This window comes from Paenibacillus lactis (assembly GCF_017873605.1).
Lineage (GTDB): Bacteria > Bacillota > Bacilli > Paenibacillales > Paenibacillaceae > Paenibacillus_AQ > Paenibacillus_AQ lactis.
On record NZ_JAGGKI010000026.1, the window covers coordinates 1 to 57,671 of the forward strand.

A 57,671-nucleotide genomic window follows, 5' to 3' on the forward strand; every position below is an offset into this window, starting at 1 on the left:
CACGCGTTCCCATACCGAACACGACCGTTAAGCCTTCCAGCGCCGATGGTACTTGGACCGAAGGGTCCCGGGAGAGTAGGACGCCGCCAAGCGAAAAACCACTGTCGATGTAATCGATGGTGGTTTTTATTTTTGTTACCGAACCTATTCCTGTATCCTGGCCAGCGTGTTAGTGATAACAGTACATTAGACTGCGTGCGGTTGTTCAGCCCCTTCCAGCTGTCAACGCCCTTAAAGCTGTTATATAACATGACGATTACTTTGACATAAACAGATGAAGATTTTGTTACCGTTACACTACAGAAAATCAGTATAATAGAATTAGTCATTCGTGGGTAGTTCATTACCGATTTATGCAGGCCATAGGTAGTAAGGCCTGATTGGGGAGGTTCTCCATTAACCAAGCAACCTTGAATACTCAACTGGAGACGGTTATTGTGGAGGAAAGGAGGACAATCATGTTGCGTAGAAAAGGCCTGCATGTTGCAGAAATCATATGCGCGGGTACGATTTTATTAATCGGATCGGGTTGCGGGGCATCCGCAGAACCAAGCTGGAAGTCCTTTGACGGTGCGGCCAATGTAAAGTCGTTCCCCGTCCCGAAAGAAGCCAATAAAACGGAACAAACAACGGGCAATAGCGACTTGGACTATGTACGCTATGCTCTTCCTGGTTTGAAAGAAGACGAAAATATTCCGGAGCCCTATTTGAAAGAAATCGAGTCCTGGGGCTGGACGCAGAAGGAAGTGGAGGAAAACGGCTCTTCCTTGGTTTTTGAAAAAGGAAAGAACATCGTCCATCTTACGGTTCATGACGGTTATTTGATCATTACGGTTCCCACTCAAATGAAGAAACAAGTGATTCAAGGCTTGGAAGGTAATAAAACGAATAAATAAAGACCTCATTCGGCTTCGGAATGAGGTCTTTATTTATGTATGCGCGATTTCTTAAATGCTTAGGGCTGAGAGCAGCTCTTATTTTTCTCGTAGAAGGCCTATTCAGACAATCACAGAATGGACGAGCGGATCCGATCCCTTCATGATATACGGGCCCGTTCATTGCCTGTAGTAGGCGATGTCCTGATCGTTCAGCTTGATCATGCCATCCTTCGGCAGGGAAGCGAACCGCATTAGAATGGTGAATCGGGGCAGAAGAAGCCACACATGCCAAAAAACAAGCGAGGCCGTAAACGGAATCGGCAACCACAGGGCCATGATGACACATAAGGAAAGTCCGACGAATCCCGTGTATATATGCACTTTGCTAAATATACGGCGGCTGATGTGCTGTTCCGGCGTGTATCCCAGCCAAGGAAGCTTAACCCGGAAACGCCATCGTTTTCGGTAATCAGGGCCGAGCAGCAGGAGCGTGGTATGCCCGATGACATACTGAATCCATAGGATGACAGGGAAGGCGATCAAGAAATACAACAGGATGTACGGGGACAACGTCCATATCCCGGCTGCTGCAGCGATTAAGGGCAGAATCAAGTAAGGGATGAGCAGTGGTTTGGATACTTGGATTTTTTTAATAAGCCGGTATTGATAAAAGGTGGCTTGACCGTGTGGTTCTGCCATGGCGCGATGCCGTCCCCCTTTTCATAGATCAACATTCGATAGATCGGCCGAAAATCGGCGTTTATGATATTTATCGGACAAATTCATATTTTTATTAAGCGAAAAAAATGCGGTACAGACACCGGGCATTCGTGGGACACATATCATAAAGCGTATAAAGATATCCTATGAAAAGGTTTAAAATAATAGAAACTGTGTCATACTAATAGTAAAAGGATCAAGGTGGGATGGCAATGGAAGAGCTGACCGAACGCGTCTGTATTATATGCAACCAGTCGAAGACGGAAGGCATTACGATTTTATCGCAATTCGTTTGCGAGGAATGCGAATCGGAAATCGTGCATACCAGTGCGGAGGATGCCAAATATCATTTTTTTATCCGGCAGTTAAAGCAGATTGCGATGCCTAAGAATGCATAGAAGGAACGCGTATAGGGCCTTAGCGATAGGCCTTTTTTTGTTGGGCAAGGGAATAAGGGAATAAGGGAATGTGGGCATTAACCGTAGGCGAAGGTTTCAATATACGTTAAAATAGGTTAGAGAATGGAATCTGAAGGGATATGTCGATGACTACACATAAAGATCGTGCTCCGCTCATGGAGGCATTAACACAATATCGGCTTCGTGGAGCCTCATCGTTTCATGTGCCCGGTCATAAGAACGGCAGAGCCTATGGTTTGGACTCGAAATATGCTGAGAAGCTGCAGGCAGCGATGCAGATCGATGTGACGGAAATTACCGGGACAGACGATTTATTTCACCCGAATGGGGTGATTCGGGAAGCGCAGGAGCTGGCGGCAGACTGCTTTGGTGCGGAGGAGAGTTATTTTCTTGTCGGAGGCAGCACGAGCGGAAATGTTGCGCTTATTCTGACGGTATGCGAGGAGCCCGGCGATATCATTCTGGTGCAGCGGAACGTACATAAATCGGTGCTCCATGGTCTGATGCTGGCCGGAGCGCGGGCGGTTTTTCTTCAGCCGGGAATGGACGAGCCTAGCGGGCTTGCCGTCGCCCCTTCGCCAGAAACGCTGAGGAAGGCGCTGGCGGCCTATCCCGGGGCTAAGGCAGCCTTGATCACGATGCCGAATTACTACGGGATGGGAAGCGATATTACGCCGCTAGCGGACTTATGCCATGATCATGGGATTCCGCTGCTGGTGGACGAAGCGCATGGCGCTCACTATGGGCAGCATCCGCAGCTGCCAGCCAGTGCGCTCTCCTGTGGGGCGGACGGCGTAGTTCAATCCACGCACAAAATGCTGGCTGCCATGACGATGGGGGCGATGCTGCATGTGCAGGGTGAGCGGATTAACCGGCGTCTATTACGCCAGCGGCTGGCAATGGTACAGAGCTCCAGCCCTTCTTACCCCATCATGGCATCGCTTGACCTGGCGCGGCGCCTGCTGCATACGCAGGGCGCAGGCGTATTCACGGCGGGGCTCGCCGCCGTGAAGGCCTTCCGGCGGGGCCTCGCGAAGCTGCCGCGCTTCGGGCTGCTGCAGCCGCCGCAGCCCGGGAGCCCCGCCGCCGGCACGGCCGCGGCCGGCGGACAAGCGCCGCCGCAGGCTGAAGCGGCGGCCTATACCCGCCAGGACCCGTTCAAGGCGGTCATTTATGACCGCACCGGGGCCCTGAGCGGCTACGCACTGCAGCGCGCGCTGGAGGAGCGCGGCTGTGTGCCGGAGATGAGCGACGAGCAGCGCGTCGTCTTGCTGTTCACGCTCGGCTCGACGCTCGAAGATAGCAATCACGTCTTATGGGCACTTGTGCATATTGTAGAGCAAGAGGAGACGTCCTCGAAGAAACCGCACATAGCCGGGGAAGCCCCAAAAGGGAAGCCGGCGCAGTCCAAGGAAGAGCTGATTCGGATGCTGAAGGGGCGGGGAGATTTCATGAAGCATTATGAGCCGGGCGCCCGGACCGATGCCGCCCTCGGCACGAGTGACAACCTGTTGTTACAAGAAGTATGCTCCCAATCCAATGTTTCCACGTGGAACAATTGGGACATGGAAGCTCCGTATTCCCATCCGATCCGCTTCTCGTTGAAGCCTATGGATGAGGGGCGTATCGAGCCGATGCCAGTAGAGCTTTGCGCAGGGAGGACGGCGGCCGAGATGGTGATTCCGTATCCCCCAGGGATTCCGATCCTCTATCCCGGTGAGGTCATCACAGAGGGGATGGCGCGGAGATTGGCCGAACTAAGAGATGCGGGAGCGAAATGCCAGGGCATCGCAGATTCATCCCTGGCTACAATCGTCGTATTTAGACGGGAGGGGGCGGCTCTCCCAGTAGATTGAGCCTCCGCCTCGCGAAAAGCAACCCATGTACCACTTAACATATTTTTTTATGAAAGCAGGATCATTATGAATAATCGCAGACCACTATTTATCACACTTGAAGGAGGGGATGGGTCCGGCAAAACAACGATGATGGGCAGGCTGGCCGCTTATATGCAGGGTCGCTCGATTCCCTATCTGATTACCAGGGAGCCCGGGGGGATCGAGATCGCGGAAAAGATCCGCTCCATTATTCTCGACCCGCAGCATACTTCCATGGATGCCCGGACGGAGGCACTGCTGTATGCGGCTGCCCGCCGACAGCATCTGGTGGAGAAGGTAGAACCGGCACTGAGGGAAGGAGTGACCGTACTGTGCGACCGGTTTGTCGACAGCAGCCTGGTTTACCAAGGGTATGCCCGCGGCCTCGGCATGGAGGAGGTATGGAGCATTAACCGATTTGCGGTTGAAGGCCGAATGCCTGACCTCACGCTGCTGTTCGATATCGAACCGGAGATCGGGATGTCCAGAATCGAGGCCAATGCCGAGCGGGAAAAGAACCGTCTTGACATGGAAAGCATGGCATTTCACGGCAAGGTTAGGGAAGGCTATATGCTTGTGGCGGAAAACAACAAGGAAAGAATCCGAATTGTAGATGCTTCCAAAACGCCGGATCAGGTGGAGCGCGAGATGATCAAATACGTAGAAGACGCGATATTAAAGGATTTTTGAGGTTGTTTGTCAAATAATAGTGTTAGGGCGAAAATGCCCAAAATTAATAAGGAGGGTTTACCATGAAATTGATTGTTGCGATTGTGCAGGATAAGGATAGCAACCGTCTTTCCGCCGCATTGGTCAAAGCCAATTTCCGGGCCACGAAGCTTGCGAGCACGGGCGGTTTCTTGAAGGCGGGGAATACCACCTTTATGATCGGGGTAGACGATTCACAGGTCGAAAGCGTGCTTAGCGTCATCCGCACAAGCTGCAAGGTTCGCGAGCAGCTGGTCACACCGGTAACCCCTATGAGTGGCACGACCGACTCGTATCTGCCGCTTCCGGTCGAGGTTCAGGTGGGCGGCGCTACCGTGTTTGTGCTTCCAGTAGAAAGATTCGAGCATTTCTAAGAATAGATCCACGACATTTTGCGGATTGCAAGTAACGGATGTTTTTATTGGGATATGGGAACGTCTCCGACAAAATGGAGAAGCACAGCCATGCTGCCAGTCTGAATTCCTTCTGTATCATAATAAAAATAGTTACCGTAAATCGCAGAATAATGGAATAGGGACGCCTGTTAGAGGCGGGTTCATTGTGATAGAAGCGGTCAGCGCCCCGATACCTGTTAAATCAAGTAAATGGCTTGACAAGTTGACCGATTCAAGGTACGTTCACGTCAGGTGCTGGCGCTGATCCTGCTTGAAATGAAGCAAGGCATGACGCAAGCGGGGCTGCAGGGGGCAGGTTGGTTCTTATGGCGAAGCATGGGAATGGCCGACCCGAAGCGTCTCATTTGCGATTAAAATGCATGCCGGGGCAAGCATGCATGAATAGAGTTTCCTACGGCGCCTCCGTTTGCAACGGGGGCTTCAAATCTAAAGGCGGTGTATTCGGATGAAGATCAATCCGGGCTTTCGGCCCTTGAATAGTGGAATTCCTGCCCCCGATAACAGCAGCAGACCGGTCCAGCAGCGATCGTTCTCGGATATGATGCAGCAGCAAGGGGAACGGGCTACGCATGAGGAGCTGAGCCGCCAAATGCGTGAGATTGCGCTCCAGGGTGACCGATTAGCCAAATCGATGACCGTTCGGGAGCTTAAAGCGTATAAATTGATGGTTCGGCGTTTCCTGGAGGAGACGGTCCGGCGCGGGGTGAAAATGAAGGAAACCCGAGGCTGGGACCGGCGGGGACGCGGCAAGCGATATAATGTGATCGATGAGATCGATTCGGCGCTGCTTGAGATGGCCGATGAACTACTGGATACCGAGCAGGGAAGGATCGATCTGCTGAATAAGGTCGGGGAAATCCGCGGTATGCTGATTAATCTCGTATTTTAACGGCTTAAGGAGCATTTGTCCGCATGGGATTGGGATGCCCCTGGGCCAACTTTTTAAGTTCGTAGGCTTGATGATCTTTTTGGTTCATAGGTTTAATGGTTATTTAGCATTATGGCATTATGGCTTTGTTATTAGATTTTATTTATGCAGCAGGTTCATAAGATGATAGAGAACGAAGTGAATGAAGCAGGAAAGAGAGGACTTATGTCTTTTAATCATATTATAGGCCAGGAGGCGGCCAAGCAGCTGCTGCAAAACGCTCTGCGCAAGCACGCGGTCAGCCATGCCTATCTGTTCAGCGGGCCGGCTGGCGCCGGACAGCTGCAGACGGCGCTTGTGTTTGCCAAGGCATTGTTTTGTACGGAGCTTGAGGATGATGCCTGCGGACAATGTCTGGAATGCCGGAAGGTCGAGCACGGCAACCACCCGGATTTGACGATGATTGAGCCGGATGGCGCCAGCATCAAGATCGATCAGATCCGCGAATTGCAGCGCATCTTCTCATACCGCTCCGAGAACCGCAATCCGAAGGTGTACATTATCGACCATGCGGAGAAAATGACGACCCAGGCTGCCAACAGCCTTCTCAAATTTCTGGAGGAGCCGCAATCGCCTGCGGTAGCCATCCTTATTGCGGAGAATGGACAAGCGCTGCTGCCGACCATTCAATCGAGGGTCCAGACGGTGCCGTTCCGCTCGCTTTCTCCGCAGATGATGGAGCAGGCGCTGGTAGGGGAAGGATATCCGGCAGCCCTCGTGCGCTGTGCCGTTCACCTGGCTTCAGGACTTGACGGATGCAGGAAAATATTGAATGAGAATTGGTTTGCAGAAATTAGAAACGTAGTGTTACAATTAGGGAAGGAGTCTTTGAACCGAACCGGCCCCGCGATGATTACCGCGAGCCAGAAAGTGTTCAAAACCGAACTCTCCGATCATCTGGACGTTCTGTTCAGTTTGTTTCATTTATGGTTTAAGGACATGATTCATGTTCTGTACGGAAGGAAAGAGTCTCTCGTTTTCATAGATCAGGCGGAGTATATCTCTGGTCATGCGTCAGCCCGCAGCACAGCACAGTGGGTGTCCTATATGGATTTGGCCGCAGAGTGTCAGAAGAAGTTACGCTATAATGTCAATGGACAGCTCTGTGTAGAGCAGCTATTGATGGGTTTGGGCGGTAACACTCCGGCGTGAGCACACCCCCAGGCCCGAAGGATGGCCAATATGTACAGGCACAAGGGGGTTTATTTTTGTACAGTGTAGTGGGTGTCCGCTTTAAGAAAGCGGGCAAAATATATTACTTCGATCCGCTGGATCTACCCGTAGAGAAGGAGCAATCCGTCATTGTGGAGACGGCCCGGGGGATTGAGTATGGTCAAGTTGTGATAGGAAAGAAGGAGGTAGGTGAAGCTGACGTTGTTCTTCCACTGAAGAAGGTCATTCGCATCGCCGGCGACTCGGATGCCCGTGTGGTTGAGGAGAACAAGCAGGCTGCGAAGGATGCATTCACCACCTGTTTAAATAAAATTCGGGACCACGGACTGAAAATGAAGCTGGTCGATGTAGAATTTACTTTCGACCGGAACAAAATCATTTTCTACTTCACGGCCGAAGGCCGCGTGGATTTCCGAGAGCTGGTGAAGGACCTGGCCAGCATCTTCCGGACCCGAATCGAGCTTCGTCAGATCGGAGTCCGGGACGAAGCCAAAATGCTGGGCGGCCTTGGACCTTGCGGTCGCGTACTGTGCTGTTCCTCATGGCTTGGTGATTTTGAGCCGGTATCCATTAAGATGGCGAAGGATCAGAGCTTATCGCTCAATCCGACCAAGATTTCCGGGCTATGCGGAAGATTGATGTGCTGCCTGAAATTTGAGCATGATAATTATGAAAGCGTGAAAGAGGAGCTTCCATCCGTTGGGAAGCTGGTCGTGACCTCGCTTGGAGAAGGCAAGGTTGTCGGTATCAATGCGGATAAGCGGACGGTGCATGTTCAGCTGTTTGAAATCGGGAAGGTCAAGGAACTGCCGATGGACGACGTGGTCATTAAATAGTCCAATAGAATGTTTATTTTCGGGGTGTAGACTTGGAGAAGAAAAACATTTTTGTGCTCATTCAAGAGTTGGAAACACAGATGGGACATATACACAGTGAACTGGGTGGACTCAAGCTGGTCATCAAGGAACTGCTGGAAGAGAACCATCGCCTCAGTCTTGAAAATGAACAGCTCCGGAAAATATTAAAAAGGGAAGTCAATCCGGCGGAATTGGAACACCCGGTAGCCTCGATGCCTCAGCCTCGTGCCGAGCAGGAGGATCAGGAGGAAGATGTGGTCGGGGAAGGATACGACAACCTGGCCCGTCTCTATCACGAAGGCTTTCACATCTGCAATGTGTACTATGGACATTTGCGTACGGAAGGGGATTGCCTGTTCTGCTTGTCATTTTTGAATAAATAAGAAGCCGTAGGGATATTGCCTACGGTTTTTTTCTAGCATTTGAAGGTTATACTGTAAGGGATCCTCAGGCTCCTTGCATTTGGTGAACACAGCGAAATAAAATTATGAGCACGAAGGGATCGGAGTCTCAATCCCGACACGTGCCCCTAACTATCAAGCCAAAGGGTTGAAACTATGAAATTGAAGGACGTACATTTACATCCATCCGAGCGGATTGATGATCTGCTGACGCATGAGCTCGGAATCATCCAAAGCGAGGAGGTGTTCAGCTTCTCTATGGATGCGGTGCTGCTCGCACGGTTTGCCAGCATCCCGCGGAGAGGGAAGATTCTTGATATGTGCACCGGGAATGGAGTGATTCCTATTCTCTTGTCCACACGGACAGGCGCACCGATCGAAGGGATCGAAATACAGCCGAGACTGGCCGATATGGCAAGACGAAGCGTCTATATGAATGATCTTGAGCACCAAATCACGATCCGGGAAGGCGACTTGAGAGAGCTATACAAGGAGACGGGATATGGCGCATACGACGTGATCACGGTGAATCCTCCATATATGCCGATGAACGGCAGCGACATCAAGCTGAATCCGCATCAAGCCATTGCCAGACATGAGATTCATTGTACGCTGGAGGAAGTGATTGCTTCCTGCTCCAGGCTGCTTCGTCAAGGCGGGAAAATGAGCATGGTGCACAAGCCGCTGCGACTGGCCGAGATTATAACGCTTATGAGTAAATACCGGATTGAGCCGAAGGTGATCCGTTTTGTTCACCCCCGTGCCCATCTGGAAGCCAATATGGTGCTGATCGAGGGCATACGGGACGGGAAGCCCGAGGTTCGCCTACGGCCGCCGCTCATCGTTTATGACGAGCAGGGGAAATACTGCGCCGAATTTATGGACATATATTATGGAACGAATGAGGATGATCAAGCATGAGGATATCATTGCAGCGAAGCTTTGAATCGCCAGGTGCAGGGAGCACCGGATCGTTATTTTTGGTTGCAACCCCGATCGGCAATTTGGAGGATATGACCTACCGGGCGGTACGCGTTCTTAAGGAATGCGATATCATTGCGGCGGAGGATACAAGACAGAGCAGGAAACTGCTTACGCATTTTGAAATTCCATCCAAGCCATTGTTTAGTTATCATGAGCATAATAAGGCGGCAAGCGGCCCTGAAATTATACGATATATAATAGAAGGAAAAAATGTAGCGCTCGTGAGCGATGCCGGTCTGCCGGCGATTTCCGACCCTGGCGCCGACCTCGTGGCACTGGCGATTGAAGCCGGAATATCGGTCATTCCCGTTCCCGGAGCAAATGCCGCGTTATCGGCGTTAATCGCATCGGGCCTGCCAACCGAACGGTTTACGTTTATCGGATTTTTGCCCAGGGAACGCAAAGACATTGTGGCACAGTTAAACGCGCTGCAATCGGCCCAGGGAACGCTGATCTTCTATGAATCTCCGCATCGCATCAAGAAGACCTTAGAGCTAATGAAGGAGGTTCTGGGGGATCGAAAGATTACGCTGGCCCGGGAGCTCACCAAGCGCTATGAGGAATTTGCCCGTGGAACCGTGGAAGCATGCCTATCTTGGCTTGAGGAGCATCCGCCTCTTGGCGAGTACTGCGTTGTGGTGGAGGGCAGAAACCCCGAGGATGAGCGGATGGAGCTGAATGCCTGGTGGCAGGAGCTTTCCTTAGAGGAGCATGTCGGCAGATATGAGCAGGAGGGATTGAGCCGTAAGGAGGCCATGAAGAAAACAGCGGCAGACCGCGGCGTATCGAAGCGGGATATCTATAATGCGCTGCTGGGGGATTAATTTTAGTAGCCTGCTGCGCAAGTGATTAAGAGGTGGTCCCCGCAGCCTGCCGAAGTCAACAACTGGTACGGGGCACATTTAATCTGAACTAGGCCGTCTCTGACGAACAATATCATTTCCTCATGATCGCGGTGAGGATTTACATAGCGTTATGCCGACCGCGGGAAATTGCGCATAAAAAAAGACCTTCCTGCGGCCGGGTTCATAGCCGAGGAAGGCACCAAGGAGATATGAAAAAGGTTAGAATTAACAAAATGTGATTGTGTACCTATTATATACTAATATCTTTAATTTGTCACAGGTGTAGGGATTTCCGAGATACATTCATGGCAAACGATTTTACCTTTGAAGTACGTAACGTTCTCAGCATTGCCGCAGAAGATGCACGCAGGCTCATACTTCTTCAGCATGATGCGTTCACCGTCCACATAAATTTCAAGAGCGTCCTTCTCGCCAATGCCGAGTGTACGGCGCAGTTCGATTGGAATAACGACCCGTCCAAGCTCATCGACTTTCCTTACAATTCCTGTTGATTTCATCATAACTTATTAATGCCCCTCTCGCCATAATTTAAAAAAGTCATAATTCGACATAGTTCTATTTTTTATGTTATTTATAGTACCAACGATTCCCAAAACAGTCAACCTATATTTTTGAGATTTCGGAACCTATTTACGAAAATATAGTGAAATAAACCGCTGTCCTACAACGAAGTTACCATTTTTGAACCAAAAAACGCTTCACTTTTCAATATGTCGATTTGGAAGCGCCAAATTACCTAATTCGACATTGTTCGACATTAGATGTCAAAAGAAGTGAAAATAGTCCAAGTCCTAAATTTATGACTTAAGGAGTGATTTATGATGCGCCTGCCAATCTCAGAGGAAAAAGTGTTTAAAGATCCGGTTCATAATTATATTCATGTACAGGATGATATTATCTGGCGGTTAATCGACACGCCGGAATTTCAGCGGCTGCGCCGGGTCAGGCAGCTGGGCACGTCCTATCTGACGTTTCATGGCGCAGAGCACAGCCGATTCTCCCATTCCTTGGGCGTCTATGAAATTACAAGAAGAATCATCTCGCAATTCGAGCGAAAAGGATACTCCGATTGGCCTGCGGAAGAGAGACAAGTGGCCCTATGTGCAGCGCTCTTGCATGATCTCGGGCACGGACCATTTTCCCATTCTATAGAAGAGGCGTTTCAGATGAACCACGAGGATTGGACATGCCGGATCTTGCTTGGCGATACGTGCGTGAACAAGGTGCTCCTGGAGCTGGGGGAGGACTTCCCGGAGCGGGTCGCTTCCGTCATCCGCAAGACGTATGACAAACCGATCGTGATGAATCTGGTGACGAGTCCGCTGGATGCGGACCGAATGGATTATTTGCTGCGCGATGCCTATTACACCGGCGTCAATTACGGGACGATCGACATCGACCGGATTCTGCGGATGCTGCGGCCGCACCGGGACCGGATCGTTGTGAAGGAATCGGGGATGCATGCCGTAGAGGATTATCTCATGTCCAGATATCAAATGTACTGGCAGGTGTATTTCCACCCGGTAACAAGAAGCTCGGAAATCATACTGCGCCAGATTTTCCGCCGGGCGAAGGAGCTCTATGAAGCAGGGTATGCGTTTCAGTTCATGATCGAACCGCTGCCGGCTCTGTTCGAAGGCCGCTTGACCGTTCAGCAGTATCTGCGGCTGGATGAGGCGCTCATTCAAACGGCGTTTCTGCAATGGACGGCCGAGCAAGACCAGCTCCTTAGCGAATTATGCGGCCGATTCATCCATCGGAAGCTCTATAAATATATAGAAATCGACACCGGCAATCCGGAGACAATCGACGCCATCCGCCAGGCGTTTCGGGAGGTGGGTCTTGATCCCGCATATGATGTGGAGATTGATTTTCCGACCGATCTTCCTTATGATAAGTTTCATTCGGGCATGCCGCTGAACGAGAAGCAAATTCTGCTGCTGGACCGGCATGACCAGCTTCGGGAAATTTCCGAGGTGTCCGATATCGTGCGCTCCATTAGCGGGATCCATAAGGGCCGGAATTATCTATATTACCCGGAGGAGAGGGTAGAGCCGCTGCTTGACCGGATGCCGGCCGAAGTTGCGGATTTATTTCGCAGGTAGGGATGAGTCTGTTAAATTCGATGGACCATGGGCTTGGATCATGGATGGACCTGGTTCAAGGCCGGACGCACGAGGCATTGATAATGGACAACCATAGAACGGAATGATAAAGATTGTGCTGGATAAGATACGATCAAGGATCGACAAGAAAGGAGTGGGAGAGAACATGCTGTTCGACACACACACCCATCTGGATGCTCCCCAATTCGACGAGGACCGGGACGAGACGATTGCCCGGGCGCTTGAAGCCGGTGTTAGCCGGATGATCAATATCGGATTTAATCGCGAAACGATTCCGACCACGATGAAATTGGCGGAGACGTATGATTTTATATATGCGGCGGTAGGCTGGCATCCCGTGGATGCGATCACGATGGAGGAGGGCGACCTGGAATGGATCGCTTCGCTCTGCAGTCATGAGAAAGTCGTTGCGATCGGAGAGATCGGCCTCGATTATCATTGGGATACGTCTCCGAAGGAGGTGCAGCACCGGGTGCTTCGCAGCCAAATCGGACTGGCCCGGGAGCTCCATATGCCGATTGTAATTCATAACCGTGATGCGCATGAGGATATCGTGAAGATTTTGAAGGAAGAGAAGGCTCATGAGGTTGGCGGCGTGATGCATTCGTTCTCGGGCAGCTGGGAAACGGCCAAGTTATGCCTGGATATGGGCTTTCATATTTCGTTCGGCGGGCCGATTACGTTCAAAAACGCCAAGCAGCCGAAGGAGGTTCTGGCCAAGGTTCCGCTCGATCGTCTGCTCATTGAAACGGACTCGCCTTACCTGACACCACACCCCTTCCGAGGGAAGCGAAATGAGTCCGCTTATGTGAAATTGGTGGCCGAGACGGCAGCCGAAATTCGAGGCATGTCCTTCGATGAACTGGTCCAAATTACCACTAAAAATGCCCTGGAACGATTTGGCATTTCGTGAAAACGGGAGCAAAAGCGATGAAATAGTGAGGAATTGCGATTAATTAAAGTTTTTTAACCTGAAAAGACGATTGTTTTACAATTTTTTAACCATTTACATCAAAAAATGTGCTTGATTGTTCCTTTACAACCTGCATGGAAACAGGATATCATCTTTTCAGTGATAAGAAGCTGCAAGTTTGCAAGCTGAAACTTCAGCGATCATATTTCATGAACCGTCTCGCTTAATCTCCGAAGTCTGGGGAACGGGGGAACCGATACTGCCGTGCATGGTAAACTGTCGTGCACGAGCCGTATATGATTTCTTTATCGGGTCTTTGGGGTGAATGTGAAGGTCCTCGCCATGAGCGGGCGACCGGATCTAGGGCGTCTCTCTTACGTCCGAACCCGACAGCTAACTCCGTAAGCGAAGTAAGAGGGGAATTCTCGTGCATACCATTTCCATGATTTCAATCATCAGGAAGCCACGTTAGAGCCTCTAGTACTCTTTCACGCTGGCTTCTTTTATTTTTGAATATTGGAGAAGGTGTCGTCATACTGTTGGTAAACAGGAGGTGATTCCTAGTGGTGAACGGGAAGACGGGGATTGACGCAGGGCGTTAGATAGATAGCAGCACGCCTTGCGAGAATAACTGCTATAGTCACGTCAAAGGCATTCATGCGTTACCTAAGACGGCGGGACTATGAAGGAGGATGGAATAGTGGGCATTTTTCAACCTGAAGAAACCCATGAATCACAATCATCCAGCATGTCTTACGCATTGCGATGGAAGCATGAGAATTTGCGTCAATTGATGATGCTCGGCGCCATGGGGGCTGTTACGGTATCACTTCTCGTATCGCTGGTTATCCATGATCAATCGGGCAAGCAAGTTCAAATTGTGGTCGATGGCCGCGTAACCACGGTAGAAACCAGAGGATCGTTGCTTCAGGAATTGCTGGATGAGCAAGCGATCACGCTGAATCCGCAGGATCAGGTCTCGATGCCTTTAAACGGGACGATCCAGGATGGGGACCGGATTATCATTGACCGTGCAATCCCAGTTAAAGTAACAGTAGGGGGCACCACCAAAACCATATTCACGACCCAGGACACGGTCGATAGTGTACTCAAAGAAGCTGGCATTACGATCAAGGGTGAAGATATAGTAAAGCCGTCACAGGACACCAAGCTTACCAGTGATATGGACATTCAAATCGTTCGGGTTACGAAGCAGACCGTATCGGAGAAGGAGAACCGTGAGTTCCGCGTCATCAAGACTGCGGATCCGTCGCTGGAGCGCGGTGATAACCGTGTCATTCAGCGGGGCGAGCCGGGCGTTCTCGTTCATCACTACGAGAAGGTGTACCATAACGGCAAGCTCGTATCCAAGACGAAGGTCTCGCAAGAGGTCGAGCGTAAGACGAAGGACAAAATTATTGCCGTAGGCACGAAGAAGGTAGAGAAGCCTGTCGTGCTTCAAGCGGCAGCGACTCCAAATGTGAAGTCTGCCCCAGCGAAGCTTACGGGCACTAGAAAGGTATCCACCGCCAAAGCGACGGAGAATAACGTCATCTCCAGAGCGGGTGTCGATTTCAAATACCAGAAAGTGCTGAATAATGTTTCAATGACCGCATATTCCGCTGAGCAGGAGGGAATCGGAACCCGCACGGCTTCCGGAACACGGGTTACCGAGGGCCGGACGATTGCGGTTGATCCGAGCATCATTCCGATCGGCTGGTGGGTGTACATCGAAGGCATTGGCTTCCGCCGTGCAGAGGATACCGGCGGAGCGATTAAGGGACATAAAATTGATGTGTATTACGATTCGCTGAAAGCGGCCATGAACTTTGGCCGGAAATCGGGGCGCACCGTTTATGTGATCGGTCCCGTAAAGCCTGATTTGAACTAATGAATCCCATTTTCTAATGACATTGCCATTCTAATGCTAACGAATTTAGCTTATAATAGATCATAATGAAGAAGAGGAGAAACTCCTCTTCTTTTGTTTTGCGGCGTATTGGCCGCATTTTGGGGCCCTCATGTAAAAAATACGCTGCATGGTTTCAGCCGATGCCGATTCAAGGAGAACGGTCGGACAGGCGGTATGTGTCCTTTTGGGAAGGAAGAGAGAACGTTATGATCCGAGAAGTGATTGTGGTTGAAGGCAGGGACGATACGGTAGCGATCAAGCGTGCGGTGGATGCCGACACGATCGAGACCGGCGGCTCTGCTATTAATAAGCATACGCTACGCCGTATTGCCCTCGCGAAGGAGCGCAGGGGGGTTATTATCCTGACAGACCCCGATCATGCAGGGGAACGGATTCGCAAGATCATCGACCGTCATGTCCCCGGCTGCAAGCACGCCTTCATACCGGAAGCGGATGCGACGCGCAAGGGCGATATCGGAGTCGAGAACGCATCTCCGGAGGCTATACGGCATGCCCTGGATCGCGTCCACACCTCATTTCAGGGGGCGGAGAGTCAGATCAGCCTGGAGGATATGATCGATGCGGGGCTGACGGCTCATCCGGAGGCTGCAGCCCGGAGAATGTTCATGGGGAATGTCCTGGGTATCGGGTATTGCAACTCCAAGCAGTTCCATAAGCGTATGGCGATGTTTCAAATATCGCGTGAAGAGTTTCTGGCGGCGCTTGCGCAGCTGGAAGAGGGAGGCCAAAGCTGATATGAACCGGATGGAAGATATATCGACACCTAGACGCACGAAGGAGATCATTGCCCGCCATGGCTTTTCCTTTAAGAAGAGCCTGGGACAGAATTTTCTGATCGACCAGAATATTTTGGGCAAGATTGTGGAGGCGGCCGGCCTTGATAAAGAGAAAGGTGCACTTGAGATCGGTCCCGGCATCGGGGCGTTAACAGAGAAGCTTGCCCAGATGGCCGGAGCCGTTACCGCAGTAGAGATCGATCAGCGCCTGATTCCGATTCTTAAGGAAGTGCTGGAGCCTTACGATAACGTTAAAGTTCATCATGGAGATGTCCTTAAGGTGGATCTGCACGAGCTGTTCCGTCAGGATTTCGCGGAGGTGGGGAAGGTAAGCGTTGTCGCCAATCTGCCGTATTACGTGACGACCCCTATACTGATGAAGCTGCTGGAAGAGAAGCTGCCGCTGGAGAATATTGTAGTCATGATTCAGAAAGAGGTCGCCGAGCGGATGGCCGCTTCGCCGGGAAGTAAGGATTACGGAAGCCTCAGCATTGCAGTTCAATACTACAGCGAGCCGAAGCTCGTCTGCATCGTTCCGCATACCGTGTTCATCCCGCAGCCCAATGTGGAATCGGCCGTCATTCGGCTCGCGGTAAGGGAGGAGCCTCCGGTTTCGGTTGAGGATGAGTCCTTTTTCTTCGAGGTGGTTCAAGCCTCATTCGCCCAGCGGCGAAAGACGATTGCCAACAACCTGAAGAGCCGGTTCTTCGCCGAAGAAGGACGCGAGCGGCTGGAGCAGCTCCTGGAGGAAGCGGGGCTCGATCCGAAGCGCAGGGGAGAGACGCTCAGCATCGAGGAGTACGCACGGCTGAGCAATGTCCTGTATGAGGCGGGGATTCGTTAGGAACGGAACGAAGTGTGGTCTGGTCATGGCTTTAGGATATCCAATCAGACACTGCTCTGGTCAAGGCAAGCCGCCTGAGGGAAAATTGCCGCCATGACGAACCAATGGCTCCATTAGCCCATACCATAGGGTAGGGGTGATGTTGTGATGAACTTGGGAGACTTGGTCGTTCGTAAATCCTACGGCGGCGATGTAACGTTCCGGGTAGAAGGATTGCGGCATAATCTTATCGTCATCAAAGGCACGGAATTCCGGCTGCTGGCCGACGCTCCCGCCGATGACCTGATCCAGGTACCGCATCCCGCCGTAAGCGAGCGAACGAAGCAGGCACAGATTAAGGCGAATGAGACGCTGGAGAGCCTGCAGAAGCGCCGACAGGAAGAAAGTGAGCGGCAGCTGAAGAGCCTTAGGAATAACGGCGGCCCGCAGGCTGCTAAAGGATATTTCGACGTTCCGGGCAAGGTCCTGCATCTGGACGGGGATCCCCAGTATCTGAAGAAGAGCATGGCGCTTTATAACCAGCTTCGGGTCCCTGCGGAAGGCCATTATGTGAATGAATCGGCGATGGCCGATACGTTGTATCGGCTCCTTCCGCGGGTTCGACCCGATATCGTCGTGATTACAGGTCATGACGGGGTTCTTAAGCGAAGACAGCCGTATGATTTATACAGTCTGGACAGCTACAAAAATTCGCATAACTTCGTATCGGCGATCCAGGTGGCCCGGCAATATGAGCGAAACCTGGATACCTTGGCTATCGTGGCCGGAGCGTGCCAGTCGCATTTTGAAGCGCTGCTGCAGGCAGGAGCCAATTTTGCGAGCTCGCCGGGCAGAATTCTCATCCATGCCCTAGACCCGGTCTATGTGGCCGCCAAGACCGCCTATACGTCGGTTCGGGAAACGGTCAACCTCAATGATGTAATCCACCATACAATCAGCGGCAGTCAAGGCGTAGGCGGAATTGAGACCAGGGGCAGCTACCGGATCGGCCTGCCGAGCCTCCAGGATTTGTCGACATTGAAAGTAACGCCTTCCGTCAGCTAAGCGGTGCTTTGCCGGCGAGGCATTCGAATGCGAAGACGCAAGGATGATGAAGAACCGAATACAAGGCCCAAAAAACCCCGGGCACGGGGTTTTTTTATTTTACTCCTTAGAGTGAAGAAAATTGTCAAATAAAATACATAAAGCCTGTCGATTTAGCGCATATTAATGCAAATGGAAATGAGATTTGCCGGGCTGAAAAAAATACATTGACAACGTATTTTTGATGCTGATATAATTAATGTTTTTGATTTGACAAAATGCTGGAAGTTCGGTATAATGGACAAGGAAAGAGGTGGTCGTCGACAATGGCTAAAAATGCGCTGTTGGAAATCAAACGCAGTCTCGATGCCCATTTAGGGCAAAAAATTACGCTTCGGGCTAACGGTGGCCGCCGTAAGACCGTCGAGCGTACTGGTGTTTTGGAAGAAACGTACCCTTCTGTTTTCATTGTTAAGCTGGATCAAGACCAGCAGACCTTTAAACGCGTGTCTTACAGTTATGCCGATATTCTGACCGAAACCGTGGAAATCATGGTGACCGGCGATGACAACCAGATGCGAATCACCTATATCAAGTCATAACGACATGACGATATGTCACGAGAGAACAGCCTTCGTTAGCGGAGGCTGTTTTTGTTTTCCCTGGAGGGTTCCGGGTCAAGCAGGGATCATGGGGGCCGAGACAGGCCCTTTTGCCGCCCGGCTTTCGCATAATCAGGAGAGGATGCCATCGACAGCCTGGAATGAGAGGAGATCCGGGTACGCATACTAACCGGGAGCGGATCTTCTGCAGCGAACAAACTTCCGGTGCCTGGGCAGAGGGATAATGCGAGCTGATTCGAAGATGTCCGGTGGACCGAGGCTTGCTCGCTGAGGATGCGCTCGTCACTGCCGTTATGATCACGAAATCATCCAAGGAGGCGTTTAGGATGGGCCGGAGAAGACACAGTATCATGTCAGAGCAGCTCAAGACTGAATTGGCAAAAGAGCTTGGATTCTACGATACGGTGGAGAAGGAAGGCTGGGGCGGCATTCGCGCGAAGGACGCCGGCAATATGGTAAAACGCGCGATTGAGCTTGCGGAGCGGGCTGCCAAGAAATCCGATCTCTAATCTGTTCGTAAGTGAATGCGGCAAGCAGCCCTCCGGTGACGGAGGGCTCTCTGTTCAGATCGGAAGGCGTAAACCGGGTCCATGACTTCGAAGCCCGAGTTTGTTAAGATAGAGGCAATAGAAGTTTTTCTCTGGATATGGTAAGTTCATGCATAGGGAAAAGCTAAGGATAGGTGAACGTTCTTGAAAATATACGAAAAAGCACCGGCCAAAATCAACCTGATGCTGGATGTGCTCCATAAGCGCCCGGATGGGTTCCATGAGGTGGAAATGGTCATGACCATGATTGACCTTGCCGACCGGCTCGAAATGTCGGAGCAGAAGCGGGACACCATCATCATAACGTCCCAGGCGGGTTACATCCCTCTGGACGAGAAGAATTTGGCCTTTCAGGCAGCAAGACTCATTAAAGAGCGCTACGACGTGCGGAAAGGTGTACATATCCACCTTGACAAAAAAATTCCGGTAGCAGCGGGACTGGCAGGAGGCAGCAGCGATGCGGCGGCGACCTTGCGGGGACTAAACCGCCTCTGGGGGTTGAATATCCCGAAAGAGGAGCTGCTTAAGCTTGGAGCTGAGCTCGGCTCCGATGTGCCCTTCTGCGTGAGCGGCGGAACCGCCCTGGCTACCGGGCGAGGCGAGGTGCTGAAGCCGATCCCGAGTCCGCCTCAGTGCTGGGTAATCGTGGCGAAGCCGCCGATCAACGTATCGACGGCAGAGGTATACGGACGACTGCGCAGTGATCAAATCCAGGCGCACCCGTCGGCGGAGCGGATGATCGGAGCGCTCGAGCAGGGCAGCTTCCACCAGATGTGCAAAGAGCTCGGAAACGTGCTGGAGGAGGTTACCTTGAAGATGCATCCGGAGGTTCAGCAGCTGAAGGAAGGCATGCTGAAGCTGGGCGCGGATGGCGCGCTAATGTCCGGCAGCGGCCCGACGGTCTTCGGTCTGGTATCCAGGGAGTCTAAAGTCGCCCGCATTTATAACGGCCTTCGGGGATTCTGCAAAGAGGTTTATGCGGTCCGTCTGCTAACCGGAAATGCATAAAATGGACACGGCTTCGGGGAAGAATTTCAATCTGAGTTGTATAAATACGTACAAAGATGTTATATTTAACATATAATATTCGGATTTAGCGAGGAATCCCAGTGAAAAAATTAAAACGAAGCGAACGATTGGTCGATATGACCCAATATTTACTATCTGAACCGCATACGTTGATTCCCTTGACGACGTTCGCCGAGCGTTATAGTGCGGCCAAGTCGTCCATTAGCGAGGACTTGGCGATCATTAAGGACGTATTTGAGAACGAGGGGCTTGGAGAGCTCCAGACGCTCGCCGGCGCCGCAGGAGGCGTACGATACATTCCGAAGCTGCGCAGAGACCACGCCCTCGCTTTTGCCGAGGAGCTGTGCAGGCAGCTGCAGCAGTCCGACCGGATTCTGCCGGGAGGCTATCTCTACATGTCCGATCTGCTCGGTCAGCCATCGCTTATGAACGAAGCGGGCAAAATTATTGCCACCGCGTTCTCCGACCGGGAGATCGACGTGGTGATGACCGTTGAAACGAAGGGCATTCCGCTCGCTTATGCGACCGCGGCACAGCTTAACCTGCCGGTCGTACTAGTCCGCCGGGACCATCAAGTAACGGAAGGATCGGCCGTAAGCATCAACTATGTATCCGGCTCCCATAAAAGCATCCATACGATGTCGCTGTCCCGCCGGGCACTCAAGGAGCGCTCCCGCGTCCTTATCGTGGATGATTTCATGAAGGCCGGAGGCACCATTCAGGGAATGGTCGACTTGCTTGGAGAATTTAATGCCGAAGTCGCAGGTGTGGGCGTATTGGTGGAGTCAGGGGCAGTAGAGAACGAGGAGAGGCTTCTTCAGGACTATATATCGCTAGCCCGATTGAGCGACGTGGATGCCAAAACCAAAATGATTACCGTGAATCCTGGAAATTATTTCGAGAAATAACATTGCATTTTTTGTCGATATAATAGCGTTTCCATCCGAATGGGCACGAAGTCTGTCGAAAATATCACATTCTAAAAAAATTCCTGATTTTAGGACATTTTATAGGACAAAAAAGAAGGATTTCGTGTTTGCTGTGTGGAATTATACTACCCAAGTCTCTGATGGAAAAAGGTGGTGAACACATATGCAAATTACGGATGTCAGACTCCGCCGTGTTAACTCTGAGGGGAGAATGAAGGCAATCGCATCCATTACCATCGATAATGAATTTGTCGTTCACGACATTCGCGTCATCGACGGAAACAATGGAATGTTTGTCGCAATGCCGAGCAAACGCACTCCGGACGGAGAATTCCGCGATATTGCCCATCCCATTTCTTCGGGTACCCGCGAGAAGATTCAATCGGCTGTCCTGGCCGAGTATGAGCGTGCGGCTACAGAAGAAGAAGTGATTGAAGAAGGCGCTTAAGATTTACAATTGGGGTTCAAGGAAAAGAGAGCCATATTTGTGGCTCTCTTTTCTTTTTTTGTAGAATGAGATATATTCAGTAGTGAGTTCAAGAGGAGGAGGCATGGCCCTTGAAAAGATTTGCTATTGTGCTCGCCGCTGGGCAGGGCAAACGTATGAAATCCAAACTATATAAAGTGCTGCATCCTGTTTGTGGCAAGCCGATGGTAGGACATGTACTGCAGACAGTACAGCAGGTGAACTGTGAGCGCAGCGTTGTGGTGGTTGGACATGGCGCTGAAGCCGTTCGCACGTACCTGCAGGACGCAGCGGAATATGTTTTACAGGAGCAGCAGCTCGGGACGGGCCACGCTGTGAAGCAAGCCAAGGATCTTCTTGGCGGGGAAGAAGGCTCGACGATCGTGATTTGCGGGGACACTCCGCTTGTGACGTCAAGCACCCTGGAAAATTTGCTGAAACTGCATGAAAGTAATAATGCGGCAGCAACGGTATTGACGGCGCATATGGATAACCCGAAGGGCTACGGCCGGGTCATCCGCGGCGGAGATGACAGCGTGCAGCGGATCGTGGAGCAGAAGGACTGCAGCCCTGCAGAGGATGCGGTCACTGAGATTAATACCGGTACCTATTGTTTTGATAATAAAAAGCTATTTGCTGCACTGGAAAAAGTGACGAACCAGAACGCGCAGCAGGAATATTATCTGACCGATTGCATCGGCATCCTGAAGGAAGCCGGCGAAACCGTGCTTGCTTATCAGACCGATGATTACGCGGAGTCGATCGGCGTCAATGACCGCCTGGCCCTCTCCGAAGCCGAAGGCTTCATGCGGGAGCGCATTAACCGTATGCATATGCTGAACGGGGTTACGATCATCGATCCGGCGTCGACGTATATCGGTGCAGATGTGACCATCGGAGCGGATACGGTGCTGTATCCGGGAACGGTGCTGAAGGGCAATACCGTCATTGGGGAGAACTGCGTAATCGGACCGAATTCGGATATTGAGGATTCTGTCATCGCGGACGGTGCCAGCGTCAAGCAATCGGTGCTGAGCAAGGCAGAAGTCGGAGCACGCACATCGGTAGGCCCGTTTGCTTATCTTCGTCCGGGGGCCAAGCTCGGTGAGGACGTGAAGGTTGGCGACTTTGTCGAGGTGAAGAATGCAACGATCGACAATGGCTCGAAAGTGTCGCATCTTAGCTATGTCGGCGACGCCAAGGTCGGGAAAAACGTCAATATCGGCTGCGGTGCGATTACGGTCAACTATGATGGTTATAATAAGTCCGTTACCGAAATCGAGGACGACGCATTTATCGGCAGCAATGTCAATTTGATTGCGCCGGTCAAAGTCGGCAAAGGCGCGTTTGTGGTTGCCGGCTCGACCATTACCCAGTCGGTTGACGAGAATGATCTGGCCATCGCAAGACAGCGTCAGGAGAACAAGCCGGGTTATGCGGAGAAGATCCGGGCGCGCGCTAAAGCCAAGAAGAACAGGGAATCGTAATACGCCGGCTTCCTAAAATTGACGTGAAGCGGTGATCGGATAGCCTAATTCAACGAACCAGCACGGAGGGTTTTTATTCTATGACTTATCTTGATTCTAAATTAAAAATATTTACGTGTAATTCCAATCCAAAGCTCGCCCATCAAATTGCCGACTATATCGGCATTCCGATGGGAGAATCGCTTACGACCAGCTTTAGCGACGGCGAAATTCAAGTGAAGCTCTCCGAAAGCGTGCGGGGCTGCCATGTCTACGTTGTGCAGTCCACATGCCTTCCGGTGAATGATAACTTGATGGAGCTGCTGGTTATGGTGGATGCGCTCAAGCGGGCATCGGCAAAGAGCATCAACGTGGTCATCCCGTATTACGGATATGCCCGTCAAGACCGCAAGGCTCGTTCGCGTGATCCGATCACCGCCAAGTTGGTGGCGAACCTGATTGAGAAAGCCGGCGCTCACCGCGTCATTACGATGGACCTGCATGCGATGCAGATCCAGGGATTTTTCGATATTCCGGTGGATCATTTGCTCGGTGTTCCGATCCTTGCCCAATATTTCCGTTCGAAGCAAATCGAGAATCCTGTCGTCGTGTCCCCGGACCATGGCGGCGTCGTACGCGCAAGGAAGCTTGCTGATTTCCTGAACGCCCCGCTGGCTATTATCGATAAGCGGCGGCCGGAGCCGAACGTCAGCGAAGTGATGAACATCATCGGACATATCGAAGGCAAGACCGCGATTCTGATCGACGATATCATCGATACTGCCGGCACGATCGTACTCGGCGCCAATGCGCTGATGGAAGGCGGCGTGAAGGAAGTGTATGCTTGCTGTACGCATCCGGTGCTGTCCGGTCCTGCCCATGAACGCTTGGAAAACTCGCCGCTGAAGGAAGTCGTTGTGACCGACACCATTCCAATCACACATCCGAATCCGAGCAGCAAGCTGACCGTGCTGTCTGTTGCTCCGCTCATGGGAGAAGCGATTATCCGGGTACACGAGGAATTATCCATCAGTAAATTGTTTGAAATAGAATAACAAACCTGGCCGTAAGGGTTACATCTTCTGCTTGCAGGAAATGTAGCCCTTGCCTGCTATCCTGACCTCATGGATATTACGCATAGCGGGAAAGTAACCGTTTTCAAAATGCGATGTTCTAAAGGATTTACCCCCAAGTTCATGGCAGGTGTCATCAATATCCAGGTCTTGAAATAAAGGTAAACGTATTGCGGTTATAGACCGTTCCCTCCAGCTCGACAAAATAAGCGTCGACGGCGGTGATCAGGCCTACGTCGACATGACACCCGAGCTCGTAGACTTGAACGGGGATGCCATGCTTCATATGGTATTGAAAATGGCTGTGATGCGTCAATTTCTGTTCATAATCTCTCAAAACCGATTCACCTTCTTATGAGGGCATAAATACCAATAGGTTTTGTTCATATTGTACTCGAAATACAGGTTAAGAAGAAAGTACTAATCGTGAAAGGAATTAACTGCGATGAAATGGATTGTCGGATTGGGAAATCCCGGTCCAGCTTATGAGAAAACACGCCATAACGTCGGGTTTATGGCACTGGATGCTCTGGCAGAGCGCCATGGCATGAAATTCAACCAGAGCAAATGCAAATCGGTCATTGCCGAGGGCATGATCGGCGGTACCAAAACGGTGCTGATCAAGCCGATGACCTTTATGAATCTGTCAGGCGAAGCGGTGCGGGCCTATATGGATTATTATAAGGCGCCGCTCGAAGATATGATTGTTGTCTACGATGATCTCGATACAGCCGTTGGGAGGATCCGTCTCCGGTATCAAGGGAGCGCGGGCGGGCATAACGGCATCAAGTCCATCATTCAGCATACCGGGACCCAAACCTTTAACCGCATCCGGATGGGCATCTCGAGACCGGAGCCGGGTTACGCCATCGTGGATTATGTGCTTGGGGCATTTCCAAAGGGCGAACGGGAGCAGCTGCAGAGCATGGTGGACATGACCTGCGATGCACTGGAGTTCAGCCTGGATCACACCTTTGAGCAGACCATGGCGAAATTCAATAACGCATAGCCACGCAGAATCATAGTCTGAAACGGGAGATTTCCGGGCATACTGAAGGGTATATACGACCTTCAGGAGGCATATGATGGCGATAACCTACGTTTGCAGACATTGTCGAGCCTTTCAGGGCCGGATCGATTCGAGCGTCATAACGGAAGAAAAGCTCGGATTCGATTCCTTGACCCCTGAGGAGCGCAAGGATATAATAGCGTATGATTTGAACGGCGACGTGATGGTTAAGGTCACCTGCGACCACTGCAGGGAGGCGCTTGAGGCCCATCCGGAGCTGAGTCTTTTGGCAAATCCCCTTCAATGAGCGTATAATGGGGTACAAGATAAAATATGGTAGAAGACATCAGGCGGCTTGCTTTGTTCGGCAGCCGCCGTGTGTTAGCCTTGGCAGCGTTGCCCAAGGCTTCTTTTCGGTTTTAATTTTACAACTGTCGTCTTAGCACGCAAGTGAGAACGAAATTGAATAATCCATTTCTTTTGCATAAGAGAGGTGCCCCCTTTGTTACAAGCACTTATTGATGTATTTTCGAAGGATTCGGATTTCAAATCCATTGCGGCCGGCGTAGGAACCGGAATGAGGGAGCAGCTGATATCCGGGCTATCCGGATCCTCCAGGCAAATCCTCATGGCCGCGCTGCATCAGGACCAGCAGCGCCCGCTGCTCGTTGTTACGCATAATATGTTCTCAGCCCAGAAAATCGCTGATGATTTACAGGAGGCGCTTTCACCGGATCAGGTGCTGCTCTATCCGGCAAATGAACTGGTTGCGGCGGAATCGGCCGTATCGAGCCCCGAGACTCTAGCACAGCGGATTGATGTCCTTGTCCGCTGCGCCAGAGGCTTCCGGGGTATTGTCGTTGCGCCGTTTTCCGGTGTGCGCCGTCTGCTTCCGGCGCCGGAAGTCATGGCGGATGCCCGAATTACGCTTCAGGACGGAGGAACACTCGAGCTGGATGCGTTCCTGAATCGGATGATCGAGATGGGCTATGAACGGGTGGAGCGCGTCGAAAGCCGCGGCGAGATGAGTGTTCGCGGCGGAATCATCGACTTCTATCCGATGACGGCGGCGATGGCGTACCGGGTTGAGCTGTTCGATGAGGACATCGATTCGATCCGAACCTTCGACCCGGCCGATCAGCGATCGATTGATAAGGTTCGGGAGGTCGTCATTACACCGTGCAAGGAGATCATAGCCGATTCGGAGCGGCTGAATCGTACGGCCGAGACGGTGACCCGGATGCTGGAGGCTCAGCTTGAGCGAATGACCGACCGGCAGGCCAAGCTTCGGCTGCGTGAGGAAATTCATCGGGAAGTAGAGTTGCTGCGCGAGCGAATCTATTTCCCTGAAATCTATAAATATATTTCACTGCTCTATCCGGAGAAGACGCATCTCTATGACTACATGCCGAAGGATACGATTTTGGTGCTGGATGAGCCTGCAAGACTGCTGGAAACGGCCAAGCAGCTGGAACGGGACGAGGCGGAGTGGAACCTGCATCTGCTTCAGCACGGTAAATCGCTGCCGGATCTTCCATTATCGCTGGATACCGAGGAGCTGATCTATCAGCATCCGTACCAATGTCTGCTCATATCGATCTTCCTGCGCCAGGTTCCGAGAATGCAGCCGCAGAATATCGTTAACTTCATTACGCGCGGCATGCAGGATTTCCACGGGCAGATGAATGTATTGAAATCAGAGATGGACCGCTGGAAGAAATCCGGCGTCCAGGTCATGATGCTCGCCGGCGATGCAGAGCGCATGGAGCGTATGCGCCGGGTGCTGAATGACTATGGCATTGACGAGCCGCTGATGTTCGAGGGCCATCTTCAAAACGGCTTCGAAATGCCGTCCGTTCATGCGGCTGTCATTACGGAGAGCGAGATGTTCTCTTCGAAGCAGCGCAAAACCCGCAAAACGACGAAAAGCATGGACAACGCCGAACGCATCAAGAGTTATACGGAGCTTAAGGTCGGCGACTATGTCGTGCATCAAAACCACGGAATCGGGAAATATATGGGGATCGGCACGCTCGAGATCAACGGGATTCATAAGGATTACATGCATATCCTGTATGCGGGCGGGGATAAGCTGTCCGTTCCGATCGAGCAGATCGATCTCATTCAGAAATATGTCGGCTCCGAGGACAAGGAGCCGAAGATTTACAAGCTGGGCGGCAACGAATGGACCCGCGTAAAGAACAAGGTCCGTTCTTCCGTGCAGGATATCGCTGATGACTTGATCAAGCTGTACGCTGAGCGCCAGTCGGCTCCGGGATACGGGTTCGACAAAGATACGCCGGAGCAGCAGGAGTTTGAGGACATGTTCCCTTACGACGAAACGCCGGACCAGCTTCGCGCCATTGCGGAAATCAAGAAGGATATGGAGCAGAACCGTCCGATGGACCGGCTGCTGTGCGGAGACGTCGGCTACGGCAAAACCGAGGTGGCTGTTCGAGCGGCGTTTAAGGCGGCGATTGAAGGCAAACAGGTGGCCGTGCTGGTTCCGACGACCATTCTGGCCCAGCAGCACTATGAAACGTTCCGCGAACGGTTCGCGAACTACCCGATCAACATTCAGGTGCTGAGCCGCTTCCGGAGCCGCAAGGAACAGAATGAGACGATCAAGAAGGTAAAGCAGGGGGCCGTTGACATCCTGATCGGCACGCACCGGCTGCTGTCGCAGGACATCGTCTTCAAGGATCTCGGCCTCCTGATCGTGGATGAAGAGCAGCGGTTCGGCGTAACGCATAAGGAGAAGCTGAAGAAGCTGAAAACCAATGTCGATGTGCTGACCTTAACGGCAACGCCGATCCCGCGGACGCTGCATATGTCGATGCTTGGGGTAAGAGACCTGTCGGTTATTGAGACACCGCCGGAGAACCGCTTCCCCGTGCAGACGTATGTGGTGGAGCACAGCCAGACCCTGGTCCGTGAAGCGATAGAGCGCGAGCTGGCCAGAGGCGGGCAGGTCTACTACCTGTATAACCGGGTGCAGGGCATTCATGAGATGGCCGCGCAGATTTCGATGCTTGTTCCTGAAGCAAGGGTCGGAGTAGGCCATGGGCAGATGTCCGAAACGGAGCTGGAGAAGACGATCCTGGACTTCCTGGACGGGGAGTACGATGTGCTCGTCAGCACCAGCATCATTGAGACGGGCGTCGACATCCCGAACGTGAACACCCTGATCGTCCATGACGCGGACAAAATGGGATTATCTCAGCTTTATCAGCTGCGCGGGCGGGTAGGACGCTCGAATCGAATCGCCTACGCTTACTTCACATACCAGCGCGATAAGGTGCTTACCGAGGTTGCGGAGAAGCGGCTTCAGTCGATTAAAGAATTTACCGAACTGGGTTCGGGCTTCAAAATCGCAATGCGCGACTTGTCGATCCGGGGCGCGGGCAATCTGCTCGGCGCGGAGCAGCACGGCTTTATCGCTTCGGTCGGTTTCGATCTGTACTCCCAGATGCTGGCGGAGGAAATCCAGAAGCGGAAGGTCAGCATGCTTGGCGAGACGGCTGCGCCGACCAAGGACTGGAACACCTCCATCGACCTGGGGATCGACGCGTATCTGCCGTCGGATTACATTTACGACAGTATTCAGAAGATTGAAATTTACAAAAAAGTGGCTTCCGTCACCACCATCGATGAATCGGCAGAGCTTGAGGACGAGCTGCTTGACCGCTTCGGCGAGCTGCCGCAGGCGGTAAACAACTTGCTTGCGGTTTCCCGATTGAAAGTGTATGGTCGTACGTATGGCATCGACTCCATTACGCAGCGGGGGGACGATGTCCTGCTCCAGTTCTACGAAGGGCAGGATAAGGCAGTCAACACGGCAGCGCTTGCGCAAATTGGAAATCTGTTCGAAAGACGTGTACAATTTGAACAAGGGCCAGCCATGGTTATCCGGATCAAAGGCAAGGGTCTTGACGATCAACAATTGCTCGAATTGCTGGAGAAGTTTCTGGAGGCTGCCAAGGAGCCATTTAACCTGAAGGGAGAACTACACAATGCCGTCAAGAAATAAAAGGGCATGGAAAACCTTTATCGTATCATTAACAGCCGTGCTGTCCATGTCGATGATCGCCGCTTGCGGGAAGGATGACAGCAAGGGGAATGAAGTGGATGACAGCAAAGTTATTGTCAAATATAAAGGCGGAGAGTTGACCGCGAAAGAATTCGATCTCGAGCAGCGGATGATTCAGTTCATGTCGCCGGAGTACGCACAATTCCTGCAGATGGACGAATTCAAGGAGTATTTGGCGAAGCAGGGAGTCGCTTATGAGTACCTGTACGCCAAAGCGGATGACAAAGCCAAGGAAGCTGCCGGGAAGCAGGCGGATGAACTGCTGAAGAGCAACAAGAGCGCGATGGGAGAAGAGAATTACAAGAAAGCGCTGGAAGCCCAGAAGCTGACCGAGGAGGATGTAAGAAATTACATGCTTCGCATTATGACGGTCGTGGAATACGAGAAGAGCCAGGTAACCGAGGACGATATGAAGAAGGATTTCGAGGCGAACAAGCAGGATTATACCAAAGTCAGCGTTCGTCACGTCCTCGTCGGCTTCCAGGATCCGGAAGGCAAGGAAAGACCGGAGGGCGAGGCGCTCAAGATTGCGAAGGAAGTGCAGTCCAAGCTGAATAAAGGCGAGGATTTCGCTGCAATCGCCAAGGAATACTCCGAGGATCCGGGCTCCAAGGACAAGGGCGGCTTGTATGAGAATGAGCCGGCTGGCCGATGGGTTCCCGAATTCAAGGAGAAGGCCCTGTCCCTTGAGCTGAACAAAATCAGCGATCCTGTGGAGACCAGCTACGGCTACCACATCATGAAGGTCGAGAAGCGGGAAGAAGTAACGTATGACAAGCTAACCGCCGAGGAGAAGGAAGGCATTCAGAACAAGCTGGCTTCAGGCAAAATCGATAATTTTATGCAGAATGAGCTCAGTGGTTTGATCGAGAGCATGAACCTGCCGAAGAGCGAGAACGCCGGGGACAAGCCTGCTGAAGAGAAGCCTGCGGAGGGCGGCGATGCAACGAAGCCTGCCGAAGGCAGCGATGCGCCGGCTGGTGGCGAGAAGGCACCGGCTGCCGGTACTGGAGACAGCGGGAAGTAGTCTGAAGCTTTGGCCTGCGCCAGCGTCTTTATAATGCCAGCTCCGCTGCTGGTACGGGGGGCCTGGCTTTCCAAGGTCGATTTCCTCATGACCATGCAGGAAGGAGCGCGGGCTATCGCGTTCGCAAAGTGAAAACCGGGCTGAATTTGAATCCATAACGTGTGAAATGACACGTTATGGATTTTTTTCCCCGAAAAACGATAATCTTCACTTTATTTTTATTATGGATTTCGCAACCAATGCAGGGTTGATGATGTATAAGGATTTGGGAATGGATGAATACTATGGTCAGACAATTAACTCTTATACACCTGGGGACATCCTCTTCCCGTAAGGAAACAGTAGTTGAAAAATCTTCTTATGAAAGTGGGGCAACAAGTGACATGAAAGCTACTGGTATCGTCCGCCGTATCGATGACCTCGGGCGCGTGGTCATCCCGAAAGAAATTCGACGCACATTACGGATTCGCGAAGGTGATCCGCTGGAAATTTTCGTAGATCGGGATGGAGAAGTCATTCTGAAGAAATATTCGCCAATCGGCGAGCTTGGCGATTTTGCGAAGGAATACGCGGAATCCCTATACGAAAGCACGGGCCACATTACGATTATTTCGGATCGTGACTCCTTTATCGCCGTAGCCGGCGGCTCCAAGAAGGAATATTTGGACAAGCCGATCGGCAATTTGCTGGAAAATTGCATGGAAAACCGCAAGACCGTTCTCGAAAGCAACAGCGGAACGTATGAGATCAGCAAGGATAATCCGGAGACGCTGTCGGCTTTCGTAGCCGCGCCGATCATTGCAGGCGGTGACCCGATCGGGAGCGTCGTGCTGCTGAATAAGGACGAATCCGTCAACATGGGCGAGATGGAAGTGAAAATGGCTGAGACGGCCGCAGGCTTCCTCGGAAAGCAAATGGAGCAGTAAGACAACAGATGGACAGCCTTAGGGCTGGATTTGACTCCCGCTGAACTTGGATCCTTGCGGTCTATAGGGAAGCCGGGAGTTTTTTGATGTCAAGCCAGCGAGGCCTTACGAAGGATGTAACCCGTAAATTTTGTGCCCAGCCTGATTCCGCGGTTATAATGGGGGTACACGTTCAAACATCGGGCATGTCGCCACGGTGCGAAGAACCCTAAGATAAGCGTGGGATTGGAATACGGATATGAAACCAGAAGAGACAGGCTCCAGGCTGCTGAAGGGAGCCTTCATCCTTAGTGCCGCAGCGATGCTGTCGAAGCTGATCGGCACGTTGCAAAAAATACCGCTGCAGAATATGGGCGGGGATGCCGTGTTCGGCATCTATAACACGGTCTACCCCTTCTACATGATGATGATTACGCTGGCGGTTCTCGGTTTTCCGGCTGCCGTCTCCAAGTTTGTGGCTGAATACGAAGCCGAGGGCCGAAGCGGGGACAGCCGCCGGCTGCTGCGCATCTCTTCGGTGACGCTCGTGCTGTTCGGGCTGGTGCTCGGTCTTGTCATGTACGCCGCAGCTCCCTGGCTCGGACAAGCGATTGGCAGCGGGCAGGTGGTGCCGGCAATTCGGGCAGGCGCCTTGGCGCTGGCCTTCGTGCCTTGGATGTCGGTGCTGCGCGGATATTTTCAGGGCCTGCACAATATGGTGCCGACGGCCGTATCCCAGATCGTGGAGCAGTCGGTCCGGGTAGCCGTCATGATCGTGCTGCTGCTGTATCTTATCGAAGCCGGAGCATCGCCGGATCGAATCGCGGCGGGAGCGCTTCTGGGATCGGCGGCCGGAGGGGCAGCAGGTCTCCTCGTCATGGGCTGGTATTGGCGGAGGCATGGAAGCAGCCGCGGCGGACGTATAGAAAAGCCGCTTATGCCCCCTGTCAAGCGGCAAGATGTGAAGGATTCCGGCTTGCATGCCGATGTAAACAAGGAGGGAGCGGGCGTTCTTCTCCGCCGTCTGCTCGCATACGGCATCCCGGTGTGCCTCAGCCTGCTGGCCGTCCCGCTAATCGGATTGGTCGATACGTTTACTGTGCCGCGGCTGCTTAGTATGACCGGGCTGCCGGATGAGGCAGCGATGGCCGAATTCGGGATTTACAACCGGGGGCTGCCGCTGGTGCAGCTGGTAACCATGCTGGCCACGTCCTTGTCCGTGCTGTTTATACCGGCGCTGGCCGAAGCCAAGTTCCGCGGCGAACGAGAACGGGTGGCCAGCCAGACCGGGATGGCGCTCCGCTGGTTCTGGCTGATCGGGATGAGCGCGTCCATCGGGCTCGCGGTGCTGGCCAAGCCGATTAACGTCATGCTGTACGAAGACGCCGCAGGCACCGTAACGATGCAGGTCATTGCGTTTACGGCAGCCGGCGGCACGATGAGCACGATCACGGCAGCTCTGCTGCAGGGCGTCGGCATCGTTAAGGCGCCGGCCCTGCACCTGCTTGCCGCTGCGGCGCTGAAGCTCCTGCTCAACCTGCTGCTGGTGCCGCAGCTTGGCATAACGGGCGCCGCCATCGCGGGCGTGGCGGCGCACTTGGCTGCAGCAGCGCTGAACCTCGCGCTGCTCTCGCGAAGCGCCCGCTTCACCGCGGGTGCGGGCGCGGCCATGGCGAGGACGCTTGCGGTCCTCGCCGCCGTGGCGCTGGCCGCCTGGTGCGCGCAAGCGGCGGCCGGCGCCATGCTCGGGGCGGCCGGCGTGGCGCCAGGCCGCCTTACCGACGCCGCCGCAGCGCTTGGCGGCGTGCTTGCGGGAGGCGGCGCGTTCCTTGCCGCCGCCGCTTGGACGAAGCTCCTCACAGCGTCGGAGCTTCGGATGCTGCCGAAGGTCGGCGGGCCGCTGGCAGCCCTCTTAAAGGCGCTGCGCCTGCTGCGCTAAACGAATGAATGCATGCAGGGGCCCCGCGTGAGATGTTTGATCTGGTGTGATATAGTAGTGTACGATATAACGAAGTCTGGGAACGCCCCGGGCGAAGAGCGAAAGGAAGTTACCCTATGAGTGCAGCTATTACGGTGGTCGGCCTCGGCTCCGGGAATCCGGACCGGTTAACCGTCGGCATCCTGAAAACCATGCAGCAGGCGTCCAAGGTTTATGTGCGCACGATGTCCCATCCCGTGATCGAGGCGCTGGGCGGGCTGGGCATCCAAGCGGAGTCGTTTGACCATGTCTATGAAGCCCATGACTCCTTCCCGGAGGTGTACGAGTCCATTGCATCCGCGCTGATGAATTTGGCGAAAGCCGCGGAGGATGACCGCGGGATCGTGTACGCCGTTCCCGGACACCCCATGGTGGCGGAGGCGACGGTCCGGCTGCTGCGGGAACGCTGCCCGGAGCAGCAGGTGAGCCTTTCCGTGCTCGGGGGGGAGAGCTTCCTGGACGAGGCGTTCGTGCGGCTCGGGTTCGATCCGATCGAAGGCTTTCAGCTGCTGGATGCGGCTGAGCTTCGAAGCGACGTCATTCAGCCCCAGCTTCACACCTTGATCGGCCAGGTGTATGATATGTTTACGGCTTCCGAGGTCAAGCTCGCGCTGATGGAGCTGTACCCTGATGATTACCCGGTCGTCGTGGGACACGCGCTCGGCGTCGAGGGAGAAGAGGAAATTCGTCACGTTCCGCTGTATGAGCTGGATCGGATCGACGGATACGGAAATCTGTCGCTGGTCTATGTTCCGCGAAGCGATGATCCGTCGCTTCGTCAGCGCACGTTCTCCCGCCTGCATGAAATTGTCGGCATCCTTCGGAGTCCCGAAGGCTGTCCGTGGGACAGGGAGCAGACCCACGAGTCCATACGCAAAAATCTGATCGAGGAAACCTACGAGGTGCTCGAGACGATTGACGAGGACGATCCGGAGCATATGCAGGAGGAGCTGGGCGATCTGCTGCTGCAGATTATGCTGCATTCCCAGATGGAGGAGGAGCTCGGCACCTTTACCGTGTACGATGTCATTCAAGGCTTGAACGACAAGCTCATTTTCCGCCATCCGCATGTGTTCGGCGAGAGCAGCGCCAACGATGCGGAATCCGCGCTTCGAAACTGGGAGCAGATGAAGGCGGAGGAGAAGCGCCGCAAGGGGCAGCGGCCGGATCAGGCTTCGGCGCTTGATGGAATTCCACGGGATCTGCCGGCGCTGATGAAGGCCTATAAGCTTCAGAAGAAGGCGTCCAAGGTTGGCTTTGATTGGGACAGCATCGAAGGCGTATTCGAGAAGATTGAGGAAGAGCTCCGGGAGCTGCGCCAGGCGGTAGCGGATGGCCAGAGCGCGGATGATGCGGCCTTGGAGCTGGGAGATCTGCTGTTCGCGGTCTCGAATGCGGCCAGATTTATCGGGGCGGACCCGGAAGAAGCGCTCTCGAGAACGAACCGCAAATTCTATCGTCGCTTCCGCTACATAGAAGAGCAGCTCGCCGCCCAGGGAAAAGCTCTTTCAGACAGCACGCTGGATGAGATGGAGACCCTTTGGCAGGAAGCGAAGACTCGGGCAGAAAGCACCGACGGCCGGTAATGCGGGCATTTTTTCCGCAAAAAAATAAAAAAATACGGTAGTCCGGCAGGAATTCCGTAAATCATCCAGAATAATCTTTTATGGTGAAATCTTGCTACTTTCGCAAGGCGGTTTAACCGACTACCGTAAATCTTATATTTTTCTGATAATTGGGAGGATTTAATTCATGAACAAAACAGATTTGATCAACAACATTTCCAACAAAAGCGGTTTGACTAAGAAGGACGTAGAGAACGTTCTTAACGGGTTCCTTGGCGAAATCACAGACGCCTTGGCTAATGGAGATAAAGTTCAATTGATCGGCTTCGGCACATTCGAAACCCGCAAGCGCGCAGGCCGTACGGGCCGTAACCCGCAAACAGGCAACACGATCGAAATTCCGGAATCGAACGTTCCTGCATTCAAAGCAGGCAACAAGCTTAAAGAAGCTGTAAAATAATGCGCGTCGATAAATTCCTGAAAGTATCGAGGTTAATCAAGCGGCGTACCGTAGCGAAAGATGTATCGGATCAAGGCCGGGTACTGATCAACGGCCGTGAGGCTAAGCCGAGCAGCTCGGTGAAGCTGGGCGACGAGATCACTGTCCAGTTTGGCCAGAAGCTCGTGACGGTCCGGGTCGAGCGTCTCGCGGAGTCTACCCGTAAAGATGAGGCGAACAGCCTCTATACCTTGGTCAAGGAAGAACCGATCGTTAAAGATAACGGACTGGACTGGTAGATGTCCCAGCCGTTGCAAGAAGCGTCCCTCTCCAATGGAGCAGGGGCGCTTTTTTAATCCCGATCCGCGTAAGTGGCGGCAGATTCATTGTTTTGAAGTGTCTTCCTTTACCTGTTCTAAAGGCAGCCGCCTCCCCATAAGCTATTGTTAAAAGGAGGGGTACATGCCATGATCGACCAAGGGAAGGGCAAATTTCACGACCTGCGCATGCAGAACCGGAAGCTGCTGGACATTACCGGCGTCCAGAATGTGGAGAGCTTCGACAGTGAAGAGTTTCTGCTTCAGACCGAGCTTGGGCATCTCACGATTCGGGGGCAAAATTTACATATTAAAAACCTCAGCCTGGAAGAGGGGCTTTTGTCGATTGAAGGTCTGGTGCATTCACTTATTTATTTGAATCCCGGGTCCCAGGCCAAGAACAAGAGTCTTCTGGGCAAGCTGTTTAAATGAACCCGAGCGTTCAATGGATCACGCTGCTCTGGATGCTCTTCTCCGGGGCAGCAATGGGTATGGCCTTCGACAGCTACCGGGTGCTGGCTGGCCAGCTCCACTTCCCGAGGTGGTCCAAGCATGCCCTTGATTTTCTGTACTGGGTTGCGGCAGCCCTCTTCATCTTCCGCATGCTGTATGTGACGAATGACGGCCAGCTCCGCTTCTATGTCTTTGTGGGACTCTTTATAGGGGTTTGGATCTATTTTTTATTATGGAGTGTCATAACCCAGCGTTTTGTGGTAATGTTAATTCAGGCAGCGAAAGGGCTCTTGTCTATTTTGTACAAGTTATTCCGAATGTTGATATGGAATCCGGTAAGAGGGATTTTCATGATATTGCTGGGACTGCTTCGCTTCCTGTGGAAGTTTCTGTTGTCGCTTCTGCGTCTGGTGCTGAAATGCCTGATGCCTTTTTGGCGGCTCTTGAAATGGATGCTGAAGCCGATCACATCCCGGCTCAAGCTGCCGGCTTGGTGCAAGCAGGCGGCGAACAAGGTCATTAAGGCGTGGCAACGCTGGTTCTAGGAGGTATGGTCATGGGGCGATATGCTGAACCGCCGAATTCGAAGAAGCAGGCTTCCGGGCAGACCCAAGCCAACACGCAGGGCGCCCGCCGGCGTAAACGAATATTTTTTACGATCATGGCGCTGTTTTTGATCTGGGCCGGTTCTTCGCTCTGGTCCCAAAATGACCGCATCCGCAAACAGAATGAAGCGCTTGAGGAGAAGCAGCAGCAATACAAGGTGATCGAGCAGTCGATGAACCAGCTTCAACATGAGGTGGAGCGACTGAATGATCCTGAATATATCGGGCAGATTGCCCGCAAGAAATTCGGGCTCTACTTGCCGAACGAAACGCCGATTATTCAGCCCCAAAATTCGGGCGAATAGCCGTAATTAGGCATGACAGACGTCTGTTGACCTTGATCAGGTCATTATGTATAATCAAATCACCGTAGCTTGGATTCCAGAAGATCTGGGCCGTATATTTTTAAGGGAGGATCATTTTATTCTATGGCAATTGAAGTGGGCACCAAGTTAGAGGGCAAGGTGACAGGCATAACGCATTTTGGAGCATTTGTGGATCTGTCAGGAGGTGTCACGGGTCTCGTTCACATCTCAGAAATCGCCGATAATTACGTGAAGGACGTCAACGACCATTTAAAGATTAACGATGTCGTGACCGTCAAGGTAATTAATGTCGATAAGGACGGCAAGATCGGTCTTTCGATCAAGCAAGCTGTCGACAAACCGGCTTCTGAAAGTCGACCACCCCGGGGACCAAGACCGGAGCGCAGCAGCGGCGGAGAACGATTTGGTGGTGGCGGCGGCGGTGGTTTCAACCGTGAACGCGGCGGACGCCCGTTTAAGCCTGCAGCCAATAAGACTTCTTTTGAGGATAAAATGTCACGCTTCCTGAAAGATAGTGAAGAACGAATTTCTTCGCTCAAGAAGAATACCGAGGGCAAACGCGGCGGACGCGGAGCCAAACGTATGTAATTCGATAAAATATAAACTGACCGCAGAGGGATATAAGCCTTCTGCGGTTTTTTTGTCGCCGCAGGCAAGCGTACGACAGGTTCCTACGCGATTTACGGTGGAATTGACCGGGATGGGGGGAGACGAGACGCCGCAATTCGGGAAATGAACCGCAGATCCGGCTTGAAGCGGACACCTGCTAATGCCGCTAGGGCACGGGGATGAACCGCGTTTGTCCGTTCGTTCGCGGAGGGCGGCTTTTTTGTCGGAAATTTCTTTTGGGCTTGTCCGGTGTTCTGACAAACTTTCCTGTACCGGGGTTTTATAATGGGACCAACAAATTCGTGAAGAATGGGGTGCCAGCGTAATGGATAAAAGAAATCTGGTGATGTTTCCGGGTACTGAGGCAGTCAAGGGAGGAGCGGGCTCGCTGCGTGCCCGTTTGACGGATCGATTAGGGCAGCTGTCCTTCCTGCAGCGTCCCATCCACTTCCTGGCCACGAAGAAGTGGATGATATTATTGACCTTTATGGGATTTTTGCTTGGACGAGCCATGATTTTGGGGGAGCTCTCGCCGTTTGCGGCGGCCTACTTCGCCGTTATCGCTTTTATGCGCCGCGACGTGCTGCTGCCGGTAGGGATTGCCATTGTGGCAGGAAGCCTGCTTACCCCCTTTCCGGTCGCTTGGATGGTGCCGGCAGAGATTCTCATCTTTTATTTTATGATGCGGGGACTGGAAACGTATGACCGGGCGGAATTGTCGTATGCCCCGATGATGGTCTTCGTCTCCACATTCTTCGTGAACCTGTTCGCCGTACTGGTCGGACCGAGCATTACCTGGTATTCGATGATGATGCTGACCTTGAATGCGGTGCTCAGCTTTGTGCTGACTCTGGTGTTCATTCAGGCGATTCCGGTCATGACGCTCCGTAAAAAATCATATGTGCTTCGCAATGAGGAAATTCTATGCTTGATTATCCTGCTGGCGTCGGTAATGACAGGTGCCGTCGGCTGGACAATTCAATCCCTGTCGATCGAGCATGTCCTCTCCCGTTATTTGATCCTTCTCTTTGCACTGGTCGGGGGAGCTCCTCTCGGAGCCTCGGTAGGGGTGGTGACAGGACTCATCCTGAGCCTTGCGAACATATCGGCATTCTCTCAAATGAGTCTGCTCGCGTTCTCCGGCATGCTTGCCGGTATGCTGAAGGAAGGGAAGAAGCCCGGCGTATCGCTTGGCATGCTGCTCGGCGCAACCATTCTCTCCATTTATTTCAGCAACCCGAATGAGGTGCTCGTCTCAACATGGGAAACCTGCGCAGCCATCGTATTCTTCCTGCTGACGCCGAAGAGCGTAATGCAGGCGATTGGCAAATATGTTCCGGGCACGCAGGATCACACGCGTTCCCAGCATGAGTATGCGAAGCGTGTTCGGGATCTGACGGCAGATCGGGTGACCCAATTCTCCCGGGTGTTCCGCCAGCTGTCGCAAAGCTTCGGGCAGACGACGGGATCCGTGCAGCCGCCCGGCAAACAGACCGAAGAGATGAATCATTTTATGAATGCGGTTGCTGAGGGCAGCTGTGCGACATGCTATAAACGTAATCAATGCTGGGATATGAAATTCTATCAGACTTATAAATATATGACGGATATGATGACTTCGATTGAAGAAAATCCGGAGCTGGAGGTGAAGGATCTGCCAGCGGAGTGGAGCCGAATCTGCTCCAAGAAGGAGGAGGTGCTGGCGATCCTCAAGCAGCAATACCATCTATACCAACATGATATGCAGTGGAAACGCCAAATATACGATAGCCGTCACCTGGTGGCCGAGCAATTGTCCGGCGTCTCGCAGGTAATGGAGGATCTTGCCCGGGAGATCAAGCGGGAGAGCCAAACGATGCATATCCAGGAGGAGCAGATCCGGGAGGCCTTGCAGCATTTGGGGCTGTCGATCCAAGGCATAGATATCATCAGCCTGGACTCCGGCCATGTGGAGATTGAAATTATTCATGCGTATACGCGGGGATATGATGAATGCAGGAAGATTATCGCCCCGCTGCTGTCCGATATTCTCGGCGAGCATATCGCTGTGGTAGAGGAGACGCTTACCCATCCGCGGGACGGGCTGGCCACGGTGCGTTTCGGGTCGGCGAAGACCTTTGAAGTCATCACGGGTGTGGCCGGGGCTGCCAAGGGCGGAGATATTTTGTCCGGCGACAGCTTCAGTACGGTGGAGCTGGGAAACGGCACATTCGCCGTGGCTCTGAGCGACGGTATGGGCAACGGGGAGAGGGCGCGGCTGGAGAGCAGCTCCGCGCTGAGCATTCTCGAGCAGCTGCTTCAATCCGGCATGGATGAGAAGCTGGCGATCAAGTCGGTGAATTCGATATTAATGCTGCGATCGCCCGATGAGATTTACGCGACGGTCGATATGGCGTTAATCGATCAATATACGGCTCAAACGACGTTTATGAAGATCGGTTCGACGCCGAGCTTTATTAAGAGGGGGAATGAAGTGATACCCGTTACCGCCAGCAATCTGCCGATCGGCATCATTCAGGATATTGAAGTTGATCTGGTATCGATTCAGCTGCAGGCGGGAGATGTGCTCATTATGATGACGGACGGAATTTACGATGCGCCGGGTTATGCCGTGAACAAGGAGCTGTGGATGAAACGGATGATCCAAGAGGTGACGAGCTCCGATCCGCAGGAAATTGCCGATTGCCTGCTGGAAAAGGTGATACGCTACCAGCAGAATCAAATTCATGATGATATGACGGTCGTTGTCGGACGTGTGGACCACTATCAACCGGAATGGTCCAATGTGCATATCCCCGGATTCTCCAGAATGGAGCGGCCGCGTACGGTAAGCTAGGGGATCAACCGCCGTACTATCCATACGGACTGGCTGAACAGCACAGTTGAACGTGACCAGTTGAACAGAAAAATACTACGATCCTTCCGATTGCCCGGGAAATGGAGGTGCCTGGCTGCTAGAATCGGATTATCCCTGCAATTGGAGCGGTTTTGTTTGAACTCTCTCGAAAGTGGAAATGATAGAGATAGAACTCAAACAGACCGAAACCGATGGAACGGGAGGCGATTCTTCATATGAAACAAATCTTGCTGATAACCGACGGATGCTCGAATGTAGGCACGAGCCCGGTGCTCGCTGCGGCTCATGCGCTGCAGGACGGGATCGTTGTGAATGTGGTGGGCGTGCTTGATTATGGAACGATCGGCGAGCTCGGAGGATTGGAAATCCAAGAAATTGCCAAGGCCGGAGGGGGGATACACCGGATCGTGGGAACGCCGCAGCTGGCTCAGACGATACAGATGATGACGCGGAAAACCGTGGTTCAAACGATCCAGCAGGCGGTAAATAAGGAGATACAGCATATTCTGGGGGATGGGTCGCTGGAGGATCTGCCGCCTGCCAAGCGCTCACAGGTCGTTGAGGTGGTGGATGAGCTGGCGGAGACGTCGCCGCTTCAGGTAGCTCTGTTGATTGACGCGAGTGCCAGCATGAAGCCAAAGCTTGCTGCCGTCGAGGAAGCGATACGGGATCTGATGCTCAGTCTGAAAGCCCGGGCGGGCTCGAGCAAGTTATCCGTGTTTCACTTTCCCGGCAAGCACAGCGGCGAGGATGCGGTGATGGACGTAAACTGGACCTCGGATTTGGACGGAGTCAGAAGCATGTTCGGCCGGCTTCAGATGAGAGGAGCCACCCCGACGGGACCGGCACTGTTAAAGGTGATTGAATTTTACCGATATGGTACACTAGAGGGTAATCAATCATGGCAGGGACATTCCAGCCAAGAGGAAGGGATGCTCGGTGACTACGTCGTCTAGTCCGGCGTACCCGCCAGGGACCGTCATAACGGGAAAATGGGGGAGGAGCCGGTACATCGTTGAGCGGCTCCTTGGCAAAGGGGCCAACGGCAAGGTGTATCTTGTCCGCCCGTCTGGCGGGCGGGGCCGGTATGCCCTAAAGGTGGGATACGACGCCTTGGATTTGCAATCCGAAATTAACGTGCTGAACGCGCTGAAGGAGCAGATGCCGGATCCGTATTTGGTAGAGGCGGATGACCATCTGGAAGGCAGCCGGGAAGTGACATTCTACGTCATGCGCTATATCGAGGGCAGCCCCCTGCATCGCTTTATCCGCGCCCGCGGCACGGAGTGGCTCGCCTTGATCGGGCTGAAGCTGCTCGAGAAGCTCTCGGTCCTGCATGCTTCCGGCTATGCATTCGGTGATTTGAAGCCGGATAACGTGATGGTGTCGGCCTACGGAAGGGTAGAGCTGATCGATTACGGAGGCGTAAGTCGGTTTGGCCGGAGCGTGAAGCAGTTCACGGAATGGTATGACCGGGGATATTGGAATGCCGGAAGCCGGACCGGCGACGGCTCCTACGATCTGTTCTCGTTTGCCGTGATGTGTATAGGGCTGCTGGATGAAAAGGCTCTGCGTGAAGCGTCCTGCCAGCTTCCCCAGACACGGAGCGTTTCGGATCTGCAGCAGCTGATGCGAAGAAATCCTGTATTTAAGCCTTATGCCGCCTGGCTAAACAAGGCGCTCGCAGGTGATTTCGCGGATTCACGGGAAGCGCTGAACGAATGGAAGCGCCGGATCTATGAAGCCTCGGAGCGTCATGTCCGGCAAATCCCGGTCCGCACGCCGAGGTGGCTGAAGAATGCATTCGGCATATCGGCAGCTGTTTTGGCCTGCGCCATCTATCTCTTCCTCCGCTCTTAATGCCCGTTGCCGTGACACGGATTCATAAAGTGCGAGTTCAAAAAGTCGGTTTTTCAAAAGACGACTTTTTGAACAACCTCATAAAGGGGACTTAGAAGTGAAACAGGATTATCTGCACTGGATCGTTTCGGACGTGCGGCGCGCTGCCGCTGAATTTGGGCTGTGGTCGGAAGGGGACTGCATCGTGGTTGCCGTATCCGGCGGACCCGATTCCGTTGCTCTCCTGCATGTGCTGCACGAAATTTCGACCAAGCATACGCCGCTTAAGCTGGTATGTGCCCATGTCCATCATGGCTTTCGCGCAGAATCGGATGCGGAAGCGGAGTTCGTGCGCGAATTGGCGGAATCCCTCGGTCTTCCGTTGGAAATTGCGTTCGCTGATATTCCCTCATATATGGAAGAGAGCGGAAAGGGCGGGCAGGAGGCAGCCAGGGAGAAGCGCTATGAATTTCTCCTCCAAACGGCTCGGACATACGATGCCCGATCGGTGGCTCTTGCGCATCATGCCGATGATCAGGCCGAGACGGTCATGATGAAGCTTCTGCGCGGCAGCGGCTTGTCGGGCTTGTCCGGTATGCGTTGGAAGCGCACCGAAAAAAATGTGGAACTCATCCGCCCCTTCCTTCGTATAAACAAGGCGGACATTTTGGAGCTGTGCCGCCGCTGCGGCTTTTCATATGCTATTGACTACACCAACCTGCAGACGAAATACCGCCGCAACGCGATTCGCCTGGAGGTATTGCCGTTTCTGGAACAATACAATGGGCAGCTTTCATCCTCCCTGAATCAATTAGCGGAAATTGTGCAGTACGAGGATGACTACATGGATCAGGAAGCGGAGCGGGCGTATCGTCAGTTGGTGCAGGAGAACAATGGGAGGCTCGCCATCGACGCGCCTTCCTTTTTGGCCTTACATGTCGCTTTACAACGGCGTTTGATTAAACTAATATTAACTTATCTGCCCTCTGAACAGGAAATCACCGATTTTGTCAAGATCGAATCGGTACGCCAAGGCATCTTGAACAATCAGCGGAGCAGTTGGCGTCTTTCACTGGGGGGCGGCATTACCTGTATCCGCGAGTACGGTCGAATAACATTTTGGCCGGAGCCTCCGTCCGAACAGGGACAGTACATATATACGCTCGATTCTCCCGAGGACCGGCGTGTGCCTATTCCGGAAATCGGAAAGCTGCTGACGCTGTCGATCAGGACAGACGGCAGCGCACGGTCTGGGGCAGCCCGCTCTGCCAGCGCGGTGGAGTTCGATGCCGACGAGCTTCGATTTCCTTTAACCGTGCGTAACAGACAGCCGGGAGACAAGATGAAGGTTATGGGATTAAACGGAAGCAAAAAGGTGAAAGATATTCTCATTGATGAGAAAATTCCACCGTCTGTCCGTTCCCGGATTCCGATCGTTTGCGACAGTGCCGGCAACATTGTATGGATTCCGGATGTACGACGTTCCTCTCATGCTGCTCCAGGGCGGCATACCGTGCGGATTCTCCGTATGGAGTTTACGGAGCTTTAAGGTTTCAGGCAAGCATAGACCCTAAGCATGGCCCGTTTCACGCTTTCATATGTATAAACTAGGAGGTCCATTGAAGTTGCAGAACGACATTCAGGAAATACTGATCACAGAAGAAGAAATCCATGCGAAAATTAAGGAACTCGGTTCAAAACTCAGCGCCGAATACGAAGGACGCAATCCGCTCGTTATTTGCGTTCTTAAAGGTGCGTTTATTTTTATGGCAGACTTGGTTAAATCCATTACAGTACCTCTGGAGCTGGATTTCATGGCCGTTTCCAGTTACGGGGCATCCACCAAGTCATCGGGTGTGGTCAAGATCATTAAAGATCTCGATGCATCCGTTGAAGGCAGGGATGTTCTGATCGTGGAGGATATTATTGACAGCGGTCTTACGCTGAGCCATTTGATCGAGCTGCTCAAGAGCCGCAAGGCCAACTCGGTTCGCGTCGTTACTTTGTTCGACAAGCCTGCCCGCCGAACGGTGGATTTGCAGGCCGATTACACCGGGTTCGTACTGCCTGACGCCTTCGTTGTCGGCTACGGGCTTGATTATGCCGAGCATTACCGGAACCTCCCCTACATCGGGATTCTGAAGCCGGAAATCTACAGCAGTTAAACCGCGCCATATGGGCTGCTGCCACGGATCTTGGCCCTTTGTTGAGAAGGCCAGACAGGCTGTGGTAAAATATCTTATGTGTCTTGAGAGGAGGTAGGGGATGAGTCGGTTCATCCGGAATTCTGGTTTTTATTTGATTCTATTTTTGGTCGTGGTGGGCATAGTACAATTCGTCACTAACGGTGGCGAACAGGCCGAAGCCCCTAGTTATAATCAGCTGCGGCAGGAAGTTAAAGATAACAAGATAAAGGAAATGACGGTTCAATTCGACGGCTACGCGTATCTGGTGACCGGTAAGTATAGGGAAGTCACCGACGAGAAGAAGTCGGAGAATTTCTCGACCTACATTCCGGCTACTGATGCGGCGATGCAGGAATTGACCGCAGCCAGCGAGAGCAACGATGTAAAGCTGACCGTGGTGCCGATGGAAGGCCAAAGCATTTGGCTGACACTGCTTTCATCCTTTATTCCGCTCGTGATCATGTTTGTTCTGTTCTTCTTCCTGTTCAATCAAGCTCAGGGCGGCGGCGGCAAAGTGATGAACTTTGGCAAGAGCAAAGCCCGCTTATATAATGAAGAGAAGAAACGCGTTACGTTTGAAGACGTAGCCGGTGCTGACGAGGAGAAGCAGGAGCTCGTTGAGGTTGTCGACTTCCTGAAGGATCCGCGCAAATTCAACACCGTCGGCGCCCGCATTCCGAAGGGTGTGCTGCTTGTCGGTCCTCCGGGAACCGGTAAGACGCTCCTGGCTCGTGCGGTTGCCGGTGAAGCAGGCGTTCCGTTCTTCAGTATTTCCGGTTCCGACTTCGTGGAAATGTTCGTCGGTGTCGGTGCTTCGCGTGTACGCGATTTGTTCGAGAACGCGAAGAAGAATGCGCCATGTATTATCTTCATTGACGAGATTGATGCTGTGGGCCGTCAACGCGGCGCCGGCCTTGGTGGCGGACATGACGAGCGAGAGCAAACGCTCAACCAATTGCTCGTAGAGATGGACGGTTTCGGAGCGAACGAAGGCATCATTATCGTCGCTGCAACGAACCGCCCGGATATTCTGGACCCGGCGCTGCTGCGTCCGGGACGTTTTGACCGTCAGATTACCGTGGATCGTCCGGATGTTAAGGGACGTGAAGCTGTACTGAAGGTGCATGCACGCAACAAACCGCTGACGAAGGATGTCAAACTCGACATTATCGCGAAGCGTACGACTGGTTTTACAGGCGCGGACCTGGAGAACCTTCTGAACGAGGCGGCTTTGCTTGCCGCACGCCGTAACCGTAAAGATATTTCGATGACGGAAGTCGACGAGGCGATCGACCGCGTGATCGTCGGTACCGAGAAGCGCAGCCGCGTGATCAGCGACCGCGAGAAGCGCATCGTTGCTTATCACGAAGCCGGTCATACGATTGTCGGTTACTTCTTGGAGCATGCGGATACCGTGCATAAGGTAACGATTATTCCTCGCGGCCGCGCCGGCGGATACGTCATCATGATGCCGAAGGAAGACCGCATGCTCGTGACGAAGCAGGAATTGCTTGACCGCGTAACCGGGTTGCTCGGCGGACGCGTGGCGGAAGAGCTGTTCATCGGAGAAATCGGAACCGGGGCATACAGCGACTTCCAGCAGGCAACCAGCATTATCCGCAGCATGATTGTGGAATACGGTATGAGCGAGAAGCTCGGTCCGATGCAGTTCGGCACATCCCAAGGACAAGTGTTCCTTGGCCGGGATATCGGGCACGAGCAGAACTACAGTGACCAAATCGCTTACGAGATCGATCAGGAAATGCAGCGGTTTATCACCGAATGCTACGAGAAGTGTAAAGAGCTTCTGTCCAAGCATGCCAAAGAGGTTCATTTGATTGCGAATACGCTCCTGGAGAAAGAAACGCTGGAGCTTGAGCAGATTAAGAATCTCATTGAGACTGGAACAGTCGAAGGCAACGGCGGTGGCGAAGGATCCGGCTCTTCCGAGAATGGCGAGCCAACGATCGACAACATCGGTGATGTCCGCGTCCGTATTCAAGGGAAGGAAGAAGGCCAGCAGCCGACTTCTACGGAAGAGATTCCGAACAACCCGATGGATTCGAATCTGGATCGTAAGGATTCAGAGCGTAAAGATCCTCCTGGCGGATCGGATAATGATAGCAGTCTAACGTAAATTCGCTGAAATACTCGTATTTGGAATAAAAATGAAGAACCGGAGAACGATCATTCGTTTTCCGGTTCTTTTTGTGCTTCTTATCACATTGACAGGGATTAGAGGTCCGTGTACATTAGTTGTTAAATAAGGATGCGCATCCTTTCACAAAGGTTGCGAATGTCCTTCAAACATGGTCATCAAGCGGCTAATGCCGGATAACATAGGGGGAGAGGGTCGATCATGGAAGCTTTGGCACTGGAGCGCAAGGCAGAGCAGAACCGCGTGCTGCGTGAACGGTTAATGGAGTTGAAGAAGGAACGCAACGCCATCATTTTGGCGCATTATTATCAACGGGATGAAATTCAGGAAGTCGCCGATTTCCGGGGAGATTCCTTTTTGCTGGCTCAGAAGGCGGCCCAGACGGATGCCGAGACGATCGTCTTTTGCGGCGTGCATTTTATGGGAGAAAGCGCAAAGATATTGGCGCCGAATAAAACGGTGCTTATTCCTGACGAGCGCGCAGGCTGTCCGATGGCCGATATGGTAAACGTTGACGGGCTGCGCAAGCTGAAGGCCCAGTATCCGAATGCCAAAGTGGTCACTTATATCAATTCATCGGCCGAGATCAAGGCGGAGACCGATATTTGCTGTACATCCTCGAATGCGGTCAAGGTCATTCAGTCGGTCGATTCCGATGAAATCATTTGGGTCCCTGACAAAAACCTGGGGCATTACGTCCAGCAGCACACCGACAAGAAGCTGATCATCTGGGAAGGGTACTGCAATACGCATGATATGTTAACCGTGAAAGATGTGGTGGAGATGAAGGCGAAATATCCGAACGCCGAGTTCGTCGTGCATCCGGAATGCCGTCCGGAGGTTGTCGCTATGGGCGACTTCGTAGGCAGCACCACCGCCATTCTGGAATACTGCAAAAACTCGCCGGCCCAGGAATTTATCGTAGGAACCGAAGACGGAACCGGCTATCAGCTCCGTTTGGACAGTCCGAATAAATCCTTCCATTTTGCGACCAAATTTCTCGTATGTCCGAATATGAAAGTGAATAATCTCAAAAAGCTGGTCAAAGCTCTGGAGACGATGAAGCCGCAGATTTACGTGCCTCCTGTCGTTGCAGAGAAAGCCAGAACTTCCCTAGAGCGCATGTTACAAGTTAAGTAGCATGCGCTACTCTTTCGCGAGAAGACAGGTGAGACGAGCGTGATACCGCAGTATTTGATCGATTTTGACCTAAAGGACCTGCCGGTAAAGGAGACGGATGTGATCGTCATCGGCTCCGGCATCGCCGGATTATATACCGCCATTCTGGCAAGTGAGCATCATAAGGTGCTGTTGATTACGAAGAAATCGCTGCTCGAGAGCAATACGCGCTATGCGCAAGGCGGCATCGCAGCCGTGACGGCGGAGGACGATTCACCGGCCTATCATCGGCAGGATACGCTGCTTGCAGGGGCCGGGTTATGCTCCTCGGCGGCGGTGGATGTGCTGGTTAACGAAGGACCGGCCGGTGTCCAGGAATTAATCCGTCTCGGGACGATGTTTGACGTCGAGAACGGGGAGCTCGCTCTAACGAAGGAAGGAGCCCATAGCCACCGCCGAATTCTCCATGCGAATGGGGATGCTACCGGATATGAAATCGTACGCGCCCTTTCCATTCAAGTCGAAATGCTTCACAATATAGAGGTGTGGGATGATCATTTTGTCATCGATCTGGTTACCGATCAAGGCGAATGCCATGGAGCGATTGTCCAGTTGCCGGACGGGAAGCGGATCTTCGTGCGGGGCCAAGCAACGATTATGTGCTCCGGCGGTGCCGGTCAGCTGTACCGGTACACGACCAATCCCGAAGTTGCGACCGCCGATGGAGTCGCGATGGCCTATCGGGCGGGCGCCCAGATTCGGGACATGGAGTTTATTCAGTTCCACCCAACGGCGCTGAGTTATCCGGGAGCACCGCGGTTTCTGGTATCGGAAGCGGTGCGCGGAGAAGGCGCCGTGCTCCGGAATATTAAAGGCGAGCGCTTCATGCACAAATACCATGAGCTGCTGGAGCTGGCGCCCCGGGATATTGTCGCCCGGGCGATTGTGAGCGAGATGGAGGAGACGGGCTCCACGTTCGTCTACTTGGACATTACCCATGAATCCCCGGAGATGGTCAAACACCGGTTCCCAACGATTTACGAAACCTGCATGCGGTATGGTCTTGATCTGACCTCCGATTGGATTCCGGTCTCCCCCGCTGCGCATTATATGATGGGGGGCATCAAGACCAATCTGTACGGGGAGAGCAGCGTGAAGCGTCTGTTCGCCTGCGGAGAAGTGTCCTCGACCGGCGTTCATGGCGCGAATCGCTTGGCCAGCAACTCGCTGTCCGAAGCGGTTGTATACGGAAGCCGCATTGTTGAACGGATCCGGCAGCTTCCGAAACGGACGGAGCGATTCCTTCATGTATCCTTCGGGCTTGGGCGCAAGGATGCGCCTTCCCAGGCTATGGTCGAAAAGCGGCTGAAGCTTCAGAAAGTGATGGTCCGGTATGCCGGTCTTCGCCGTAACCGGGACACTCTATTACGGGCGGCCGAAGAGCTTGGCCGGCAGCTGCCCTTGTTTCAAGCGGTATTGACCAAACGCGAGGAGTACGAATTTGCCAATATGCTTACGGCCTCACTGCTGGTCGTTCAAGGCGCGCTGTGCCGTGAAGAGAGCCGGGGGGCCCATTACCGCGAGGATTTTCCGGAACGAAATGATGATGCATGGAAGAAGCATATCGTGCACACCCGGGATCAAGATAGGACGGAGGAAATAAGCGATGATGTTTAACGGTTACCATGACGGCCTGCTCCAGAGTATTCGAACCTGGCTACAAGAGGATGTAGGCTCTGGAGATATTACGACCCTTACGACGATTGAGTCCGGACATGAATCCAAGGCCGTGATTCACGCCAAGGAATCCGGGATCGTGGCCGGCATGCCGGTTGCGGAGCTGGTCTTCGAGACGGTTGACCAGACGCTGGTGTTTAGGTCGCTGGTTCGGGACGGCGAGCGGGTGGAGAAGGGAACCGTTCTTGCTGAAGTGGAAGGGTCTACGCACCGTATATTGACAGGGGAGAGACTGGCCCTTAATCTGCTGCAGCGTTTGTCCGGAATTGCAACCACGACGCGCGCTTATGTCGAGGCGCTGGAAGGGCTGCCGACCCGGCTTGTGGACACGCGGAAGACGACGCCGGGCCACCGGATGCTTGAGAAGTACGCTGTCCGCGTAGGCGGCGGGTCGAACCACCGGTTCGGCTTGTATGATGCCGTCATGATCAAGGATAATCATATTAAAGGCGCCGGCGGCATCCGCCAGGCGGTAGACCGCGCAAGAGCGAATATACCGCATACGATGACCATCGAGGTTGAGACGGAAAGCCTTGAACAGGTAGACGAAGCGCTGGATGCCGGTGCAGATATTATCATGCTCGACAACATGAATCATGAGCTGATGACCGAGGCGGTTCGAAGAATTAAGGCGAGGTCGCCGCATGTTCGGGTCGAGGCTTCCGGCAATGTGTCGCTTCAGACCGTACGCGGCATAGCGGAGACCGGGGTGGACGTCATTTCGGTCGGTCGGCTCACTTATTCGTTCCACAACCTGGACATCAGTTTAGATCTAAACGCCAAGAAGGGAGGAGCAGGGGTTTGATTCTGGTCGTAGACGTAGGCAACACGAACATCGTGCTTGGCGTGTATCAGGGCAAGCAGCTGCTGCACGATTTCCGAATCAGCACGTCACGCCAATCCACGGTGGATGAATACGGCGTGCTGATCCATAATTTGTTTCAAATGTCGAATATTACGGTAAGCCAAATTGAAGGAGTTATCGTCTCTTCCGTTGTTCCGCCGCTTATCCGAGTGGTCGAGGAGATGTGCAGCAAGTATATTGGCAAGGCTCCGTTGATCGTCGGCCCTGGCATTAAGACCGGCCTTAATCTGCGGTATGAGAATCCTCGGGAGGTCGGTGCGGACCGTATCGTCAACGCCGTTGCTGCGATCGAGCAGTACGGAAGCCCAATCATTGTCGTGGATTTTGGGACGGCAACGACCTTTGATTGCATCGATAAAGATCGAAATTATCTGGGCGGCGTTATCGTTCCAGGAATCGGGATCGCTACCGAAGCCTTGGTGCAGCGTGCATCGAAGCTCCCCCGCGTAGAGCTCGAGAAGCCGAAGAAGGTGATCGGACGCAATACGGTCCACGCCATGCAAGCCGGAATCGTATACGGATATGCCGGACAGGTCGACGGGCTGGTTAAACGTATAAAAGCCGAGATGGGGACGGACAATGTTAAGGTTATCGCAACTGGGGGATTGGCAGAGCTGATCGCGAGCGAAACGGAATCCATCGAAGAGATTGCGCCTCTGCTTACGCTTGATGGACTGCGCATCATTTACGAACGCAACTAAGCCCGGGATTCGGGGTAAAACATAACAACTAGAAGACAAGGAGGGCCTTAGGATGGACCAACAAAAAGACCGCATACTGCGGGGAACTGCATTAGGCGGGAAAGTGCGGGCCTTCGCCGTCCGGACCACGGATCTGGTCGAGGAGCTGCGCAGCAGGCATGACACGTTCCCGGTCGTTACAGCCGCTTTAGGCCGTACCGTGTCGGCAGCAGCGATGATGGGAGCGATGCTGAAAGGCGACGAGCGCCTCAGCATTCAAGTACGCGGGGACGGGCCGATCGGCTTGATCGCCGCAGAGAGCAACGCCGACGGCGAGGTGCGCGGGTATGTTCACAATCCGCATGTCGAGCTGACGAATATCCGTCCGGGCAAGATGGATGTGGCTGCTGCCGTCGGACGCACCGGTTATATTCACGTCATCAAGGATTTGGGGTTGAAGGAGCCCTACCGCGGCAGCGTGCCGATTATTTCAGGCGAGCTGGCCGAGGATTTCACGTATTATTTTGCCGTATCCGAACAGACGAACTCGGCAGTCAGCCTTGGGGTGCTCGTATCGCCTGACTATACGGTCGCCAATGCTGGGGGATTCATCATTCAGCTTCTTCCGGGAATCACGGATGAGGAGATCACGGAGCTTGAGCGTGCGCTTGGCGCCATTCCGCCGGTGACGAAGATGCTGGAAGAGGGGCTCAGCCTGGAGGACATCCTGAAGCGGGTTGTACCGGACGTGAACATTCTGGATGAGATGGACGTGAAGTTCACCTGCGACTGCACGCAGGAGCGGGTCGAGCGAGCCTTGATCAGCTTGGGACACGATGAAATTCAACAAATGATTGATGAGGACGGTAAGGCGGAAGTATCCTGCCATTTCTGCAACGAAACGTATACCTTTGATGTAGAACAGCTAAAATCCGTGTTAGAGCGGGCCAAATCTTAAACGTTAAGGATTGAGCGACCGTGATGACGAGACAAGAGAAGGGATTGTGGGCGACCGTCATTGTCTTGACAGCAGGCGTACTGGTCATGGGCAGCTACATGCTGTTCTCCGGGGAAGGTCCGCGGGCAAGTTCTCCATCAGGGAATGGGCCGTCTCCGGCTGTTGCCACCATTCAGGACAAGGCGATCACAGAAGATGAGTGGGTTCGCGAGCTGAAGAAGCGATACGGGCATGACATGCTGATGACCATCCTTAACCGGAAGGCCGTAGCATTAGAGGCCGAAGCGAGGGGCATCGACGTTACGAAACCAGAGCTGGAAGCGGAGATCGACATGATGAGCCGAGCTTACGGCTCGAAAGAACGTTTTTTTGCGGAGATGGAAAGTCAGCTTGGCATCTCAGAGGAAGAGTTGAGAATAGAGACGACCTATCGGTTGCTCCTTGAAAAAATTGCTACGGCCGATGTGCATATCGATGAGCAGCAGATTGATTCCTATCTTAAGCAATATCCGGATCAATTTCGCCCCAAGAAACAGCTGAACTTATCGATGATTGAGGTCGCGTCGGAGGCTGAAGCGAATCAGGTCATGGACCGGCTGGAGGCCGGAGAAGACTTTGCGGATCTTGCCGCCGAGGTTTCCTTGGATGAGTATACCCGGGGCGACGGCGGGAAGATCGGCTTGGTGGAGGAAGATGATCCTTTTGTACCCTCTGAGCTGATGGAAGCTGCCCTGACGCTGGAGGCCGGAGATATCGCAGGACCGATCCGGCTGGAGGACAATTATGCCATCGTGTATGTGGAAGAAATCGTGGAGCCGAAGGTCCCGAGCGAGGAAAGCATCCGCGAATCGGTCCGCAAACAGCTGGCGCTGGAGCAGTCGATATCGTTGACGGAGCTTGAAGAGCGGCTTCGGGAGAAATACGAAGCGCGCATCGTTGCAAGCACAGTGACCTTATGACTTATACTGATACATCAATCCGAGCAGAATAGCTCCTGGGGGAAGGATCATCCTTGCTTCGGGAGCTTTTTTGCTAAACGCCTTTCATAAAGCATTTCCAGGAGCATTCTTTCTCTGGCAGACTCGTCCGAAAGATGCAGGGAAGAATACCTAGAAAAGCTTATTTTCAACGCAAAGTGTTATTGACAATGGCCCTTATCGTTGATAAGATGAAAGTACAAAAACCTACCTATTTACTCGGATTAAGTAAAGGCCGCAGGCATGAGTTATCGTCAGCGCGTTTAGCGGCTCTAATGATTTCGACATCACGGATGGGCTATGCATATACACGATGACATGGCTTGCCTAACAATGTTATGTATTCATGGAACATACCCATATTATGAGGAGGGCTTCATTCATGGCAAAAGTCGTAAACAATGTGACAGAACTCATCGGCGATACACCCCTTGTCCGCTTGAACCGGATCGTGCCGGAGGACAGTGCGGAGATCTATCTGAAGCTGGAATACCAGAACCCGGGAGCCAGCGTTAAAGACCGGATTGCGGTCAGCATCGTAGAGGAAGCGGAGAAGGAAGGCCGTTTGAAGCCGGGCGATACGATCATTGAAGCAACGAGCGGCAACACGGGAATCGGGCTGGCGATGGTGGCTGCGGCCAAAGGCTACAAAGCGGTCATCGTTATGCCTGAGACGATGAGCTTGGAACGCCGCAACCTGCTGCGCGCATACGGAGCCGAGCTTGTTCTGACGCCAGGCTCCGAGGGGATGAACGGGGCGGTGAAGAAGGCGGAGGAAATTCTGAAGGAGAACTCCGGATTTTTCATGGCTGAGCAGTTCAAGAACCAAGCGAACGTAAAGATTCACCGTGAAACGACAGGTCCTGAAATTGTAGAAGCGATCGAATCCATCGGCGGCACGCTAGATGCATTCGTAGCCGGGATCGGCACAGGCGGTACGATTACGGGTGCCGGCGAAGTGCTGAAGAGCCACTACCCTGACATTAAAATCTATGCGGTTGAGCCTGCAGCTTCCCCGATTCTGGCTGGCGGCAAGCCTGGCCCGCATAAAATTCAAGGCATCGGCGCGAACTTCGTTCCGGAAATTCTGAATCAGGAAATCTATGATGAAATCATTCATGTCGAGAATGAGGAAGCCTTCGAAACCTCCCGCCGCGTAGCGAAAGAAGAAGGCGTTCTTGGCGGAATTTCTTCCGGTGCAGCCGTTTACGCCGCATTGAAGGTTGCCAAGGAGCTCGGCAAAGGCAAGCGCGTGGTTGCCGTTATCCCGAGCAACGGGGAGCGCTACCTTAGCACGCCGCTCTATAACTTCGAGGCATAAATCGTTCATACAGCGTTGCCCTCAATGTGTTCATAGCATTGAGGGCTTTTTGTGTATACTACAACCATATTCGGCTGCTTCTGAACGTAAAAAAATATTGTTGGCCAAGCATGTTTTTAGGGTTTTCAAGCGAGGCGGGATACAGTATACTGACAGGCAACAGTAAGGGTTTATGCGTTCAATACTATAAGGGAGGATCGGCATGAAGAGAAGATTGGATTTGGCCCATTGGCTTGCGTGGGCTGCGGAGGGCTGGTCCGTACTTCCCTATCTGGTTCAATATAAAGGAAGTTCCAGAGGACTTCCTCCATCATGGAAGCAGGCTTGGAGATCGGCTTCTCCCTATGCTTTCGTATTCGAGAGCGGCAAGGGCGGACGTTATACGTATCTTGGCCTGCAACCGGCGTCCATCCTGCAGGGCAAGGGAGATGAGGGAGAGATCCTTACGCTGTCTACCGGAGAACGGCAAAAGGTTGCGGGTAAACCGCTGCATCTGCTGGAGAATTGGATGCATGCCTTTCGTGCGCCGCGGATTCAGGGGTGGCCGGATTTTCGCGGAGGCTGCGCGGGCTTTCTCAGCTATGACGTCATCCGCTCCATCGAACAGCTGCCGGCCTTGGCCAAGGACGAGCCCGGCTTCCCCGATTATTTATGGATGCAGATGAATGAGATTTGGATCTACGACCACAAGGATGAATCGATCTACTGCTCGATCCATGTTCCGTGGGATGGCCACAAACGGCAAGAGGATCAATCTGGTTTAAGCGATAAGTCCGCTTCGGGGAAGAATCAGGCTTCCGGTCTATCACCGGAGCAGGAGCTTTCGCTACGACAGCGGTACGCCGAAGCCGAGGCAAAGGCAGAGCGTATGCTGACTGCATGGAACGACTTGTTCGGCCAACCTTTGGAAGCCGGAGGCGAGGGCGAGTCCGAGAATTCAAGGCAGCAACGCAAGCGTGTGGAAAGGGCCGGGGAGCTGTCAGGACCTCATGTTGAAGGCTGGGACCGGCTCGAGATTGATTTCTCGCAGGATGCGTTTCAGCAGGCAGTGCTGGCCATCCAGGAGTATATAAGGCAAGGGGACGTGTTTCAGGTTAATCTGTCCCTCAGGCGGCATCTGAAGCTCCACGGGGATCCGGCAGAGGTCTATGAATGGATGCGGATCTTGAATCCGTCCCCTTACATGGGTTACCTGACGTCGCCGGGATTCAGTCTGGCCAGCGGATCGCCGGAGCTGCTGGTGAAGGTGGACGGCGATATCGTATCGGCCCGTCCGATTGCAGGAACCCGGCGCCGCGGGGGCAATCCAGAAGAGGATGCGGCGATGGAGGCTGAGCTTCTCGGCAGCGAGAAGGAACGCGCGGAGCATATCATGCTTGTTGATCTGGAGCGCAATGATATTGGCCGGATTGCAGCTTACGGCACCGTTCATGTCCCGGAGCTGATGACGGTGGAGCGGTATTCGCATGTCATGCATCTCGTATCGCAGGTCGAGGGACGGCTTGCGGAGGGCAGCAAGGCGTATGACGTCATTGCCGCCGTATTTCCTGGAGGCACGATAACGGGCGCACCCAAAATCCGGACGATGGAAATCATTGAGGAGCTGGAGCCGGTTACGAGAGGGCCCTACACCGGTTCGATGGGCTGGATTGACTATAACGGGGATATGGAGCTGAATATTATTATCCGAACCCTCGCGGTGAAGGATGGGATCGGCTACATTCAGACGGGGGCCGGCATCGTGATCGATTCGGATCCTTATCGGGAGTACAGGGAGTGCCATAACAAGGCAAAGGCTTTGATTGCAGCCTTGATGTGCAGTGAAGAAGAAGCTGCAGCCGTAGCTGCGGATATAGGGGGATAAACGTATGATACTTGTGATCGACAATTATGATTCATTTACGTACAACCTGGTTCAGTATTTGGGTGAGCTCGGTGAGGAAGTTAAGGTATTCCGGAACGATGAGATCGATATTGCCGGCATTGAAGCGCTGGCGCCGGATCATATTCTGATCTCCCCAGGTCCGTGCACACCTAACGAAGCAGGCGTCAGCTTGGAAGTCATATCCCATTTCAAAGGCGTTATCCCGATCTTCGGCGTTTGCCTGGGGCATCAGGCCATCGGCCAGGCCTTCGGCGGCAAGGTCGTCCGGGCCGAGCGGCTCATGCACGGCAAGACCTCGCCGATCCATCATGAGGGCCGTTCCGTCTTTGAGGGGCTGCCAAATCCGTTCACGGCGACGCGTTATCATTCGCTGATCGTTGAGAAGGAAAGCCTCCCGGACGAACTGGAGATTACCGCTTGGACCGAAGAAGGCGAAATTATGGGGCTTGCCCATAAACAGTACCCGGTGGAAGGCGTGCAGTTCCATCCGGAATCGATCATTACGGATCATGGCCATCAAATGCTCCGGAATTTCCTGAAGCGGACCGCAGGTGCCAAGGCATGAAATTTGTCGGCTTGAACGGCGGCATTGTCGAAGCTGCCCGGGCTGAAGTGTCTGTGTTGGACCACGGATTGTTATACGGGATGGGCGCGTTTGAGACGTTTCGCACCTATAACGGCCAGCCGTTCCTGCTGGAGCGGCATCTGAACCGTCTCGCTGAGAGCTGTGCATGGATGGGCATCGAATATCAGGCGGATCCGGAGTCCATCCGTGCCTGGATCACGGACCTAATGAACGCGAACGGGCTGGCGGATGCCTATATCCGTTATACGATAACGGCCGGCGAAGCTCCCCTGGGGTTGCCGTCGGGCGATTATGTCAAACCGGCGCAAATCTTGTTTGCCAAAGCACTGCCTGGGACGAATGGATCTTTATACGAGAAGGGACGGGCGCTGCGGCTCCTTTCTCTTCCCCGAAATACGCCGGAGTCGCCGATCCGGATGAAATCCTTGCATTATATGAATAATATACTCGCGAAGCGGGAGCTCGACCGTTACCCGACCCATTCGGAAGGGCCAACTGAAGGCTTGCTGCTAACAGCTGCCGGCGAGCTGGCTGAGGGAATCGTCAGCAACGTGTTTTTCGTGAAGCAGGGACGGCTGTATACGCCTGACCTCGGGACAGGCATTCTCCCCGGCATTACGCGGGCAGTTGTGCTGGAGCTGGCAGCGGAAGCCGGGATTCGAACCGAGGAGGGGCGCTACCGCTGGCGTGATCTGCTGGAAGCGGATGAAATATTTACGACTGGCTCCGTTCAGGAGATTGTACCGGTAACGACGCTGATTGGTCTGGACGATGTTCACCAGGTCGTTGGAGCAGGGACAACCGGTCCGATCACCCGGATTTTACTCGGAGCCTATCGAGAGAAAGCAGGGTTGCACCAATGAAAACCACGATATATGAACGGGAATACCGACTTAGCGAAGAAGCAGTCCTGAAGCTGGGACAATCGACGCTGATCATGGGGATATTGAATGTAACGCCGGATTCGTTCTCTGACGGCGGCCGGTATAATGATACGGAGCGGGCGCTCGCGCATGCGATGCAGCTGATCGAGGACGGAGCCGATCTGATTGATATCGGGGGGGAATCGACCCGCCCGGGTCATGAGCCGGTCGGAGTAGATGAGGAGCTCGCCCGGGTTATTCCGGTTGTGGAAGCGATCCACCGGCATGCCCCCCATATTCCGTTGTCGGTGGATACTTATAAGGCCGAGGTAGCCCGCCAG

At 53.2% G+C, this 57,671-nt stretch carries 58 protein-coding genes, 1 rRNA gene and 1 riboswitch (1 of these 60 running past the window's edge); of the genes, 56 read left to right on the top strand and 3 right to left on the bottom strand.

What is annotated here, in order from left to right; all coding sequences use genetic code 11:
- Positions 1-92: ribosomal RNA gene (gene rrf / locus J2Z18_RS27510) — 5S ribosomal RNA — on the top strand; the annotation flags it as partial.
- Between the two features lie 366 nt (positions 93-458).
- On the top strand, positions 459-896 hold the full coding sequence (locus J2Z18_RS27515) for a hypothetical protein (protein ID WP_007132848.1): 438 nt from the start codon (positions 459-461) through the stop codon (positions 894-896).
- 159 nt (positions 897-1,055) lie between these two features.
- Here J2Z18_RS27515 and J2Z18_RS27520 read toward each other — a convergent pair whose 3' ends face one another.
- A complete protein-coding gene (locus J2Z18_RS27520; protein WP_007132849.1) occupies positions 1,056-1,577 on the bottom strand; it encodes a hypothetical protein in 522 nt (173 codons plus the stop codon).
- Between the two features lie 233 nt (positions 1,578-1,810).
- On the opposite strand from J2Z18_RS27520, the gene J2Z18_RS27525 reads away from it, so the two are divergent.
- From J2Z18_RS27525 to rsmI, 11 genes are all read left to right on the top strand, one after another.
- On the top strand, positions 1,811-1,996 hold the full coding sequence (locus J2Z18_RS27525) for a sigma factor G inhibitor Gin (protein ID WP_007132850.1): 186 nt from the start codon (positions 1,811-1,813) through the stop codon (positions 1,994-1,996).
- A 146-nt stretch (positions 1,997-2,142) separates the two neighbouring features.
- Positions 2,143-3,873, top strand: a complete 1,731-nt coding sequence (locus J2Z18_RS27530) for an aminotransferase class I/II-fold pyridoxal phosphate-dependent enzyme (RefSeq protein WP_007132851.1) — start codon at positions 2,143-2,145, stop codon at positions 3,871-3,873.
- Positions 3,874-3,939: 66 nt separating this feature from the next.
- A complete protein-coding gene (gene tmk, locus J2Z18_RS27535) occupies positions 3,940-4,584 on the top strand; it encodes a dTMP kinase (protein WP_028406031.1) in 645 nt (214 codons plus the stop codon).
- A 62-nt stretch (positions 4,585-4,646) separates the two neighbouring features.
- Positions 4,647-4,976, top strand: a complete 330-nt coding sequence (gene darA / locus J2Z18_RS27540) for a cyclic di-AMP receptor DarA (protein WP_006207400.1) — start codon at positions 4,647-4,649, stop codon at positions 4,974-4,976.
- Between the two features lie 273 nt (positions 4,977-5,249).
- Entirely contained in the window at positions 5,250-5,372 is a 123-nt protein-coding gene (locus J2Z18_RS30855; protein WP_260985997.1) for a hypothetical protein, read from the top strand.
- Between the two features lie 91 nt (positions 5,373-5,463).
- On the top strand, positions 5,464-5,907 hold the full coding sequence (locus J2Z18_RS27545) for a YaaR family protein (protein WP_007132853.1): 444 nt from the start codon (positions 5,464-5,466) through the stop codon (positions 5,905-5,907).
- Positions 5,908-6,111: 204 nt separating this feature from the next.
- The gene (holB, locus tag J2Z18_RS27550; RefSeq protein ID WP_040740326.1) at positions 6,112-7,098 is read left to right on the top strand and encodes a DNA polymerase III subunit delta'; all 987 of its coding nucleotides are present in this window, start codon (positions 6,112-6,114) and stop codon (positions 7,096-7,098) included.
- A gap of 56 nt (positions 7,099-7,154) precedes the next feature.
- Positions 7,155-7,955: a PSP1 domain-containing protein gene (locus tag J2Z18_RS27555; RefSeq protein WP_007132855.1), complete on the top strand. Its 801-nt coding sequence runs from the start codon at positions 7,155-7,157 to the stop codon at positions 7,953-7,955.
- Positions 7,956-7,987: 32 nt separating this feature from the next.
- Positions 7,988-8,359 carry a DNA replication initiation control protein YabA gene (yabA, locus tag J2Z18_RS27560; RefSeq protein WP_040740328.1) on the top strand — a complete coding sequence of 124 codons (372 nt, stop codon included), beginning with the start codon at positions 7,988-7,990 and terminating at the stop codon, positions 8,357-8,359.
- 174 nt (positions 8,360-8,533) lie between these two features.
- Positions 8,534-9,298 carry a tRNA1(Val) (adenine(37)-N6)-methyltransferase gene (locus tag J2Z18_RS27565; protein WP_007132857.1) on the top strand — a complete coding sequence of 255 codons (765 nt, stop codon included), beginning with the start codon at positions 8,534-8,536 and terminating at the stop codon, positions 9,296-9,298.
- Positions 9,295-10,185, top strand: coding sequence for a 16S rRNA (cytidine(1402)-2'-O)-methyltransferase (rsmI, locus tag J2Z18_RS27570; protein WP_007132858.1), 891 nt, complete (start codon positions 9,295-9,297; stop codon positions 10,183-10,185). The genes J2Z18_RS27565 and rsmI overlap by 4 nt, the downstream gene beginning before the upstream one ends.
- Before the next feature lie 287 nt (positions 10,186-10,472).
- On the opposite strand, the gene J2Z18_RS27575 is transcribed toward rsmI, so the two are convergent.
- Positions 10,473-10,727 (bottom strand): AbrB/MazE/SpoVT family DNA-binding domain-containing protein, encoded by a 255-nt coding sequence (locus J2Z18_RS27575; RefSeq protein ID WP_006207408.1) that lies wholly within the window; start codon positions 10,725-10,727, stop codon positions 10,473-10,475.
- Between the two features lie 321 nt (positions 10,728-11,048).
- Between J2Z18_RS27575 and J2Z18_RS27580 the strand changes: the two genes are divergently transcribed.
- From J2Z18_RS27580 to J2Z18_RS27640, 13 genes are all read left to right on the top strand, one after another.
- Positions 11,049-12,332 (top strand): HD domain-containing protein, encoded by a 1,284-nt coding sequence (locus J2Z18_RS27580; RefSeq protein ID WP_040740330.1) that lies wholly within the window; start codon positions 11,049-11,051, stop codon positions 12,330-12,332.
- 166 nt (positions 12,333-12,498) lie between these two features.
- Positions 12,499-13,266: a TatD family hydrolase gene (locus tag J2Z18_RS27585; RefSeq protein WP_007132860.1), complete on the top strand. Its 768-nt coding sequence runs from the start codon at positions 12,499-12,501 to the stop codon at positions 13,264-13,266.
- A 210-nt stretch (positions 13,267-13,476) separates the two neighbouring features.
- A riboswitch (cyclic di-AMP (ydaO/yuaA leader) is annotated at positions 13,477-13,690 on the top strand.
- A 276-nt stretch (positions 13,691-13,966) separates the two neighbouring features.
- Positions 13,967-15,157: a resuscitation-promoting factor gene (locus tag J2Z18_RS27590; RefSeq protein ID WP_007132861.1), complete on the top strand. Its 1,191-nt coding sequence runs from the start codon at positions 13,967-13,969 to the stop codon at positions 15,155-15,157.
- 227 nt (positions 15,158-15,384) lie between these two features.
- On the top strand, positions 15,385-15,933 hold the full coding sequence (rnmV, locus tag J2Z18_RS27595; protein ID WP_007132862.1) for a ribonuclease M5: 549 nt from the start codon (positions 15,385-15,387) through the stop codon (positions 15,931-15,933).
- Position 15,934: 1 nt separating this feature from the next.
- Positions 15,935-16,819 carry a 16S rRNA (adenine(1518)-N(6)/adenine(1519)-N(6))-dimethyltransferase RsmA gene (rsmA, locus tag J2Z18_RS27600; RefSeq protein ID WP_007132863.1) on the top strand — a complete coding sequence of 295 codons (885 nt, stop codon included), beginning with the start codon at positions 15,935-15,937 and terminating at the stop codon, positions 16,817-16,819.
- A 147-nt stretch (positions 16,820-16,966) separates the two neighbouring features.
- Positions 16,967-17,863: a sporulation peptidase YabG gene (gene yabG / locus J2Z18_RS27605; RefSeq protein ID WP_007132864.1), complete on the top strand. Its 897-nt coding sequence runs from the start codon at positions 16,967-16,969 to the stop codon at positions 17,861-17,863.
- Between the two features lie 305 nt (positions 17,864-18,168).
- Positions 18,169-18,444: a biofilm formation stimulator Veg gene (gene veg / locus J2Z18_RS27610; RefSeq protein ID WP_007132865.1), complete on the top strand. Its 276-nt coding sequence runs from the start codon at positions 18,169-18,171 to the stop codon at positions 18,442-18,444.
- Positions 18,445-18,791: 347 nt separating this feature from the next.
- Positions 18,792-18,974, top strand: a complete 183-nt coding sequence (locus tag J2Z18_RS27615; protein ID WP_210095653.1) for a small, acid-soluble spore protein, alpha/beta type — start codon at positions 18,792-18,794, stop codon at positions 18,972-18,974.
- Positions 18,975-19,157: 183 nt separating this feature from the next.
- The gene (ispE, locus tag J2Z18_RS27620; protein WP_007132867.1) at positions 19,158-20,021 is read left to right on the top strand and encodes a 4-(cytidine 5'-diphospho)-2-C-methyl-D-erythritol kinase; all 864 of its coding nucleotides are present in this window, start codon (positions 19,158-19,160) and stop codon (positions 20,019-20,021) included.
- 101 nt (positions 20,022-20,122) lie between these two features.
- On the top strand, positions 20,123-20,950 hold the full coding sequence (purR, locus tag J2Z18_RS27625) for a pur operon repressor (RefSeq protein WP_007132868.1): 828 nt from the start codon (positions 20,123-20,125) through the stop codon (positions 20,948-20,950).
- A 184-nt stretch (positions 20,951-21,134) separates the two neighbouring features.
- On the top strand, positions 21,135-21,419 hold the full coding sequence (gene spoVG / locus J2Z18_RS27630) for a septation regulator SpoVG (protein ID WP_006207419.1): 285 nt from the start codon (positions 21,135-21,137) through the stop codon (positions 21,417-21,419).
- A gap of 110 nt (positions 21,420-21,529) precedes the next feature.
- Positions 21,530-22,924 (top strand): bifunctional UDP-N-acetylglucosamine diphosphorylase/glucosamine-1-phosphate N-acetyltransferase GlmU, encoded by a 1,395-nt coding sequence (gene glmU / locus J2Z18_RS27635; RefSeq protein ID WP_007132869.1) that lies wholly within the window; start codon positions 21,530-21,532, stop codon positions 22,922-22,924.
- Between the two features lie 80 nt (positions 22,925-23,004).
- Positions 23,005-23,958, top strand: coding sequence for a ribose-phosphate diphosphokinase (locus J2Z18_RS27640; RefSeq protein ID WP_007132870.1), 954 nt, complete (start codon positions 23,005-23,007; stop codon positions 23,956-23,958).
- Positions 23,959-24,112: 154 nt separating this feature from the next.
- Here J2Z18_RS27640 and J2Z18_RS27645 read toward each other — a convergent pair whose 3' ends face one another.
- A complete protein-coding gene (locus J2Z18_RS27645; protein ID WP_007132871.1) occupies positions 24,113-24,313 on the bottom strand; it encodes a hypothetical protein in 201 nt (66 codons plus the stop codon).
- A 108-nt stretch (positions 24,314-24,421) separates the two neighbouring features.
- Between J2Z18_RS27645 and pth the strand changes: the two genes are divergently transcribed.
- The 30 genes from pth to folP form a co-directional block, all read left to right on the top strand.
- Complete coding sequence (gene pth / locus J2Z18_RS27650; protein ID WP_028406017.1) at positions 24,422-24,985, top strand: aminoacyl-tRNA hydrolase; 564 nt, start codon at positions 24,422-24,424, stop codon at positions 24,983-24,985.
- A 76-nt stretch (positions 24,986-25,061) separates the two neighbouring features.
- Positions 25,062-25,292 (top strand): anti-sigma-F factor Fin, encoded by a 231-nt coding sequence (gene fin, locus J2Z18_RS27655; protein ID WP_007132873.1) that lies wholly within the window; start codon positions 25,062-25,064, stop codon positions 25,290-25,292.
- Positions 25,293-25,487: 195 nt separating this feature from the next.
- Positions 25,488-29,015, top strand: coding sequence for a transcription-repair coupling factor (gene mfd / locus J2Z18_RS27660; RefSeq protein ID WP_210095654.1), 3,528 nt, complete (start codon positions 25,488-25,490; stop codon positions 29,013-29,015).
- Entirely contained in the window at positions 28,999-30,102 is a 1,104-nt protein-coding gene (locus J2Z18_RS27665) for a peptidylprolyl isomerase (RefSeq protein WP_210095655.1), read from the top strand. Before mfd ends, J2Z18_RS27665 begins: the two co-directional genes overlap by 17 nt.
- 383 nt (positions 30,103-30,485) lie before the next feature.
- Positions 30,486-31,028 (top strand): stage V sporulation protein T, encoded by a 543-nt coding sequence (gene spoVT / locus J2Z18_RS27670; RefSeq protein ID WP_028406014.1) that lies wholly within the window; start codon positions 30,486-30,488, stop codon positions 31,026-31,028.
- A 238-nt stretch (positions 31,029-31,266) separates the two neighbouring features.
- Complete coding sequence (locus J2Z18_RS27675) at positions 31,267-32,946, top strand: putative polysaccharide biosynthesis protein (protein WP_210095656.1); 1,680 nt, start codon at positions 31,267-31,269, stop codon at positions 32,944-32,946.
- Between the two features lie 116 nt (positions 32,947-33,062).
- Positions 33,063-34,571 carry a bifunctional methyltransferase/pyrophosphohydrolase YabN gene (gene yabN, locus J2Z18_RS27680; protein WP_210095657.1) on the top strand — a complete coding sequence of 503 codons (1,509 nt, stop codon included), beginning with the start codon at positions 33,063-33,065 and terminating at the stop codon, positions 34,569-34,571.
- 166 nt (positions 34,572-34,737) lie between these two features.
- Entirely contained in the window at positions 34,738-35,010 is a 273-nt protein-coding gene (gene hbs, locus J2Z18_RS27685; protein ID WP_007132879.1) for a non-specific DNA-binding protein Hbs, read from the top strand.
- On the top strand, positions 35,010-35,288 hold the full coding sequence (locus J2Z18_RS27690; RefSeq protein ID WP_007132880.1) for an RNA-binding S4 domain-containing protein: 279 nt from the start codon (positions 35,010-35,012) through the stop codon (positions 35,286-35,288). The genes hbs and J2Z18_RS27690 overlap by 1 nt, the downstream gene beginning before the upstream one ends.
- Before the next feature lie 168 nt (positions 35,289-35,456).
- A complete protein-coding gene (yabP, locus tag J2Z18_RS27695) occupies positions 35,457-35,738 on the top strand; it encodes a sporulation protein YabP (RefSeq protein ID WP_007132881.1) in 282 nt (93 codons plus the stop codon).
- Positions 35,735-36,304 (top strand): spore cortex biosynthesis protein YabQ, encoded by a 570-nt coding sequence (yabQ, locus tag J2Z18_RS27700; RefSeq protein ID WP_007132882.1) that lies wholly within the window; start codon positions 35,735-35,737, stop codon positions 36,302-36,304. The genes yabP and yabQ overlap by 4 nt, the downstream gene beginning before the upstream one ends.
- Positions 36,305-36,315: 11 nt before the next feature.
- Positions 36,316-36,669 carry an FtsB family cell division protein gene (locus J2Z18_RS27705; RefSeq protein ID WP_007132883.1) on the top strand — a complete coding sequence of 118 codons (354 nt, stop codon included), beginning with the start codon at positions 36,316-36,318 and terminating at the stop codon, positions 36,667-36,669.
- 123 nt (positions 36,670-36,792) lie between these two features.
- Complete coding sequence (locus J2Z18_RS27710) at positions 36,793-37,278, top strand: S1 domain-containing RNA-binding protein (RefSeq protein ID WP_007132884.1); 486 nt, start codon at positions 36,793-36,795, stop codon at positions 37,276-37,278.
- Between the two features lie 346 nt (positions 37,279-37,624).
- Positions 37,625-40,135, top strand: coding sequence for a stage II sporulation protein E (gene spoIIE / locus J2Z18_RS27715; protein ID WP_210095658.1), 2,511 nt, complete (start codon positions 37,625-37,627; stop codon positions 40,133-40,135).
- Positions 40,136-40,371: 236 nt separating this feature from the next.
- A complete protein-coding gene (locus J2Z18_RS27720) occupies positions 40,372-41,112 on the top strand; it encodes a vWA domain-containing protein (RefSeq protein WP_007132886.1) in 741 nt (246 codons plus the stop codon).
- The gene (locus tag J2Z18_RS27725) at positions 41,096-42,016 is read left to right on the top strand and encodes a protein kinase domain-containing protein (protein ID WP_007132887.1); all 921 of its coding nucleotides are present in this window, start codon (positions 41,096-41,098) and stop codon (positions 42,014-42,016) included. Before J2Z18_RS27720 ends, J2Z18_RS27725 begins: the two co-directional genes overlap by 17 nt.
- Positions 42,017-42,113: 97 nt before the next feature.
- The gene (gene tilS, locus J2Z18_RS27730) at positions 42,114-43,544 is read left to right on the top strand and encodes a tRNA lysidine(34) synthetase TilS (protein ID WP_007132888.1); all 1,431 of its coding nucleotides are present in this window, start codon (positions 42,114-42,116) and stop codon (positions 43,542-43,544) included.
- Positions 43,545-43,620: 76 nt separating this feature from the next.
- Positions 43,621-44,160: a hypoxanthine phosphoribosyltransferase gene (gene hpt / locus J2Z18_RS27735; RefSeq protein WP_007132889.1), complete on the top strand. Its 540-nt coding sequence runs from the start codon at positions 43,621-43,623 to the stop codon at positions 44,158-44,160.
- Between the two features lie 100 nt (positions 44,161-44,260).
- Complete coding sequence (gene ftsH / locus J2Z18_RS27740) at positions 44,261-46,318, top strand: ATP-dependent zinc metalloprotease FtsH (RefSeq protein ID WP_007132890.1); 2,058 nt, start codon at positions 44,261-44,263, stop codon at positions 46,316-46,318.
- 222 nt (positions 46,319-46,540) lie between these two features.
- Positions 46,541-47,479, top strand: coding sequence for a quinolinate synthase NadA (gene nadA / locus J2Z18_RS27745; protein ID WP_007132891.1), 939 nt, complete (start codon positions 46,541-46,543; stop codon positions 47,477-47,479).
- 39 nt (positions 47,480-47,518) lie between these two features.
- Positions 47,519-49,135, top strand: coding sequence for an L-aspartate oxidase (gene nadB / locus J2Z18_RS27750; RefSeq protein WP_007132892.1), 1,617 nt, complete (start codon positions 47,519-47,521; stop codon positions 49,133-49,135).
- On the top strand, positions 49,125-50,000 hold the full coding sequence (gene nadC, locus J2Z18_RS27755; protein ID WP_007132893.1) for a carboxylating nicotinate-nucleotide diphosphorylase: 876 nt from the start codon (positions 49,125-49,127) through the stop codon (positions 49,998-50,000). The genes nadB and nadC overlap by 11 nt, the downstream gene beginning before the upstream one ends.
- Entirely contained in the window at positions 49,997-50,761 is a 765-nt protein-coding gene (locus J2Z18_RS27760) for a type III pantothenate kinase (RefSeq protein WP_007132894.1), read from the top strand. Before nadC ends, J2Z18_RS27760 begins: the two co-directional genes overlap by 4 nt.
- 52 nt (positions 50,762-50,813) lie before the next feature.
- Positions 50,814-51,698 (top strand): Hsp33 family molecular chaperone HslO, encoded by an 885-nt coding sequence (hslO, locus tag J2Z18_RS27765; protein ID WP_007132895.1) that lies wholly within the window; start codon positions 50,814-50,816, stop codon positions 51,696-51,698.
- A gap of 23 nt (positions 51,699-51,721) precedes the next feature.
- Positions 51,722-52,657, top strand: a complete 936-nt coding sequence (locus J2Z18_RS27770) for a peptidyl-prolyl cis-trans isomerase (RefSeq protein WP_007132896.1) — start codon at positions 51,722-51,724, stop codon at positions 52,655-52,657.
- A 400-nt stretch (positions 52,658-53,057) separates the two neighbouring features.
- Positions 53,058-53,996 (top strand): cysteine synthase A, encoded by a 939-nt coding sequence (gene cysK / locus J2Z18_RS27775; RefSeq protein WP_007132897.1) that lies wholly within the window; start codon positions 53,058-53,060, stop codon positions 53,994-53,996.
- Between the two features lie 202 nt (positions 53,997-54,198).
- The gene (locus J2Z18_RS27780; RefSeq protein ID WP_007132898.1) at positions 54,199-55,860 is read left to right on the top strand and encodes an anthranilate synthase component I family protein; all 1,662 of its coding nucleotides are present in this window, start codon (positions 54,199-54,201) and stop codon (positions 55,858-55,860) included.
- Positions 55,861-55,864: 4 nt separating this feature from the next.
- Positions 55,865-56,446, top strand: a complete 582-nt coding sequence (gene pabA, locus J2Z18_RS27785; RefSeq protein WP_007132899.1) for an aminodeoxychorismate/anthranilate synthase component II — start codon at positions 55,865-55,867, stop codon at positions 56,444-56,446.
- The gene (locus J2Z18_RS27790) at positions 56,443-57,330 is read left to right on the top strand and encodes an aminotransferase class IV (RefSeq protein ID WP_007132900.1); all 888 of its coding nucleotides are present in this window, start codon (positions 56,443-56,445) and stop codon (positions 57,328-57,330) included. The genes pabA and J2Z18_RS27790 overlap by 4 nt, the downstream gene beginning before the upstream one ends.
- Positions 57,327-57,671 carry the start of a dihydropteroate synthase gene (gene folP, locus J2Z18_RS27795; RefSeq protein WP_007132901.1) on the top strand. It continues 516 nt past the right edge of the window, so only the first 345 of its 861 coding nucleotides appear in the window; it begins with the start codon at positions 57,327-57,329; its stop codon lies beyond the right edge, outside the window. The genes J2Z18_RS27790 and folP overlap by 4 nt, the downstream gene beginning before the upstream one ends.

Coding starts and splice junctions, on each gene's coding strand:
- pth (WP_028406017.1), top strand. CDS start 24,422: ATGAAATGGATTGTCGGATTGGGAAATCCCGGTCCAGCTTATGAGAAA.
- pabA (WP_007132899.1), top strand. CDS start 55,865: ATGATACTTGTGATCGACAATTATGATTCATTTACGTACAACCTGGTT.
- J2Z18_RS27565 (WP_007132857.1), top strand. CDS start 8,534: ATGAAATTGAAGGACGTACATTTACATCCATCCGAGCGGATTGATGAT.
- nadA (WP_007132891.1), top strand. CDS start 46,541: ATGGAAGCTTTGGCACTGGAGCGCAAGGCAGAGCAGAACCGCGTGCTG.
- holB (WP_040740326.1), top strand. CDS start 6,112: ATGTCTTTTAATCATATTATAGGCCAGGAGGCGGCCAAGCAGCTGCTG.
- spoVG (WP_006207419.1), top strand. CDS start 21,135: ATGCAAATTACGGATGTCAGACTCCGCCGTGTTAACTCTGAGGGGAGA.
- J2Z18_RS27530 (WP_007132851.1), top strand. CDS start 2,143: ATGACTACACATAAAGATCGTGCTCCGCTCATGGAGGCATTAACACAA.
- J2Z18_RS27705 (WP_007132883.1), top strand. CDS start 36,316: ATGGGGCGATATGCTGAACCGCCGAATTCGAAGAAGCAGGCTTCCGGG.
- J2Z18_RS27525 (WP_007132850.1), top strand. CDS start 1,811: ATGGAAGAGCTGACCGAACGCGTCTGTATTATATGCAACCAGTCGAAG.
- ftsH (WP_007132890.1), top strand. CDS start 44,261: ATGAGTCGGTTCATCCGGAATTCTGGTTTTTATTTGATTCTATTTTTG.
- J2Z18_RS27665 (WP_210095655.1), top strand. CDS start 28,999: ATGCCGTCAAGAAATAAAAGGGCATGGAAAACCTTTATCGTATCATTA.
- spoVT (WP_028406014.1), top strand. CDS start 30,486: ATGAAAGCTACTGGTATCGTCCGCCGTATCGATGACCTCGGGCGCGTG.
- yabN (WP_210095657.1), top strand. CDS start 33,063: ATGAGTGCAGCTATTACGGTGGTCGGCCTCGGCTCCGGGAATCCGGAC.
- J2Z18_RS27585 (WP_007132860.1), top strand. CDS start 12,499: ATGCTGTTCGACACACACACCCATCTGGATGCTCCCCAATTCGACGAG.
- J2Z18_RS27690 (WP_007132880.1), top strand. CDS start 35,010: ATGCGCGTCGATAAATTCCTGAAAGTATCGAGGTTAATCAAGCGGCGT.
- yabQ (WP_007132882.1), top strand. CDS start 35,735: ATGAACCCGAGCGTTCAATGGATCACGCTGCTCTGGATGCTCTTCTCC.
- J2Z18_RS27575 (WP_006207408.1), bottom strand. CDS start 10,727: ATGATGAAATCAACAGGAATTGTAAGGAAAGTCGATGAGCTTGGACGG.
- yabG (WP_007132864.1), top strand. CDS start 16,967: ATGAACTTGGGAGACTTGGTCGTTCGTAAATCCTACGGCGGCGATGTA.
- J2Z18_RS27545 (WP_007132853.1), top strand. CDS start 5,464: ATGAAGATCAATCCGGGCTTTCGGCCCTTGAATAGTGGAATTCCTGCC.
- J2Z18_RS27710 (WP_007132884.1), top strand. CDS start 36,793: ATGGCAATTGAAGTGGGCACCAAGTTAGAGGGCAAGGTGACAGGCATA.
- J2Z18_RS27615 (WP_210095653.1), top strand. CDS start 18,792: ATGGGCCGGAGAAGACACAGTATCATGTCAGAGCAGCTCAAGACTGAA.
- fin (WP_007132873.1), top strand. CDS start 25,062: ATGGCGATAACCTACGTTTGCAGACATTGTCGAGCCTTTCAGGGCCGG.
- J2Z18_RS27580 (WP_040740330.1), top strand. CDS start 11,049: ATGCGCCTGCCAATCTCAGAGGAAAAAGTGTTTAAAGATCCGGTTCAT.
- spoIIE (WP_210095658.1), top strand. CDS start 37,625: ATGGATAAAAGAAATCTGGTGATGTTTCCGGGTACTGAGGCAGTCAAG.
- hbs (WP_007132879.1), top strand. CDS start 34,738: ATGAACAAAACAGATTTGATCAACAACATTTCCAACAAAAGCGGTTTG.
- J2Z18_RS27770 (WP_007132896.1), top strand. CDS start 51,722: ATGACGAGACAAGAGAAGGGATTGTGGGCGACCGTCATTGTCTTGACA.
- cysK (WP_007132897.1), top strand. CDS start 53,058: ATGGCAAAAGTCGTAAACAATGTGACAGAACTCATCGGCGATACACCC.
- tmk (WP_028406031.1), top strand. CDS start 3,940: ATGAATAATCGCAGACCACTATTTATCACACTTGAAGGAGGGGATGGG.
- rnmV (WP_007132862.1), top strand. CDS start 15,385: ATGATCCGAGAAGTGATTGTGGTTGAAGGCAGGGACGATACGGTAGCG.
- J2Z18_RS27520 (WP_007132849.1), bottom strand. CDS start 1,577: ATGGCAGAACCACACGGTCAAGCCACCTTTTATCAATACCGGCTTATT.
- hslO (WP_007132895.1), top strand. CDS start 50,814: ATGGACCAACAAAAAGACCGCATACTGCGGGGAACTGCATTAGGCGGG.
- rsmI (WP_007132858.1), top strand. CDS start 9,295: ATGAGGATATCATTGCAGCGAAGCTTTGAATCGCCAGGTGCAGGGAGC.
- J2Z18_RS27515 (WP_007132848.1), top strand. CDS start 459: ATGTTGCGTAGAAAAGGCCTGCATGTTGCAGAAATCATATGCGCGGGT.
- J2Z18_RS27720 (WP_007132886.1), top strand. CDS start 40,372: ATGAAACAAATCTTGCTGATAACCGACGGATGCTCGAATGTAGGCACG.
- nadC (WP_007132893.1), top strand. CDS start 49,125: ATGATGTTTAACGGTTACCATGACGGCCTGCTCCAGAGTATTCGAACC.
- yabP (WP_007132881.1), top strand. CDS start 35,457: ATGATCGACCAAGGGAAGGGCAAATTTCACGACCTGCGCATGCAGAAC.
- J2Z18_RS27780 (WP_007132898.1), top strand. CDS start 54,199: ATGAAGAGAAGATTGGATTTGGCCCATTGGCTTGCGTGGGCTGCGGAG.
- J2Z18_RS27675 (WP_210095656.1), top strand. CDS start 31,267: ATGAAACCAGAAGAGACAGGCTCCAGGCTGCTGAAGGGAGCCTTCATC.
- J2Z18_RS27640 (WP_007132870.1), top strand. CDS start 23,005: ATGACTTATCTTGATTCTAAATTAAAAATATTTACGTGTAATTCCAAT.
- J2Z18_RS27790 (WP_007132900.1), top strand. CDS start 56,443: ATGAAATTTGTCGGCTTGAACGGCGGCATTGTCGAAGCTGCCCGGGCT.
- rsmA (WP_007132863.1), top strand. CDS start 15,935: ATGAACCGGATGGAAGATATATCGACACCTAGACGCACGAAGGAGATC.
- veg (WP_007132865.1), top strand. CDS start 18,169: ATGGCTAAAAATGCGCTGTTGGAAATCAAACGCAGTCTCGATGCCCAT.
- darA (WP_006207400.1), top strand. CDS start 4,647: ATGAAATTGATTGTTGCGATTGTGCAGGATAAGGATAGCAACCGTCTT.